Annotated in this window: 61 protein-coding genes (1 of these 61 running past the window's edge); 25 read left to right on the top strand and 36 right to left on the bottom strand. The window is 32.2% G+C overall.

Annotation, left to right across the window (positions count from 1 at the left end; translation table 11 throughout):
• Positions 1-174 precede the first annotated feature (174 nt).
• The 13 genes from atpB to B0A81_RS15435 all read left to right on the top strand — a co-directional run bounded on the left by atpB (position 175) and on the right by B0A81_RS15435 (position 12,805).
• A complete protein-coding gene (atpB, locus tag B0A81_RS15375) occupies positions 175-1,350 on the top strand; it encodes a F0F1 ATP synthase subunit A (RefSeq protein WP_089058844.1) in 1,176 nt (391 codons plus the stop codon).
• A gap of 40 nt (positions 1,351-1,390) precedes the next feature.
• A complete protein-coding gene (atpE, locus tag B0A81_RS15380; RefSeq protein ID WP_039113322.1) occupies positions 1,391-1,594 on the top strand; it encodes an ATP synthase F0 subunit C in 204 nt (67 codons plus the stop codon).
• A gap of 84 nt (positions 1,595-1,678) precedes the next feature.
• Complete coding sequence (locus B0A81_RS15385; RefSeq protein WP_089053556.1) at positions 1,679-2,170, top strand: F0F1 ATP synthase subunit B; 492 nt, start codon at positions 1,679-1,681, stop codon at positions 2,168-2,170.
• Positions 2,171-2,174: 4 nt separating this feature from the next.
• Positions 2,175-2,708, top strand: a complete 534-nt coding sequence (atpH, locus tag B0A81_RS15390; protein ID WP_089058845.1) for an ATP synthase F1 subunit delta — start codon at positions 2,175-2,177, stop codon at positions 2,706-2,708.
• Between the two features lie 38 nt (positions 2,709-2,746).
• Positions 2,747-4,324 carry a F0F1 ATP synthase subunit alpha gene (gene atpA / locus B0A81_RS15395; RefSeq protein WP_089053558.1) on the top strand — a complete coding sequence of 526 codons (1,578 nt, stop codon included), beginning with the start codon at positions 2,747-2,749 and terminating at the stop codon, positions 4,322-4,324.
• 92 nt (positions 4,325-4,416) lie between these two features.
• Complete coding sequence (atpG, locus tag B0A81_RS15400) at positions 4,417-5,277, top strand: ATP synthase F1 subunit gamma (RefSeq protein ID WP_089058846.1); 861 nt, start codon at positions 4,417-4,419, stop codon at positions 5,275-5,277.
• Between the two features lie 393 nt (positions 5,278-5,670).
• A complete protein-coding gene (locus B0A81_RS15405) occupies positions 5,671-6,117 on the top strand; it encodes a GNAT family N-acetyltransferase (RefSeq protein WP_089058964.1) in 447 nt (148 codons plus the stop codon).
• Between the two features lie 91 nt (positions 6,118-6,208).
• Positions 6,209-7,666 (top strand): lipopolysaccharide biosynthesis protein, encoded by a 1,458-nt coding sequence (locus B0A81_RS15410; RefSeq protein WP_089058847.1) that lies wholly within the window; start codon positions 6,209-6,211, stop codon positions 7,664-7,666.
• A 31-nt stretch (positions 7,667-7,697) separates the two neighbouring features.
• A complete protein-coding gene (gene dut / locus B0A81_RS15415; RefSeq protein ID WP_074660083.1) occupies positions 7,698-8,132 on the top strand; it encodes a dUTP diphosphatase in 435 nt (144 codons plus the stop codon).
• Positions 8,133-8,292: 160 nt separating this feature from the next.
• Complete coding sequence (locus B0A81_RS15420) at positions 8,293-9,309, top strand: sugar phosphate nucleotidyltransferase (protein ID WP_089058848.1); 1,017 nt, start codon at positions 8,293-8,295, stop codon at positions 9,307-9,309.
• A 51-nt stretch (positions 9,310-9,360) separates the two neighbouring features.
• Positions 9,361-10,707 carry a tetratricopeptide repeat protein gene (locus tag B0A81_RS15425; RefSeq protein ID WP_089058849.1) on the top strand — a complete coding sequence of 449 codons (1,347 nt, stop codon included), beginning with the start codon at positions 9,361-9,363 and terminating at the stop codon, positions 10,705-10,707.
• A 14-nt stretch (positions 10,708-10,721) separates the two neighbouring features.
• Positions 10,722-11,501 (top strand): DUF4292 domain-containing protein, encoded by a 780-nt coding sequence (locus tag B0A81_RS15430; RefSeq protein WP_089058850.1) that lies wholly within the window; start codon positions 10,722-10,724, stop codon positions 11,499-11,501.
• A gap of 23 nt (positions 11,502-11,524) precedes the next feature.
• Positions 11,525-12,805, top strand: coding sequence for a murein hydrolase activator EnvC family protein (locus tag B0A81_RS15435; protein WP_089058851.1), 1,281 nt, complete (start codon positions 11,525-11,527; stop codon positions 12,803-12,805).
• 94 nt (positions 12,806-12,899) lie between these two features.
• On the opposite strand, the gene B0A81_RS15440 is transcribed toward B0A81_RS15435, so the two are convergent.
• Positions 12,900-14,627 (bottom strand): O-antigen ligase family protein, encoded by a 1,728-nt coding sequence (locus B0A81_RS15440; protein WP_089058852.1) that lies wholly within the window; start codon positions 14,625-14,627, stop codon positions 12,900-12,902.
• A gap of 110 nt (positions 14,628-14,737) precedes the next feature.
• Between B0A81_RS15440 and B0A81_RS15445 the strand changes: the two genes are divergently transcribed.
• The 8 genes from B0A81_RS15445 (at position 14,738) to B0A81_RS15480 (ending at position 21,795) form a co-directional block, all read left to right on the top strand.
• The gene (locus B0A81_RS15445) at positions 14,738-16,261 is read left to right on the top strand and encodes a transglutaminase domain-containing protein (RefSeq protein WP_089058853.1); all 1,524 of its coding nucleotides are present in this window, start codon (positions 14,738-14,740) and stop codon (positions 16,259-16,261) included.
• Positions 16,262-16,287: 26 nt separating this feature from the next.
• Positions 16,288-16,941 (top strand): hypothetical protein, encoded by a 654-nt coding sequence (locus B0A81_RS15450; protein WP_123922190.1) that lies wholly within the window; start codon positions 16,288-16,290, stop codon positions 16,939-16,941.
• Positions 16,942-16,985: 44 nt separating this feature from the next.
• Positions 16,986-18,446 (top strand): T9SS type A sorting domain-containing protein, encoded by a 1,461-nt coding sequence (locus B0A81_RS15455; RefSeq protein ID WP_089058855.1) that lies wholly within the window; start codon positions 16,986-16,988, stop codon positions 18,444-18,446.
• 3 nt (positions 18,447-18,449) lie between these two features.
• Entirely contained in the window at positions 18,450-19,673 is a 1,224-nt protein-coding gene (locus B0A81_RS15460) for a hypothetical protein (protein WP_089058856.1), read from the top strand.
• Entirely contained in the window at positions 19,657-20,190 is a 534-nt protein-coding gene (locus B0A81_RS15465; RefSeq protein WP_089058857.1) for a hypothetical protein, read from the top strand. Before B0A81_RS15460 ends, B0A81_RS15465 begins: the two co-directional genes overlap by 17 nt.
• A 142-nt stretch (positions 20,191-20,332) precedes the next feature.
• Positions 20,333-20,791, top strand: a complete 459-nt coding sequence (locus tag B0A81_RS15470) for a hypothetical protein (RefSeq protein WP_089058858.1) — start codon at positions 20,333-20,335, stop codon at positions 20,789-20,791.
• A 55-nt stretch (positions 20,792-20,846) separates the two neighbouring features.
• Entirely contained in the window at positions 20,847-21,293 is a 447-nt protein-coding gene (locus B0A81_RS15475) for a hypothetical protein (protein WP_089058859.1), read from the top strand.
• 55 nt (positions 21,294-21,348) lie between these two features.
• Positions 21,349-21,795: a hypothetical protein gene (locus B0A81_RS15480; RefSeq protein WP_089058860.1), complete on the top strand. Its 447-nt coding sequence runs from the start codon at positions 21,349-21,351 to the stop codon at positions 21,793-21,795.
• Positions 21,796-21,889: 94 nt separating this feature from the next.
• On the opposite strand, the gene B0A81_RS15485 is transcribed toward B0A81_RS15480, so the two are convergent.
• Positions 21,890-22,309, bottom strand: a complete 420-nt coding sequence (locus B0A81_RS15485; RefSeq protein WP_089058861.1) for a CBS domain-containing protein — start codon at positions 22,307-22,309, stop codon at positions 21,890-21,892.
• 229 nt (positions 22,310-22,538) lie between these two features.
• Between B0A81_RS15485 and rbfA the strand changes: the two genes are divergently transcribed.
• The 4 genes from rbfA (at position 22,539) to B0A81_RS15505 (ending at position 26,404) form a co-directional block, all read left to right on the top strand.
• Complete coding sequence (rbfA, locus tag B0A81_RS15490; RefSeq protein WP_089053565.1) at positions 22,539-22,931, top strand: 30S ribosome-binding factor RbfA; 393 nt, start codon at positions 22,539-22,541, stop codon at positions 22,929-22,931.
• 1 nt (position 22,932) lies between these two features.
• Positions 22,933-24,132 carry an ABC transporter permease gene (locus B0A81_RS15495; RefSeq protein WP_089058862.1) on the top strand — a complete coding sequence of 400 codons (1,200 nt, stop codon included), beginning with the start codon at positions 22,933-22,935 and terminating at the stop codon, positions 24,130-24,132.
• A gap of 172 nt (positions 24,133-24,304) precedes the next feature.
• Positions 24,305-25,732 (top strand): MATE family efflux transporter, encoded by a 1,428-nt coding sequence (locus B0A81_RS15500; protein ID WP_089058863.1) that lies wholly within the window; start codon positions 24,305-24,307, stop codon positions 25,730-25,732.
• 63 nt (positions 25,733-25,795) lie between these two features.
• Positions 25,796-26,404 (top strand): N-acetylmuramoyl-L-alanine amidase family protein, encoded by a 609-nt coding sequence (locus tag B0A81_RS15505; protein ID WP_089058864.1) that lies wholly within the window; start codon positions 25,796-25,798, stop codon positions 26,402-26,404.
• Positions 26,405-26,587: 183 nt separating this feature from the next.
• Here B0A81_RS15505 and dusB read toward each other — a convergent pair whose 3' ends face one another.
• The 34 genes from dusB to fabG form a co-directional block, all read right to left on the bottom strand.
• Positions 26,588-27,580 carry a tRNA dihydrouridine synthase DusB gene (gene dusB / locus B0A81_RS15510; protein ID WP_089058965.1) on the bottom strand — a complete coding sequence of 331 codons (993 nt, stop codon included), beginning with the start codon at positions 27,578-27,580 and terminating at the stop codon, positions 26,588-26,590.
• A 294-nt stretch (positions 27,581-27,874) separates the two neighbouring features.
• On the bottom strand, positions 27,875-29,161 hold the full coding sequence (locus tag B0A81_RS15515; protein WP_089058865.1) for a phenylacetate--CoA ligase family protein: 1,287 nt from the start codon (positions 29,159-29,161) through the stop codon (positions 27,875-27,877).
• A complete protein-coding gene (locus tag B0A81_RS15520; RefSeq protein WP_089058866.1) occupies positions 29,158-30,825 on the bottom strand; it encodes a C45 family autoproteolytic acyltransferase/hydolase in 1,668 nt (555 codons plus the stop codon). Before B0A81_RS15520 ends, B0A81_RS15515 begins: the two co-directional genes overlap by 4 nt.
• A 6-nt stretch (positions 30,826-30,831) precedes the next feature.
• Positions 30,832-32,349, bottom strand: a complete 1,518-nt coding sequence (locus B0A81_RS15525) for a phytoene desaturase family protein (protein ID WP_089058867.1) — start codon at positions 32,347-32,349, stop codon at positions 30,832-30,834.
• A gap of 1 nt (position 32,350) precedes the next feature.
• Positions 32,351-36,028 carry a 1-acyl-sn-glycerol-3-phosphate acyltransferase gene (locus B0A81_RS15530; RefSeq protein ID WP_089058868.1) on the bottom strand — a complete coding sequence of 1,226 codons (3,678 nt, stop codon included), beginning with the start codon at positions 36,026-36,028 and terminating at the stop codon, positions 32,351-32,353.
• A gap of 151 nt (positions 36,029-36,179) precedes the next feature.
• Positions 36,180-37,361 (bottom strand): DUF2062 domain-containing protein, encoded by a 1,182-nt coding sequence (locus B0A81_RS15535; RefSeq protein ID WP_089058869.1) that lies wholly within the window; start codon positions 37,359-37,361, stop codon positions 36,180-36,182.
• Positions 37,362-37,379: 18 nt separating this feature from the next.
• Positions 37,380-37,865, bottom strand: a complete 486-nt coding sequence (locus B0A81_RS15540; RefSeq protein ID WP_089058870.1) for a hypothetical protein — start codon at positions 37,863-37,865, stop codon at positions 37,380-37,382.
• Between the two features lie 2 nt (positions 37,866-37,867).
• The gene (locus tag B0A81_RS15545) at positions 37,868-38,239 is read right to left on the bottom strand and encodes a hotdog family protein (RefSeq protein ID WP_089058871.1); all 372 of its coding nucleotides are present in this window, start codon (positions 38,237-38,239) and stop codon (positions 37,868-37,870) included.
• 12 nt (positions 38,240-38,251) lie between these two features.
• Positions 38,252-38,869 (bottom strand): outer membrane beta-barrel protein, encoded by a 618-nt coding sequence (locus B0A81_RS15550; protein WP_089058872.1) that lies wholly within the window; start codon positions 38,867-38,869, stop codon positions 38,252-38,254.
• Positions 38,870-39,475, bottom strand: a complete 606-nt coding sequence (locus tag B0A81_RS15555; protein WP_089058873.1) for a porin family protein — start codon at positions 39,473-39,475, stop codon at positions 38,870-38,872.
• Positions 39,476-39,512: 37 nt separating this feature from the next.
• Positions 39,513-40,148, bottom strand: coding sequence for a hypothetical protein (locus B0A81_RS15560; RefSeq protein ID WP_089058874.1), 636 nt, complete (start codon positions 40,146-40,148; stop codon positions 39,513-39,515).
• Complete coding sequence (locus B0A81_RS15565; RefSeq protein WP_089058875.1) at positions 40,114-40,740, bottom strand: outer membrane lipoprotein carrier protein LolA; 627 nt, start codon at positions 40,738-40,740, stop codon at positions 40,114-40,116. Before B0A81_RS15565 ends, B0A81_RS15560 begins: the two co-directional genes overlap by 35 nt.
• Before the next feature lie 110 nt (positions 40,741-40,850).
• Positions 40,851-41,540 (bottom strand): polysaccharide deacetylase family protein, encoded by a 690-nt coding sequence (locus B0A81_RS15570; protein WP_244281434.1) that lies wholly within the window; start codon positions 41,538-41,540, stop codon positions 40,851-40,853.
• A gap of 92 nt (positions 41,541-41,632) precedes the next feature.
• Entirely contained in the window at positions 41,633-42,694 is a 1,062-nt protein-coding gene (locus B0A81_RS15575) for a beta-ketoacyl synthase N-terminal-like domain-containing protein (RefSeq protein ID WP_089058877.1), read from the bottom strand.
• Position 42,695: 1 nt separating this feature from the next.
• Positions 42,696-43,895, bottom strand: a complete 1,200-nt coding sequence (locus B0A81_RS15580) for a beta-ketoacyl-[acyl-carrier-protein] synthase family protein (protein ID WP_089058878.1) — start codon at positions 43,893-43,895, stop codon at positions 42,696-42,698.
• 144 nt (positions 43,896-44,039) lie between these two features.
• Positions 44,040-44,297: a phosphopantetheine-binding protein gene (locus B0A81_RS15585; RefSeq protein ID WP_012023174.1), complete on the bottom strand. Its 258-nt coding sequence runs from the start codon at positions 44,295-44,297 to the stop codon at positions 44,040-44,042.
• 2 nt (positions 44,298-44,299) lie between these two features.
• Entirely contained in the window at positions 44,300-44,917 is a 618-nt protein-coding gene (locus B0A81_RS15590) for a 3-oxoacyl-ACP synthase (protein ID WP_089058879.1), read from the bottom strand.
• A 16-nt stretch (positions 44,918-44,933) separates the two neighbouring features.
• Positions 44,934-45,572, bottom strand: coding sequence for a hypothetical protein (locus B0A81_RS15595; protein ID WP_089058880.1), 639 nt, complete (start codon positions 45,570-45,572; stop codon positions 44,934-44,936).
• A gap of 5 nt (positions 45,573-45,577) precedes the next feature.
• Complete coding sequence (locus tag B0A81_RS15600) at positions 45,578-46,726, bottom strand: beta-ketoacyl synthase N-terminal-like domain-containing protein (RefSeq protein ID WP_089058881.1); 1,149 nt, start codon at positions 46,724-46,726, stop codon at positions 45,578-45,580.
• A 47-nt stretch (positions 46,727-46,773) separates the two neighbouring features.
• Positions 46,774-47,271 carry a hypothetical protein gene (locus B0A81_RS15605; RefSeq protein WP_089058882.1) on the bottom strand — a complete coding sequence of 166 codons (498 nt, stop codon included), beginning with the start codon at positions 47,269-47,271 and terminating at the stop codon, positions 46,774-46,776.
• A 76-nt stretch (positions 47,272-47,347) separates the two neighbouring features.
• The gene (locus B0A81_RS15610; protein WP_123922191.1) at positions 47,348-47,863 is read right to left on the bottom strand and encodes a hypothetical protein; all 516 of its coding nucleotides are present in this window, start codon (positions 47,861-47,863) and stop codon (positions 47,348-47,350) included.
• 4 nt (positions 47,864-47,867) lie between these two features.
• Positions 47,868-48,317 carry an acyl-CoA thioesterase gene (locus tag B0A81_RS15615; RefSeq protein ID WP_089058884.1) on the bottom strand — a complete coding sequence of 150 codons (450 nt, stop codon included), beginning with the start codon at positions 48,315-48,317 and terminating at the stop codon, positions 47,868-47,870.
• Complete coding sequence (locus B0A81_RS15620) at positions 48,292-49,572, bottom strand: ABC transporter permease (RefSeq protein WP_165768078.1); 1,281 nt, start codon at positions 49,570-49,572, stop codon at positions 48,292-48,294. Before B0A81_RS15620 ends, B0A81_RS15615 begins: the two co-directional genes overlap by 26 nt.
• Positions 49,562-50,314, bottom strand: coding sequence for an ABC transporter ATP-binding protein (locus B0A81_RS15625; protein WP_089058885.1), 753 nt, complete (start codon positions 50,312-50,314; stop codon positions 49,562-49,564). The genes B0A81_RS15620 and B0A81_RS15625 overlap by 11 nt, the downstream gene beginning before the upstream one ends.
• Positions 50,315-50,320: 6 nt before the next feature.
• Complete coding sequence (locus tag B0A81_RS15630; RefSeq protein ID WP_089058886.1) at positions 50,321-51,319, bottom strand: BtrH N-terminal domain-containing protein; 999 nt, start codon at positions 51,317-51,319, stop codon at positions 50,321-50,323.
• Positions 51,319-51,723 (bottom strand): hypothetical protein, encoded by a 405-nt coding sequence (locus B0A81_RS15635; protein ID WP_089058887.1) that lies wholly within the window; start codon positions 51,721-51,723, stop codon positions 51,319-51,321. The genes B0A81_RS15630 and B0A81_RS15635 overlap by 1 nt, the downstream gene beginning before the upstream one ends.
• 24 nt (positions 51,724-51,747) lie before the next feature.
• Positions 51,748-52,212: an ABC transporter permease gene (locus B0A81_RS15640; protein ID WP_244281435.1), complete on the bottom strand. Its 465-nt coding sequence runs from the start codon at positions 52,210-52,212 to the stop codon at positions 51,748-51,750.
• An 8-nt stretch (positions 52,213-52,220) separates the two neighbouring features.
• A complete protein-coding gene (locus tag B0A81_RS15645) occupies positions 52,221-52,652 on the bottom strand; it encodes a hypothetical protein (RefSeq protein ID WP_089058888.1) in 432 nt (143 codons plus the stop codon).
• Positions 52,652-53,785: a beta-ketoacyl-ACP synthase III gene (locus B0A81_RS15650; RefSeq protein WP_089058889.1), complete on the bottom strand. Its 1,134-nt coding sequence runs from the start codon at positions 53,783-53,785 to the stop codon at positions 52,652-52,654. The genes B0A81_RS15645 and B0A81_RS15650 overlap by 1 nt, the downstream gene beginning before the upstream one ends.
• A gap of 16 nt (positions 53,786-53,801) precedes the next feature.
• The gene (locus tag B0A81_RS15655) at positions 53,802-54,704 is read right to left on the bottom strand and encodes a hypothetical protein (protein ID WP_089058890.1); all 903 of its coding nucleotides are present in this window, start codon (positions 54,702-54,704) and stop codon (positions 53,802-53,804) included.
• A 175-nt stretch (positions 54,705-54,879) separates the two neighbouring features.
• On the bottom strand, positions 54,880-55,758 hold the full coding sequence (locus B0A81_RS15660; RefSeq protein ID WP_089058891.1) for an LpxL/LpxP family acyltransferase: 879 nt from the start codon (positions 55,756-55,758) through the stop codon (positions 54,880-54,882).
• Positions 55,758-56,012 (bottom strand): acyl carrier protein, encoded by a 255-nt coding sequence (locus B0A81_RS15665; RefSeq protein WP_089058892.1) that lies wholly within the window; start codon positions 56,010-56,012, stop codon positions 55,758-55,760. The genes B0A81_RS15660 and B0A81_RS15665 overlap by 1 nt, the downstream gene beginning before the upstream one ends.
• Positions 56,005-57,240: a beta-ketoacyl-[acyl-carrier-protein] synthase family protein gene (locus tag B0A81_RS15670; protein WP_089058893.1), complete on the bottom strand. Its 1,236-nt coding sequence runs from the start codon at positions 57,238-57,240 to the stop codon at positions 56,005-56,007. The genes B0A81_RS15665 and B0A81_RS15670 overlap by 8 nt, the downstream gene beginning before the upstream one ends.
• 183 nt (positions 57,241-57,423) lie before the next feature.
• On the bottom strand, positions 57,424-57,671 hold the 3' end of the coding sequence (gene fabG, locus B0A81_RS15675; RefSeq protein ID WP_089058894.1) for a 3-oxoacyl-ACP reductase FabG. The gene runs 484 nt beyond the window's last position; 248 of the gene's 732 nt are visible here — the last part of the coding sequence; the start codon falls outside the window, past its right edge; it ends in the stop codon at positions 57,424-57,426.

Below are 57,671 nucleotides of genomic sequence, written 5' to 3' on the forward strand. Positions count from 1 at the left end.
TTGAGACAGTCTTTACAATTAGGCTTATAAACAAGGGGTAATAGTCTCATTATTAAATATATCGCATTTTGAAATGGAAATTTTAAAAATTATATCGATATATTTTCAGTTTTAAATTAAAAATGTACCTTTGCAAAAAATTTTTGAAACCTAAAATTAGATACAGTTTTAATAATGATAATTTCCAATAAACCAGTTCAGTACTTATTAGTTACCTTATTAGCACTTACTTCGTCGATAAATTTCGCATCAACGCCTGTTGACAGTGTTTCTGCAGCACACGAAAATGTAGAATTAGCAGAAGGAAGTCACGCAGATGCAAATGGCCACGGAGAAACTGTTGCTCATAAAATCGAAGAAGAGTTTAACGCTAGTGAATTAATCAATTCTCATATTGGAGACGCTCACGATTTTCATATTGCGGACTGGGATGGTCATCCAATCTCTTTTAGTCTTCCAGTTATTTTATGGACTAAAAATGGTTTAGAGATTTTTTCATCTGCAAAATTTCACCACGACAATTCAGGAGAACATGTAGTTGATATTAACGGTCAAAAATTTGTTCGTTATAAAGAAATAATTTTTTACGCTGACCAATTTGAAGGATTGCCACAAGATGTAAAAGATAACGGAGCTTTTGCTTTTGATGCAAGACCTTTAGATTTCTCTATTACAAAGAATGTTTTCTCTATGTTAATGTCGGCAATTATTTTGTTTTTGTTATTTTTTGCTGTAGCAAGATCATATAAGAAAAATCCAAATGCGCCAAAAGGATTGGCTGGATTTTTAGAGCCGTTGGTTACTTATGTTAGAGACGAAATTGCAGTTCCAAATATTGGTGCAAAAAAGGCAGGAAAATATATGCCATATCTTTTGACTATCTTCTTCTTTATATGGATTAACAACTTAATCGGATTAATTCCTTTTTTCCCATTCAGTTCTAACTTAACAGGAAATATTTATTTCACATTTGTAATGGCGTTTATTACTTTCATCGTTACAACTTTAAGCGGAAACAAATCTTATTGGGGACATATTTTCAACACACCGGGAGTTCCTGTATGGTTGGCTCCAATTATGATTCCTGTAGAAATTATTGGAATGTTGACTAAGCCATTTGCATTAATGATTCGTTTATTCGCAAATATCACTGCTGGGCACATTATCATTTTGAGTTTAGTTTCTTTGATTTTCATTTTCAAAAGTATTGCAGTTGGTCCTGTTGCAGGAGCATTTGTATTGTTCATGAGTGTTTTAGAGATGTTAGTTGCTGCATTACAAGCATATGTATTTACATTGCTTTCAGCATTATTTATTGGTCAGGCTGTTGAAGAGCACGATCATCATTAATCAGAGTTTTATTAATTATTAACTATATAAATTTATTATTATGGTATTAGCTGGAATCGGAGCTGGATTAGCTGTAATTGGTGCAGGTCTTGGTATTGGAAAAATTGGTGGTTCTGCAATGGACGCTATTGCTCGTCAGCCAGAAGCTGCTGGAAAAATCCAGACTGCTATGATTATTGCTGCTGCACTTATTGAAGGTGTTGCTCTTTTCGCAGTAGTTGTTGCGTTAATTACAAACGCATAATTAAAACTTAAAACTTCCTGCAGCGGTTGGCTCCAGGAAGTTTTTTTAAAAAAAACGACAAACAATTTTTAAACATATAATGTTATGCAATTAACTTCACCGGAAAGTTTAATTTTTTGGACAACAATTATCTTTATTGTTTTCTTTATTCTTTTAGCAAAATTTGCTTGGAAACCAATTTTAGGAGCTGTAAAAAGCCGTGAGGAATCTATCAACAATGCTTTAGCTTCAGCAGAAGCTGCTCGCAGAGAAATGGAAAACTTAACTGCAGATAATGAGCGTATTTTAAAAGAAGCTCGTGCAGAACGTGATGCTATGTTGAAAGAAGCACGTGAAATGAGAGAGCAAATTATTGCTGATTCTAAAAACGATGCACAAGAGCAAGGTCAAAAATTAATTGAGCAAGCTAAAGCGGCTATCGAAAGTGAAAAAAATGCTGCAATGGCAGAATTGAAATCACAAGTTTCAAGTCTATCTTTAAGCATTGCTGAAAAATTATTGAAAGAAGAATTATCTAACAAAGAATCTCAAACTAAATTAGTTGAGAAAATGTTAGGTGACGTAAAGTTAAACTAAGATTATGGCAAGTACAAGAGCAGCAATTCGTTATGCAAAAGCAATTCTAGACTTAGCAAACTCTAAAGGTGTTGCCGAAGCTGTAAATAACGATATGAAATCAATTGCAACAGCGATTGAAAATAATTCAGAATTAAGTGCATTTATTCAAAACCAAACTACAAAAGTTGAAGTTAAAGAAAGTGCTCTCTTAGAAGTTTTTGCTAATGTAAATGGTGTAACAAAAGGTTTATTTCATTTATTATTCGAAAACAAAAGATTTGAAATTCTAGATGCAATTGCAGTAGAATACAATAAATTATTTGACGAAAGCAACGGAGTTGAAACTGCAAAAGTTACAACTGCAATTCCAATGGATGCTGCATTAGAAGCTAAAGTTTTAGCTAAGATTGCAACTTTGTCAGACAAAAAAATTACAATTGAAAATATAGTAGATCCTTCAATTATTGGTGGATTTATTTTAAGAATAGGTGATAATCAATACAATGCATCTGTTGCAAACAGATTACAAGTATTAAAAAGAGAGTTAAGTAATTAGTTTTATTACACATAAAAGTGTCTAAATTATAAATTAAGATGGCGGAAATCAAACCTGCTGAAATTTCAGCAATATTAAGAAAGCAAGTAGAAGGTTTTGAATCTGGTGCTACGCTGGAGGAAGTAGGAACAGTACTTCAAGTTGGAGATGGTATTGCTCGTGTTTACGGGCTGTCTAATGTTCAATATGGTGAGTTAGTAGAATTTGATAACGGTATGGAAGGTATCGTATTGAATCTTGAAGAAGACAATGTTGGTGTGGTACTTTTAGGACCATCAACAGGAATTAAAGAAGGATCTACTGCAAAAAGAACTCAACGTATTGCTTCTCTTAAAGTAGGTGAGCAAATGGTAGGACGTGTAGTGAATACTCTTGGTTTTCCAATTGATGGAAAAGGACCAATTGGCGGAACATTATATGAAATGCCTTTAGAAAGAAAAGCACCTGGTGTTGTATTTCGTCAGCCAGTAACTGAGCCATTACAAACTGGAGTAAAAGCAGTAGATGCTATGATCCCAGTAGGTCGTGGACAACGTGAGCTTGTAATTGGTGACCGTCAAACAGGTAAATCAACTGTTTGTATCGATACAATCTTAAATCAAAAAGAATTTTACGATGCAGGAAAACCTGTATTCTGTATATATGTTGCAATTGGACAAAAAGCTTCAACTGTAGCAGGAATCGCAAAAATGTTAGAAGAAAAAGGCGCAATGGCTTATACAGTTATCGTTGCTGCTAATGCTTCTGATCCAGCTCCAATGCAAGTTTATGCTCCTTTCGCAGGTGCTGCAATTGGAGAATATTTTAGAGATTCAGGTCGTCCAGCACTTATTGTGTATGATGATTTATCTAAACAAGCTGTTGCTTACCGTGAGGTTTCTCTTTTATTAAGAAGACCACCGGGACGTGAGGCTTATCCTGGAGACGTTTTCTACTTACACTCTCGTTTGTTAGAGCGTGCTTGTAAAGTAATTGCTGATGATGGTATTGCTAAAAGCATGAATGATTTACCAGATTCTATCAAGTCTATCGTAAAAGGTGGTGGTTCATTAACTGCATTACCAATTATCGAAACTCAAGCTGGTGACGTTTCTGCATATATCCCAACAAACGTAATTTCGATTACAGATGGTCAGATTTTCCTTGATGGAGATTTGTTCAACTCTGGAGTTCGTCCTGCAATTAACGTAGGTATCTCTGTATCTCGTGTTGGAGGTAATGCTCAGATTAAATCAATGAAAAAAGTTTCTGGAACTTTAAAATTAGATCAAGCTCAATTCCGTGAATTAGAAGCTTTCGCTAAATTTGGTTCTGACTTAGATTCAGTTACATTAAACGTAATTGAAAAAGGAAAAAGAAACGTTGAAATCTTGAAACAAGGTCTTAACGATCCTTACACAGTAGAAAATCAAGTAGCTATTATTTACGCTGGTTCTAAAAACTTATTAAGAAACGTTCCTGTAAATAAAGTAAAAGAATTTGAAGCAGATTTCTTAGCTTACTTAAACAGTAAACATAAAGATACGCTTAACGCGTTGAAAGCTGGAAAATTAGATGACAACATTACTGATGTTATCGAAAAAGCAGCAAAAGAAATTTCAGCAAAATATATCTAATTAGAGAATTCGTAAATTAGATAATTAGAAAACATCTTAGGAGACTTTCTAATTATCTAATTTTCAAATTGTCACATTTTTTTAATCGACAAATGGCAAATTTAAAGGAAATCCGTAATAGAATTACTTCCGTTTCATCGACGATGCAAATTACATCGGCAATGAAAATGGTTTCTGCAGCAAAGCTTAAGAAAGCACAAGATGCAATCACTGCGATGCGCCCTTATGCCGAGAAATTAACGGAGTTGTTGCAAAATCTTTCTGCTACACTTGATGGTGAAGTTGGAGGAGATTACACAACACAACGTGAAGTAAAAAAAGTATTACTTGTTGCTATAACTTCAAATAGAGGTTTATGTGGAGCATTCAATGCAAATATTATTAAAGAAGTTAAAAATCGTGCCGCTTTTTATGCTGGAAAACAAGTAGATGTTTTTCCTATTGGTAAAAAAGGAAATGATGTACTAAGTAAATCTTTTAAAGCACACGGTCACCATAATGCAATTTTTGATCATTTAACTTTTGATAATGTTGCTGGAATTGCTGATAATTTGACTGAGAAATTTTTATCAGGAGAATATGACAGAATCGAATTAATCTACAATCAGTTTAAAAATGCTGCGACACAAATCGTTCAAACAGAACAATTTTTACCGCTAGCTCCAATTAAATCTGATGCGCCAGTTTCTGGTGGAGATTATATTTTCGAACCTTCAAAAGAAGAAATTGTTTTGACTTTGATTCCTAAGTCTTTAAAAACACAATTATACAAAGGTATTCGCGATTCATTTGCTTCAGAACATGGAGCACGTATGACAGCTATGCACAAAGCAACTGACAACGCAACAGAATTAAGAAACCAATTGAAATTAACGTACAACAAAGCACGTCAAGCTGCAATTACAAACGAAATCTTAGAGATCGTTGGTGGAGCAGAAGCTTTGAACGGATAATTTAATATAAAGTACGAAAAGAGCCGACAAGTAATTGTCGGCTCTTTTTTTGTATTATCGTTTTGCGTTCTCTGGTTTAACTTATAAAATGGTGATTCTCAATTTACCCTACAAATTGAGAACCATTACCATTTTATAAAATTATTGAACAGATTTATCACCTCTGTCTGCTTTGTCTTTTATGGGAACAAACTAGCTTTATTAATCCCAATGCTTTGCTTTTTTAGGGTTGTGTTGTAGCTTTTCTCATTCCCTGTGATACAAAGTTATCAAGAAGACTCCTAAAAAAATTACAAAATTTTTTCTCTTTATTATAGATTTAACATGTTTGCTTTTTATCTTATTATACAGAGAGAAAAAAAAATAAGTATTTTTGATGTCTATTTTTATATTATGAATTTACAAATACGCGAACTTACTTCGATTGAAGAAATGTTGGATCAAATCGACACGATGAGATTTTTATACCCAATGATTACGGTGGAAAAGTATAAATTGTTTCTTCTTGAAATGGTACCTCATAATTATATTCAGATTGGTGTTTTTGTAGATGAGACTTGCGTGGGTCTTACAGGTTGTTGGTCGGCTACTAAATTATGGACAGGAAAATATCTTGAGATCGACAATTTTGTTGTAAACCCTGAATACCGTTCTAAAGGAATTGGTAAATTATTAACTGACTTTATTGAGCAAAAGGCAAAAGCATTAGACTGCAGCAGTATTGTTCTCGATGCTTTTACTGGAAATTTTGGTGCTCATCGTTTTTATTATAATCAAGGATATAATCCAAAAGGGTTTCATTTTGTAAAAATCTTAGACGAAAGTAAAATAACGAAATAAAATAATAGCTAAGCTCTTATTGCCCCTTCAAAAGCATTATTAAACCAAAGAATTGGTTATTTTTGTTTCACGAACTTTATTACAAACTATTTTGGGATTATATAAAAATCTATTCAAACAAACTGCAATTTATGGACTGGCAACGGTTTTACCCCGAATGCTTAGTTTTTTACTGGTCAGATTATATACAGGTATTTTGCCAACGGCTGAATATGGTGAGGTTTCGATTGTTTTGTCTTGGATGGTTTTCTTTAACGTAGTACTTTCCTACGGTATGGAAACGGCTTTTTTTAGATTTTACAGCGCAGAAGAAGACAAGAAAAATGTAATTGCAACATCTACAATATCAATATTTTGGTCGTCGATTATCTTTTTATTTGCGGCTTTAATATTTAGAAATACTTTGGCAGCTTGGGCAGAAGTTGATGTACAGTATATTACCTATTCTGTTTGGATTTTAGTTTTAGATGCTTTGGTTTTAGTGCCATTTTCTAAGTTAAGAGCCAATCAGCGTCCGATGATGTATGCAGCTATTAAAATAGGGAATGTTATTATTAACTTATTGCTTAATATTTTCTTTTTGATGTATTTACCAAAACTGGCGGCTTCAAATCCAAATTCAGTTTGGGATAATTTATACGTAGAAAATTTCCAGATTGCTTATATTTTCATTGCCAATTTACTGGCAAGTTTAGCCACATTTGTAGTGCTTTCGCCAAATTATTTGTCTCTTGGTCGAAAGTTCGATCCTGTACTTTGGAAAAAAATGATGAAATACGGTCTTCCAATTTTAGTTGCCGGTTTAGCATTTGCTGTTAACGAGCATTTTGATAAAATTCTGTTAGGTTATTTATTACCCGAGAACTTAGCAAAATCTGAAGTTGGAGCTTATTCTGCATGTTACAAATTAGGTTTGTTTATGGTCTTGTTTGCAACAGCTTTTAGATTAGGAATTGAGCCGTTCTTTTTTAGCCATGCAAAAAATGCAAATGCTCCTCAAACATATGCTGTTATTACAAAATACTTTGTGATTTTAGGATCCTTAATTTTATTAGGTGTAATTGTTTTTGCAGATGTTTTAAAGTATCTTTTGCTAGATAATAAATCCTATTGGGAAGCAATGAAAGTGGTGCCATTGATTATTTTGGCAAATTTCTTTTTAGGAATCTACAACAATCTATCTGTTTGGTATAAACTTACAGATAAAACAAAAATTGGAGCTTACATTTCAATAGTTGGAGCAATCGTAACATTGGTTTTAAACTATCTTTTAATTCCAAAATACAGTTATTACGGATCGGCAATTGCTACCATTTCAGCATACGGAAGCATGATGTTAATTTCATATGTTTTAGGAAATAAATATTACCCGATACCATATGATATGAATAAAATATCTGCTTATTTAGGAATTTCGATCTTATTTTCGGCAATTTCTTTTTATGGCTTTAGAGAAAATTATTTCGTTGGCATCCCGTTACTTTTAGGCTTTATGTACTTTGTTTATCATAATGAAAAAGAGACTATTAAAGGAATCATGAAAAAGTAGAAATTGCTTTTTTAATTATTTAAAATATAAAATGAAAATACAAATTATCAATAAATCACAGCACGATTTACCTAACTACGAAACTATTGCTTCTGCAGGAATGGATTTACGTGCTAATTTAACAGAGTCAATTACATTAAAACCTTTAGAAAGAACGATTGTAAAAACAGGACTTTTTATTGAATTACCAATTGGTTATGAAGCGCAGGTAAGGCCAAGAAGCGGACTGGCGGCTAAAAAAGGAGTTACAGTTCTAAATTCTCCAGGAACGGTTGATGCAGATTATAGAGGAGAAATAGGGGTAATTTTAGTAAATTTATCAAATGAAGAATTTGTAATCGAAAACGGAGAACGAATTGCACAATTAATTATTGCTAAACACGAAAGAGCAGAATGGATCGAAGTAGAAGAACTTTCTGAAACGTCAAGAGGTGAAGGTGGTTTTGGCAGTACAGGAGTAAAATAGTTTTCGGTTTTACATTAATATAATCTAGAAACATATTAGTTTTTAGTGCTTTTAAAGTGAAATAAAAAAAATAGCAAAGAGTCTTCGCGAACTTTGTCATAAGAAAAGAAACCAAATCAATGAAGATTTTTAAATCTTCTCGAATCAAATAAAAACAAAAATGAAAATAATAGTTCCAATGGCTGGCCGCGGATCTAGACTTAGGCCACATACTTTAACTGTTCCAAAACCATTAATTCCAGTTGCAGGAAAATCAATCGTGCATCGTTTGGTCGAGGATATTGCCAAAATTTTAAAGGAGCCAATAGAAGAAGTTGCTTTTATATTAGGAGATCCTGCTTTTTTTGGAGATGATCTTGTAGCAAGTTTAGAAGATTTGGCAAAAGGATTAGGAGCAAAAGCATCTATTTATCGTCAAGATTTACCTTTAGGAACAGGTCATGCTATTATGTGTGCAAAAGAATCTCTTTCAGGCCCTGCAGTTATTGCTTACGCGGATACTTTAATTAGAGCCGATTTTGAATTAGATCCTGAAGCAGATGCTGTAATTTGGGTAAAACAAGTAGAACAGCCAGAAGCGTTTGGTGTAGTAAAGTTAAATGCAAACAACGAAATTATAGAATTGGTTGAAAAACCTAAAGAGTTTGTAAGCGACTTAGCAGTTATTGGAATTTACTATTTCAAAGAAGTCGGTGATTTAAAAAAGGAATTACAAGGCGTTTTAGATAATAATATTCAAAACGGAGGAGAATATCAAATTAACGACGGTATCAAAGCAATGATGGCCAACGGAAAAGTTTTTAAAACTGGAAGCGTTGACGAATGGATGGATTGCGGAAATAAAGATGTAACCGTTGAAACAAATACCAGAATGCTTGGATTTTTACATAACGATGGTGAACATTTAGTTGACTATGATGTAAAACTAGAAAACTCAACGATTATTCCGCCATGTTATATTGGTGAAAATGTAGTGCTTAAAAACACAACAGTTGGTCCAAACGTTTCAATTGGTAAAGGATGTCACATAACGGATAGTTCGATTAAGAACAGTTTAGTGCAGACTTATTCTCAAATAAAAAACGCAAATTTAGACAATGCAATGATTGGAAATCATGTAAGTTATGATGGTAAATTTACCAGCATCAGCATTGGAGATTATTCTGTTTTAGAATAAAAATAAGTTTCAACAGATTCTTTTTGGTTTAAAAATAAAAATATAAAAAGAATGAAAAAAGGTATTTTAATAATTTTATTTTTCGTTTTGCTTGGCAATTCAAATACGATTTTGGCTCAAACTGAACCGGAAGATATTGCTATGGCGACAGATGATTATCAGGATGCTTTTTATGAATCTTTAAAACAAAAAGGAATCGAAAATTATGATAAAGCAATTGCATCATTAGATAAATGTATCAAACTAAAACCCAATGATGCTGTTGCCTATTTTGAATTAGGGAAAAATTATCTGGCTCTGAAAGATTATAAAAATGCACAGGATGCATTTGAAAAAGCCACGCAATTGAATCCTAAAAACAAATGGTATTGGTTAGGAATTTACGATGTAAGTTATGAGACCAAAAATTATCCGCTGGCAATTGAAACGATTCAGAAAATCATGGTTTTTGATGAAGAGTATAAAGACGATTTAATATCGTTGTATATGATCACAAATCAATTTGATAAAGCTTTGACTGCCATTAATGAAATGAACGATAAGTTTGGCAAATCGGAAGATCGAGAAAGATATAAAATTCAGATTTTATCACAAGGAAAATATGAGGATGCTGCCATTACCAATTTAATAGATCAGATTAAGAAAAATCCAAAAGAAGAATCCAATTACGTTAATTTGATTTTTTTGTATTCAAAAGCAGAGGAAACGGAGAAGGCATTAGAAATCGCAAAACAATTATCAAAAGAAATTCCAGATTCAGAATGGGCGCAGGTAAGCTTATTTAAAGTTTATCTAGATGCGAATCAAGCTGATAAAGCAATTAAGTCGATGAATATAGTTTTGTCAAGTTCAAAAATTGACTCAAAAATTAAGCATCGTACTTTAAATGAATTTTTGATTTACGTGAATAAAAATCCTCAGTATGCACCTGATTTAGAAAAGGCAATTGCTTATTTTGATAATGATAAAGAGATTGATGTAGCGAAAGAAATTGGTAAATTTTATCATGGCAAGGGACAATTTGAAAGCGCAATTAAATATTACGAGAAAGATCTAAAAACAAATTCAGAGACAGATCGTGAGACTAATCTGCTTTTGCTTGATGCTTATACACAAGCAAAACAATTTGCACCAATGACAAAAAGAGCGATGAATATGATAGAAGTTTATCCAAGTCAGCCTCAATTTTATTATTATGCAGGATTGGGAAATAATCAGTTGAAACAATTTAAAAACGCAAAAACCGTTTTAGAAATGGGACTCGATTATGTTGTTGATGATAAAAAGCTGGAAGCAAATTTTAATATTCAACTTGGTGAGGCTTATAATGGATTGGGAGATGCTAAGAAAAAAGAGGAATACTTTTTGAAAGCAAATGAGTTATTAAAACAAAAATAATAAGGAGAATTACAATGAAAAAATATATTGTATTAGTATTAATGTCCATTTTTGTGATTTCATGTAAATCAAAACAGGCAGCAGTACAAAACAACACCGTAGTCGAAACGATTACAAAAAAAGATAAAAAGGCAATAGAGAAGCACTACGAAAACAAACTTGATTTTTCGACACTTTATATAAAAGCCGGCGCAAGATATGTAGATGATAAACAAAGCCAAAATGTAACTGCTGAAATAAAAATTGAAAAGGACAAACAGATTTTAGTAAGTGTTCGATTTTTAGGAATTACAATGGCAAAAGCCTTGATTACACCAACAGCAGTAAGTTATTACGAAAAAATAAACAGTACTTATTATGAAGGCGATTTTAGCAGTTTGAGTAAATGGCTTGGAACTGAATTAGATTATAATAAGGTACAGAATTTATTAATAGGGGAAGCTTTTGATGATTTAAGAAAAGGAGAATATACACAGACAATTGTAGAAAATCTTTATCGCTTAGAAGATGAAAAGGATCAAAATATAAAAAAGGCATTCTATTTAGATCCTGAAAAATATTTGCTTCAGAAAGAAGAAATCACACAAGCATCTGAAAATAGAAAATTAGAAATTAATTATTCTGATAGTAAAACTTTTGCTCAAGGAACAATTCCAACAACACTTACAATTAATGCTGTTCAGCCTAAAGGAACGACTAACATTAATTTAAATTACAATAATATTTCGTTCAACGAGGAACTTTCTTTTCCGTATAGTGTACCAAGCGGTTATAAAAAAGTTTTAATTAAGTAAATTTGCAAAAAGAAAAAAGAAACATGCCAAAATTTCTCCTCAGCCTAATTTTTATTTGTGCCACAACTTTTATGTGGGCGCAAGATTCACAGCAAGAAAAACTTGAACAGCGTAAAGCGCAGATTCAGCAAGAAATTAGAGATAATGAAAAAATGCTGCAATCCGTAAAGAAAAAAGAAAAATCAGCTGTAAATGTATTTTTAATCCAGGCGAATAAAATCAAATTAAAAGAGAAATTAATCAATACTACTGCAAAGCAGGAAAAACTGATAAGCAATGATATGTATATTAACCAAGTTAAGGTTAATAAATTAAAAAAGGAGCTTGAGGTTTTAAAAGCAGATTATGCTAAGATGATTTTAAAATCATACAAAAGCCGTTCTGAGCAGAGTCGAGCAATGTTTATTTTGTCTTCTGAAAGTTTTTTACAAGCTTATAAAAGAGCACAATATTTAAAACAATATACTAATTTTAGAAAAAATCAAGGTTTAGAAATCCAGTCTAAAACCAATCAATTAGTTGATTATAATGCCAAATTGGATGGTCAGAGAACGATTAAGAAAAAAATTATTGCTGAGAATGAAAAGGAGAAACAAAGTTTAGAAGTAGAGAAAAAAGAACAGCAAAAATTAGTTAACTCTATTAAAAAGGATAAGAATAAAATTATTGCCGATACAAGAGCAAAACAACAAGAATCGAGAAGAATCGATGCTAAAATTAAAGAACTTATTCGTGAACAAATTAGATTAGCCAATCAAAGAGCCGAAGAAGAGAGACGCAGAAGAATAGCTGAAGGTAAAGCCAGTGAAGCTGAAAAAGCAGAGGCAGCAGCACCTAAAAGTTATTCATCAGATAGAATTGCATTAACGCCGGAAGGTAAAATTTTAGCTGCCGATTTTAAAGCAAACAGAGGAAAATTGCCTTGGCCGGTAGAGAAAGGATTTATATCTCTTGGTTACGGAGATCAACCGCATCCATTGTATCCAACATTAAATGTTCATAATTCAGGAGTAGAGATTACTACTGAACAAGGAGCAAGTGCACGTGCAGTTTTTGAAGGAGTGGTATCAAAAGTTATAGCATTGTCTCCTGTAAACAGGGCCGTTTTTATTCAGCATGGAGATTTCTTTACCGTATATCAAAATCTAAGTTCAGTATCTGTTGAACAAGGTGATAAAGTAAAAGTGAAACAAGTTATCGGAAAAGTTAGAACTAGTGGAGACACAGGAAAAACAATTATCAAGTTTTTGATTCTTCAAAATACAACAAATAATAATCCAGAAGGATGGCTTCAAAATAGATAATACAGCAATTAGAAAGTTTTAGAATATAAAGCAATCTAATTGATTGAAACTTAAAAAAAACCTTTTCAACGGTGTAACGTTGAAAAGGTTTTTTTTATTTTTTTAAATACCCTCTAGCTTCTTCTTTGAATTTATCAACTTTATTTGAAGGAATTTTAACTGGCAGTTTGGCAATTTCTATAGCCATCGTTTTTGCTTTTGCTTTTTGATTGGTTTTTAAATATAAATAAAACAAATCTATTCGAGCATCAAACCTAAAGGGCTCTACATTTTTATTGTAAATGTAAATTTTTTCTGCGTCATCATATCTTCTCATTCGTTCTAAAAGGCTTGCTAGACTTTTACCTAAACTGGGTTTACCAGACTGCTCAAATCCATTGGTCAAGTAACGAATTCCTTCTTCCTGTTTACTATTTTTTAAAAAAATTATGCCAGTCATAAAAAATTGTTCGCCGTTTGCATCAATTTTCGAGGTATAATTTATCGTTTTTTTCAAATTTGAAACTTCTAGGTCATTATAAATCTTCATTAATCTATATTCAGCATTTACTCTTAAAAAAATAATTACCAAAAAAATAAGTAAGAAAGTAATTGGGATAATTTGAAATAAAATATTTTTTTCAAAAAAACAAATAGGTTTCGCATTTAGTTCGTTGATGATAATAACAGTAAAAACACATCCTAAAACCATGAATAGGGGTACAGGTAAAATTGAATTTGTTAACATAAAAACAATTAGACAGAGCAGCATAGAACTACTTGTCTTTGTTACATTGTTATGCTTTGATTTAGCAAACAGCATTAAAAGAAGAAAACAAAAAGTAACAATCCAAATTATGCCTAAATCAAAACTTAATTCTAGAAAATCATTATTAGCATTGTATATAAAGCTTGCATTTTTGATTTCTGCCCAAGGCCTTTCACAGGAAAAATAATTTGCCTTTGCTATATTATATTGCAGCGAAAATGAATCAAAACCATATCCTGTCAAAAGTTGATTTTTAAGTTGAAGTAAAGATTGTTTTGCGATAAATATTCTTCCAGAAACCGATTCAGATTTAAAGGAATCGATATTGCAAATAACAAAAAATAGACCAACTAGAAACATTGAGGCAGAAAGAGATTTCTTTAAAATCGCAAAGCTTTTATTCTGGATAAACAGATTATTAATAGTAAAGAATAATGTAAGACTTAATGCAATATAGGCCCCCTTACATTTAGATAAATATAAGCCATAAATCAAAATTAAAAAACCAGTGAAAAATAAAATTTTGCGAAAGCCATATGCTTTTTTAATTAACTCAATTGAACTTAAAGAACCTAAAGCAAGCAATAGAGCCAATTGGTTTGGTGAAAAAAACAATCCTGTAGATTGAAAATATTCATTTGAAGAAGAAAGAACTTGATTTTTTTGCAAGATGGCAATTATTGCATTTAGTACTGCTGCAAAAAAAATCAAATATAGTGCTGTATTTAAAAGATTTAAATTTTTTTCTCTTGTATCTAGTGATCTTCTTAAAATCATATAGAGAAATAAATAACCAGTAAAGAACCATACTTTTAAGTTAAAAACAGTCGCTTTTGATAGATAAATGAAATTGAAAAGACCAATACAAAATAGTATCAGCAAGCAAATATCAAATCGATTTACACTCCATTTTCGATTGATATTTTTCAATAAAAAAAAGCTGCCTCCAATTATGATGACAGGTAACCAATAAAGGTATTTTCCACTTATAAAAGGTAAAAGTGTCGTATTAAAGCGAGTCATTAAAGATAGTAACAGAACTGTTAAAAAAATAGAGAGTTCTTGATTTTTCATTTGTTATGTGTTAATATCTGTTTTTTGAATAATTTTCAAATTTAACAATTATAAGTTTATTTTCTTACATATTTTACATATAATTGTATTATAATATTTACAAATTTATTATGAAATTAATATATTTACTCTTTATTCTTGCACTTTCACCTCTTTTTTCGCAATCGATTTCGAATGAAAAATTCGCAGAAGAACGCTTAAAATCGATTGTTTTTGCGAATTATCAATCTGATGATGAAAAAAGGGAGGCCGCTGATTTTTTAATATCAAATATGGGCATTCACTACAGTGAAAATTATAGATGGATAGATAGTAATAACAATAAAATTGAGTTTAATGAATTGGATTTTCCGAATTTAGAGTTAGCAGCTAATTTTTTTAAAAAACTGCAAGACAGTACTAAATTAAAACCTCAATATTTTGTAGTTAATGATTTAGAAACAATTACACCTGAATTAATAATTAAAAACATTGACCTTGCTTTTGCGGCATGGAAAAGTAATCCTTGGTCTAGATCGTATGACTTTAAAACATTCTGTGAATACATTCTTCCGTATCGAAGTTTAACAGAACCTTTGGAGGATTGGCGAGATGAATATTCACAATTAGTATTTCAGACAGTTAAAAAAGCCAACAAAGATCAGCCGGTTGATGCGGCAATATTAGCAATTCAGGAACTCAAAAATTTTCGATTTTTAGATGGGCGTCCAGATCCAATACCTTATTTGAGCCCTAAACAACTTCTTTTTAGACGAGAAGGTGCCTGTAATGACTTAGCAAATCTTACATTATTAGCGTGCAGATCAATAGGTTTAGCCGTAACATTCGATTTTACACCAGAATACGGTGCTTCGTCAAAAAGACATTTTTGGGATACAATTATTGATGAAAACGGAAAGCATATTCCTTTTAATGGAAACTGTTTTGGAAACCCACAAGGGCTTCCATATGCCTATAACGCTGTTGAAAAAAGATTAGCAAAAGTTTTTAGAAAAACATATTCTATCCAAACGAACTCGCTGGCAGCGATAAAAGATACTGTATTAATACCCAGCGGCTTTTTGAGGGAGAAAAATATTGCAGATGTAACAGAAGAATATACAGCTACAGGAAAAATTAATTATCCAGTTAAAACAAAAAAATCAGTCGTGGGATTTTTAAATGTATTTAATCTCGCAAAATGGAGGGTTACTGACTGGGGGCGAAATTCAGACGGTATTATTGAATATCAAAATTTAGGTTTAAACATTGTTTATCTGCCAAGTTTTTACGAATCGACCTCAAAAAAAATGAACTACGCTCCTTATCCAGTTCTTTTGGATGACAAAAAAGAACAACATGTTTTAGTTCCAAATTACACTAAAACTTTCTCATTTAATTTATCCAGAGACAAAAAAAAGAAGACTAACAGACTTGATTTTAATTCTTTTGAAGTTTTTGAAAATGAATTGTTTTCGCTTTATGTATGGGACAATGGTTGGAAAAAACTAGAAGAAGCTAAAGCAGAGAGAGATTTTGTGAAATTTTCTAAAGTTCCCGATAATGGATTGTTTCTCGCCATTTGCCCCAAAAGTAATAGTTACGAACGCATTTTTAGAATTAACAGTGACACAAAAGAAATAGAATGGTATTAAGTATTTAACAATTAAACAATTTTGAGATGAAGAAAAAAGTATTTGAAATCCTCATGATGTTCCTTTTTGTGTTTGGACTGCAAGCGCAAAACAGCAATGACTTTATGGATAGTGCAGTAGAAAAAAATGTAAAAGACAGGTTTTATGAAAGTGCAAAAAGAGCAGGTTTGACAGAGGCAAAAACAAAAGAACTTTTAAAAATAATCGAAGAGAGAAATATGATTTTAAAAGATTTGGAAACAAAAAAAAAACAAGCAGATGCGCCTTACAGTATTCAAGATTCAGGAACACTTTATAATTTTAAAATTAATACAGCCCGAAATTATTATGCTCAAAAAATCAACGATTTTCTTACTTACAAAGAGTACAGCGAATTTGCCATGGAAGACTATCGCAATGAAGCCAGAGAAAATACAAAAAGTGAATATCAATTGTTGATTGCTAATAATACAGGTTTGACCGAAAGTCAGCAAAAATCACTTTATGCTTTACTATATCATTATCATTTAAATCAATTTTTGACAACAGCGTATTATAGTTTCGATAAAACACAACAAAAACCAAAGCTTGGAATTTTAAGATACAGTTTTGAAAAAGAATTTAAAAAAACATGTGAAGAGTACAATATAAAAACTTCTTCATCTGGTAATGTATATAAAAATGGCTTCGAATGGAATTAAACTAGACCGGACAAATCAAGATAAACTAACTAAAACCATAAATTATGAAAAAAAAATTAACTCTCCTTTTCACACTTGTTGTCATTGGCGTTAGTGCGCAGACAGATTGTGAACAAAAAATCAGGCAGGTCAAAAAAATTTTAGATGGTAATAAGCTGTACAAAGATTATGGTGCGCTTTTTCAGGATATCCTGCCTTGTGCAGAATCAGGTGATCCATTAGCCGAAAACTATATTGGTCTAATGTATGTAAATGCTCTTGGCATAGAAAAAGATGAAGCCAAAGGATTTGCTTATATAGAAAAAGCAGCTAAAACCGGCAGTGCTGTTGCACAATGCAATTTAGGAAATTTATACAATGACGGACGAGGTTGTACGCTCGATATGAATAAAGCTGTTGAATGGTATAAAAAAGCGGCCGATAAACAAAATTCGCGTGCCCTCTATTTATTAGGCTATATGCATTTAAAAGGTTTGGGTGTACAGCAGAATTATGAAGAAGCAATTGCCTGGTTTAAAAAAAGTGATTATGCAATGGCAAAGCACTGGCTGGGCGTTTGTTATTATCTTGGTTATGGTGTGCCTCAAGACACCAATAAAGCCTTAGAATATTTGCAAGGAAACACAACACCAAACAGCGTTGCTTTTTTAAGAAACTTAAAGAATGAAAAACGAGATTTGGTTATTGCTCAAACTGAAAATGCAATAAATGAAGCTAATAAAGCAGCAAAAAAAATAGATCCAGAATTAATTAACGAAAGCAGGGAAATAGTAACCTCCGATGAGGCCCAAAACCAAAACATTAAAACAAATACAATTTTAGGCGAATGGACAGGTCGTTTTATCGAGTATGACTGGTCTGGAACGACACCAATTCGTGTTTTACCAATAGAGATTAGTTTTAGTAAAAATGATAAAGGCGCTCTAAAAGCTAAAATAAATTTTGAAGGTAAAAGTTTTGAAAATTCCGCCCAGCTTAACGAGAATACTCTTTTTTTAAATGATTTTAAGTTTAAACTCGACCAGTTGTATCCTCATGATTTTAAAAATGACCAGCTAGAATATGCTGTTTTAGGAATGAACCTGAGTCAAAAAAGCTATAATAACAAACGTTATCTATTAGCAGATGTTGATAGTTTTATTGCTTATTGGCGAGAACCCGGAACACCAATTTCAGTAATACTCAGGCCAAAAAACGATGCTGCTTTTACAGATGATGATGCTGTTTTACTCGCGTTAGCCTCGCAAAAAGCAGAATTTATCAAAGTATATCCCGTACCGTTTAATGAGCAGCTCTATGTTGCTTTTGATCTGAAAGAACCTGCAAAAATACACCTGACACTTACAAACGTAATGACAGCTCAAACCCAGAAAGTTGTCGCTGCAAATCTAGAAGCAGGAATACAGTCATTTACGGTAGACACCAGTAATTTGCCCAAAGGATTTTATATCGTACAGGTACAGGAAAATGAAAAACAACATACCAGAACCATTATAAAACAATAAGCCATGTTGAATAAAATAATAAAGTTTAGAATACAAATCGTTTTTTTGCTGTTATTTTTTAATACAACAATAAACGCGCAGCGAGGTGAAAATGACCCGCCAGAAGGTTTTGATCTAGGAGAACAATTAGATCAAGTACGTATGGACCCATATGAAGCACCTGATAACTCTTGGGATCAAGCTTCACTTTATTGGGATACGGAATGGGGTAATTATCCTTCAAGTTCTGACGATGGTTCTGACAATTATAATAATAATTCGAATAATAATGATTCATCTGAAAATAATTCATCTGGAAGTTCATCATCTGAAAATAATCAAGTTCAGAATATAATAGATAAGCCAATTATAACATCAGCGGAACTAGTGAAATTGATAGCAGATCTGGCAGGTCGTTATACTGTAACTTCAAAATATAATTATGTTCTTACTACATCTGATGGAGTAACTCATGTTGGTACAATAACTAGACTTTATGATTCATCAATTGGACATTCATTGTATTATTTTATGCCATATAGTACTGATACAATATTTAAGGAAGGACTTCAATATAAAATACCTGAACCTGGTAGTAATTCATTACCAGCTAATTCAAATGCAACAGGATCAGTAGACTGGCAAGGTATGCCTATCGGTTTTTATAATATAATGTCAAATAGCGGGAATATTGGGGGGTATTTTTCTGAAAATGATAATAGATTGGAAGATTATTGTGAAGGATGCACCAAAATTGAGAGAATTGACAATCCAAAATTTACTAAATTAGCAGGTATTTTACAGAGGATACAGTCAATCGTATTAAATACCCCAATTTTATTAAAGAATTTTATGCTTTTAACAGGGTATAATAAGGAGCAAGTACAGTTTGTATTGTGGGAGGAAAGTTTAAAAGCTAAAATGAGAGTTGCTGATATTTCTAATTGGGGTTTGTATGAAAGATTTGTAACTCCTAATGTTTTTTTTGTCAGAAAAGATTTAGTTGATTCTTTAGAGACAGGAGGGTTTAAAACATCAGGTAATAATTTGACTGTAAATGACACTTCTTTTTTTATAGCTATAATAATATTGCATGAATTGATTCATTATGGTAGACATGTGAATAATTTGCCTCAAAGAGTTGGTATATACGAAGCAGGACAAGTATTTGAAACTAATATTTTTGGAAAAGTATTAGGTAGTAGTAATGTAATAAATTTATGGAGACAGTATGGATGGTATTTTTAAAAAAATGATCTTTTTCTTTTTCTTTTTAACAGTTCTAAGTTGTAAGAATGAAGATAAACCAAAGGTTAAAAAGATTGATTTAATTTCTGAAGGAAGAAGTTTAATCAGGCAGTATAGTAACATACTAATTGATTCAGTGGAACAATTTGATGTAAGACCAGAGAAAGAAAAAAATGACGCACCAAAAATAACAATTGGTTTGATTGATTCTATACCTAAGCGAAGAGAAGAATCAAATCTAGGCAGAACAGATGGGCATACATTTGTTTCATTTAAGTTAGAAAAGGAAGATTTAATTAAATTCAAATCTCCGTATAAACTTAATTTGGTTAAGGAAAATAATAATGATATTAATGTCGTGTTTGTAACTATTTCAGAGTTAAGTATAAACGACGAAAAAGCTTATGTTGTAGTTGAAAAAGTAAGGGGAATAGGGATGGTTAATGAAGTTTATTATTTTAAAAAAGAAAATGGAATATGGGTTTTTACAAAAAAAAGATTTTCAAAGATGGGATAAAATAATTCAAACAAAACCTCCAAAGCATTTGGTTTTGGAGGTTTCTTTTGTTTTTCTTGGCCTAAAAGGATATTCAAATCGTTAACAGATACACTAACCTTAAGAGTACTATATAAAAATACAATATCTGAACCTATAGAATATGAAAAAATCGATGAATGAACTCAAAATTGTATTTGTGCTTTTAGTTTTACTTTGCGCTTCATGTAGCAAAAAAAGTAAAATTGAATCCATATTTGTAACCAATGCAAATGAATACTGGGAATATGAGGATTACTGTTGGAATTCTAAAGGGAACTACTATAAGTATAATAAAAATGGTATTAGGGATAAGTATCGTCTCCGTACAAATGAAGGATTTGTTTTGTTTAATATTGATGGAGATATTGAAGATATAAATATTCCCTGGTCAATAAAAAATGATTCAACATTTGTTTCTGATAATTCAGAATATAAAATAGAAAAAATAAGCAACAAAGAAATTTTACTTTCATATTATCACTATAAAATTAAAGACAAAAAGTGTTTTGTGAGTTTGACAAAATGGGTAGATGCTCCAGAAGGTCCTAAACCTTTAGATTCTGTAAAAGCAAAGCAATAACAATTTTAATAGAATGCTGTATTTGTTTTTTCAAATACAGCATATTTTTCAAATCATGAATAAATTAAAAATTATTATAGCACTTTTTGTTTTGTTATCTATTTCATGTAGTAAAAAAAGTGAAATAGAATTAATATTTATAGCCAGTATAAATGAATATTGGTCTTATAAAGATGATTGTTTAGGAACAAAAGGTATTTATTTTCAATTTAAAGAAAATGGGACTCATGATAAATATTTATTACATATTGATGATGGTTTTAGCTTGTTTAATACTGATATGGGAGGTGGGAATGATGTAAGAACATGGTCAATAAAAAATGATACAACATTTGTTTTTGATAATGAAGAATATAAAATTGAAAAAATTAGCGATGAAGAAATTTTGCTCTCCTACTATCACTATAAAATTAAAAACAAAAAATGTTTTGTCCGTCTGAGAAAATGGGTAGATGGCCCAGAAGGCCCTAAACCTTTAGATTCTGTAAAAGCAAAGCAATGACAATTTTAATTGAATGCTGTATTTGTTTTTTCAAATACAGCATATTTTTCAAATCATGAATAAACTCAAAATTATTATAACGTTTTTCGTTTTGCTATGTATTTCATGTAGTAAAAAGAGTGAAATAGAATCTATTTTTATAACTAGTGAAAACGAATATTGGGCATATCGTGACTATTGCTGGAATTCTAAAGGTAATTATTATAAATACAATAAAAATGGCACCTGCGATAAGTTTGCATTATATACTCATGAAGGATTTGTATTGTACAATAATGATGGAGATGATGAATTTATAGGATCTTCTTGGTCAATAAAAAATGATTCGACGTTTGTTTTTAATTATGAAGAATATAAAATAGAAAAAATAAGCAACCAAGAAATTTTACTTTCATATTATCACTATAAAATTAAAGACAAAAAGTGTTTTGTGCGTTTGACAAAATGGGTAAATGGTCCAGAAGGTCCTAAACCTTTAGATTCTGTAAAAGGAAAAGAATAACAATTTTAATAGAATGCTGTATTTGTTTTTTCAAATACAGCATTTTTTAAATCAAATAGCAATATTACTTTTGATGTTATTTGTTTAGATATTTCTAATCATATTGTTCTAAAAAATATTTAATAACATCAGTTGTAGTTACAATTCCTTTCAGTTCTCCATTGTCTACAACAGGCAGAGCATGAAAATCTTCTTTTGCAAAAACTTCAGCCAGATCTTTGATAATAGCATCAGAAGGAAGAGTTCTTGGTTTTGAAGTCATAACCTGCGAAATGCTCAGCATATCTAGGATCGCTTCATCAACACCTTCCTGTCCATCAAATAAAGCACCAAAAGTCAGTCGATTAACATCAGTTCGGCTTATAATACCAACTACCTCTTTGCCATTAACAACAGGAATATGTCTAATCGAATTCGATTTTAGTTTTTCTACTACTTTTCTTAAATCGTCTTTTTGATTTACAGTCACTACGCTTTTAGTCATAATGTGACTAATTGGTTCTCTTTTTTTCATAATAGATAAGTGTTAAATTTATATCAAATGTGTAAAATAATTCCGATAATATTTGTGACATTTATCAGCATTTAAATCAAAACAAATGATTACTTATAATAGTGGAAATATGAGAATAGTATGAAGTAAAAACTAAAAGAGGCAGTTTTTTGATCAATAGATTTGTAAATTCATTCTTAAGTTAATTTGAAATTGCATCGATTGAAATTAAAAATAGTATTTTTGCACTATGGAAACAAATAGACAGAAAAAAATAGGCAGTGTAATCCAGAAAGATCTGGTTGATATTTTGCAAGGTGAAGTGAGAAAAAATGGAATTAGCAACTTAGTAATTTCAGTATCCAAAGTTAGTGTTACTTCAGATTTATCTGTAGCGACAGTATATTTAAGTATTTTTCCACAAGAAAAAGCAAAAGAAACTTTAGAAGGAATAAAATCAAATACGACCTTAATCAAACATGATTTATCACAGCGCGTTCGCTTACAATTGCGCCGTGTGCCAAATCTAGTTTTCTTTATTGATGATTCTTTAGACTATATTGAAAAAATAGACAACGCTTTGGCAAACAGAGAAAATCCAATTGAAAACCGTGATCTACTAGAAAAAAGAAGAAAATCATAAATTGAATTTCCCCCTTTACATAGCCAAACGATATATTTTCAGCCGAAGTAAAAATAACGCTATCAATATTATCAATCGTATTGCCAGCATGGGAATTGTTGTTGGCACAATGGCTTTGTTTGTGGTGTTGTCCGTTTTTAGCGGATTAAAAGTTTTTAGTCTTTCGTTTACAAACGAAATAGATCCCGATTTAAAAATGACAAGTACTTTAGGAAAATCATTTTTTATTTCTAAAGAACAAGAAAATCAGCTCAAAAAAATTGAAGGAGTTGCTTCTTACACCAAAATTATCGAAGAACGTGTTTTGTTCTTATTCAAAGATAAACAGCATGTTACCTATTTAAAAGGTGTAGACAGTGTTTATCCTGTAGTAAACGATATCAAGAAAAAATTATTTAATGGGCAGTGGCTTAGAAGAGACTCTTATCAGGTAGTAATTGGATATAGAATGGCGCAGGATTTCTCGATGGGAATTCTTGATTTTGAAAATCCGCTGCAGATATTTGCACCAAAACCAGGGACAGGAGCAATAGAAAATCCAAACGAAGCCTTTACAAAAACAGATGTACTTCCTGTTGGAATATACTCGATCAGCGAAGATTTAGATTCGAAATATGTCTTTGCTGATTTAAGTCTTACTCAGGAATTATTGATGTATAAACCCAATCAGATTTCAGGAATTGAGTTTAAACTAAAACCAAATGCAGATGAAAGTGCCATCACAAATCAACTAAAAAAGATTTTCGATAATAAAGTCACTTTAAAAAACAGAGCACAGCTTAACGAGTCTTTGTATAGAATGCTCAATACGGAGAATATTGTAGTTTATTTAATTTTTACTCTCGTAATTGTTGTAGCACTTTTTAATTTGGTAGGCGCTTTAATTATGATGATTTTAGAGAAAAAGGGAAATCTAAAAACCCTTTTTAATCTTGGAACAGAAATTAACAGTCTTCGAAAAATATTTTTGCTTCAGGGAACGCTTCTAAGTATTTTTGGCGGAATATTAGGGCTGGTTTTAGGTATTATTCTAGTGGTGCTGCAACAAAAATATGAGCTTATTATGCTTACAGCAACCTTGGCATATCCAGTAGTATTTACCGTAGAAAATGTACTTATTGTTTTGGGTACAATTGTTTCTCTTGGTTTTGTAGCCTCATTAATTGCCAGCAGCCGAGTAAGCAAAAAGTTGTTGGATTAATATATTTCTCTAAAAAATATTACTTACATTTATTGCTTTAAAAATCTACAGCATATGATTGTTTCTGCCTAATCCTAATTTTATTTTTTTAGAATAATTAGGATACTTACGTTTTACTTTCTTAGTTCAGATTATTACATCTGGGCAAATTTTATCATTTATCCTAAATATCATGACAGAAACAGTTATAAAGAAAAGTTTATTTTCTAAAATTTTCACCACCCTAAAACAAGCCTTACAAGGCGATGAATCTTTCGATTATACATCAGGAAGCATTAAGAAAGCCGTAATTCTATTAGCCATACCAATGGTTTTAGAAATGATGATGGAATCGGTTTTTGCTTTAGTCGATTTGTATTTCGTTGGACATTTAGAACACAGCAGTTTTGCAATTCAAACAGTTGGATTAACAGAGTCTGTTTTAACAATTATATATTCTATAGACATCGGATTAAGTATGGCAGCAACAGCAGTTGTGGCAAGACGAATTGGAGAAAAAGATCCAGTCGCCGCTGCAAAAGCTGGAATGCAGGCTATAGTTATTGCATTTGTACTGAGTGTTTTTATGAGCATTTTTGGAATTATCTATGCTAAAGATATTCTTTTATTCATGGGAGCTTCTGCAGATGCAGCCGAACATGGTTTTAGATATACTCAGATTATGATTGGCTCAAGCTTATGTATTACACTTTTATTCTTGATAAACGGAATTTTTCGAGGTGCTGGAAATGCAGCAATCGCAATGAAAAGCCTTTGGATAGCCAATATTTGTAATATTATTTTATGTCCAATTTTAATTAATGGTTTCGGATCAATTCCTGCTTTCGGATTAGTTGGTGCGGCTATCGCCACAACTTTAGGAAGAAGTATTGGGGTTTTGTATCAAATTTATCATTTGTTCTACGGAAATGGAGTCTTAAAAATTAAAATCTCCTATTTGATTCCAGATTTCAAGCAGATAAAAGCTTTAGTTAAAATTGCTGCTCCAGGAGTTTTACAATTTGTAATAGCATCTTGCAGTTGGATTTTCTTGGCACAATTAGTCGCTACAACAGGAGGTGATCATGGTTCTGCAGGTTATCAAACTGCATTGCGAATAATGATGTTTTTTATTCTGCCTGCTTGGGGATTGAGTAATGCAGCGGCAACTTTGGTAGGACAAAATTTAGGAGCCAAACAAATTGAACGTGCCGAAAAATCAGTTTTTACGACTGCAAAATACAATTTGGTTTTTATGGCTTCTATTACCATTATAACATTAGTTTTTGGACAGTATATAATTTCATTTTTCACCAATGACGAAATAGTAAAAACGGTTGCAGTCGAAGCTTTGCAGATTATGTGCATTGGTTTTGTCTTTTATGGAATTGGAATGGTTTTAATAAATACCTTTAATGGAGCAGGAGATACTTGGACGCCGACAGGAATTAATTTCTTTGGATTCTGGCTGTTTCAAATACCATTAGCGTACATACTTGCTAAACATTTTAATATGGGACCAACAGGAGTTTTCATCGCAATTCCAGTTGCTGAGACCGCAATAACATTAGCTGGAATCTTTTTCTATAAAAGAGGAAAGTGGAAAAGTGTTCAGGTTTAAAATTTATTTGTATAATTTTTCTTAAAAAAAGACGTTTGGAATTTTGTAGCCAAAAACTTTATTATGAAAAATCGAATTAAATTTTCAACGCTTTTAGGAATTTTAGGATTAGCAGTGATTTTTTCGTTTAAAACACTAGAAGAGAAAAAAACAATTGTAATTGATGCCGGTCATGGAGGAAAAGATCTTGGTGTCGACATGTATGGATTTCAAGAGAAAGTGATTACAGAGACAATCGCAAAAAAAATTAAAGCATTAAATAAGGATAATAACGTCGAAATTGTTTTGCTTCGAGATAGTGATCGTGAGATGGAATTGAGCGAAAGAGTTTCTATTATCAATAATCTAAAACCAGATTTGGTTGTTTCTCTGCATATTACTGCAAATATGAATATGAGTGCAAATGGGGCGGAGGCCTATGTTCCCTCAAATGAGACGTTTCATGAAAAATCAAAAGAAAGCGCAGTTATTGTAATTGATAAAATAACAGAAACTGGAAATCTTAAAAAAAGAAAAGTTGCAGAAGCACCTTTCTATATTCTAAAAAATGCTAGTTGTCCTGTAATGACATTAATGATTGGATTTTTATCGAATGAAAAAGATCGCGATTATATTACCAGTGAAAAAGGACAGACAGAGATTGCACTTAACATTTTAGAAGCTGTAAAGTAAAGAATGACTATACATTCAAAAAAAGACCTTCAATATTGAAGGTCTTTTTTGTATCACGATCTTTGTTAATGTTAGTTTTCGCATTTTTGTCATTTCGTCGAAAGGACAATGATTGCGGTTATTTGGTTTAAAACTAAAGTTCTTTACAGACTTTGTCTTAAAATTTGAAAAGATTAAACATCTTTAAACAAATTCATATCCTGCGTAAACCTGCTCAATTTCTTTCATAATTGCGAATAAATCTTCAGGAGCATCTGTTGTAACCAGTTTTTGTTTGAATTCTTTAAAAGAATGAATTCCTTTAAAATAGTTGGTATAATGACGGCGCATTTCTACAATTCCTAAACGCTCGCCTTTCCAATCCATAGACCATTGCAAATGATTTCTTGCGGCTTCAACACGATCAATAACCGTTGGAGCAGGTAAATGCTCGCCCGTTTTAAAATAGTGTTTAATTTCATTAAAAATCCACGGATAACCAATTGCAGCACGGCCAATCATGATGCCGTCAATTCCGTATTCGTTTTTATATTTTAAAGCTTTCTCAGGATTATCGATATCACCGTTTCCAAAAATAGGCATCGTAATTCTTGGGTTGTTCTTTACACGTGCAATATGCGACCAGTCAGAGTGGCCTTTGTACATTTGAGCACGAGTTCTGGCGTGAATCGTTAAAGCTTGAACACCTATATCTTGAAGCCTTTCAGCAACTTCATCAATGTTAATAGAGTTTTCATCCCAGCCCAAACGAGTTTTTACCGTTACAGGCAGATCAGTACTTCTAATAACCGCTTTTGTCAAACGAACCATTAAATCAACATCTTTCAAAACGCCGGCTCCAGCACCTTTACAAACTACTTTTTTTACAGGACAGCCAAAATTAATATCGACTAAATCAGGTTTTACCGTAGAAACAATTTTAGACGAAAGTGCCATTGCCTCTTCATCACCACCAAAAATCTGAATTCCAACAGGACGTTCGTAATCAAAAATATCCAACTTCATTCTACTTTTGATCGCATCACGAATCAATCCTTCTGATGAAATAAATTCCGAATACATCATGTCAGCGCCGTGCGTTTTGCATAATCTGCGAAACGGCGGATCACTCACATCTTCCATCGGAGCAAGCAGTAAAGGAAATTCGGGTAATTCTATGTTGCCAATCTTGACCATCTTCATAATTTTTTGCAAAATTACAACATTTAGTTCAATTTGTACCAAATTGAGGTTCAAAGGTTCAGAGAGGCAAAGACTCAAAGGTTTTTAAATAAATTTTAAAGCGTTTGAAATCAGTTTTTTATCATTTCGACGTAAGGAGAAATCCAACTAGTATTTCCAGTTAGAGAATCGCTAATCTTTGCAGAGTTTCGCGTGTGATTTCTCCTTACGTCGAAATGACAAACAAAACGTGTTTAGGTTAAGAAACCTTTGTCTCTTTGAACCTTTGCCGCTTTGTAACTCTAAAAGTTATCTATAATCAAAAAACCGAATTGGTTTTCGACTCATTGGGTTAAAAACCAAAGGGTTTAAAGTTTCTTTTGAAGCGAATTCTATTTTTGGAGTTACTCTTAATTTGGCTCTAAAGTGATCTTTTATTTCTTGCAAAAATTCTGGAGTTTGATTTTTTACAGCAATCTTTATCACGATTTCATCCGTACCTAAATCGTTTGTCGAAATTTCGATAATATGATTTTCGATATTATCAAAACCACTTAAAACGTCGTTCATTGCCGGCGGATAAAGCGTTGTGCCTTTGTATTTGATCATCTGTTTTTTTCGTCCTAAAACTGGACCAACACGCAAAGTGTTTCTTCCACAAGCGCAAGGTTCATTATGAAGCTGTACAACATCGCCCGTTTTAAAACGCAGTAAAGGCATCGCTTCTATACCTAAAGTTGTAAAAGTGAGTTCGCCTGTTTCACCATCTTTAACAGGCAGATTATTTTCGTCTAACACTTCAATAATAATTAATTCCGGATGATGATGACCGCCTTTTCCATGTTCACATTCTGTAAAAGCCGTACTCATTTCAGTAGAAGCATAAGTCGAAAACAACTTAATATCCCATTTATCAGTGATTTTTTGAGACAAAGTATTCATAGAAAAATCCTGATCTCTCAGCGATTCTCCAATGCAAATGGCGCCTTTTACACTTGAATTATTATAATCGATTCCGTGAATTTCGGCATATTCAATTAACTTCAATAAAAATGAAGGAACAGTAATTAAATAACTCGGATTGTATTTTAAAATCGAATCCCACTGCATTTCAGGAATTCCGGCACCAACACGAATAACGCCTACTTTTAATTTTCTTAATCCCAGAAAATAAGCCAAACCTGCCATAAATTTTCTGTCGATTGTAGTCATTAACTGTAAAACATCGCCTTCAGCAATTCCTGCGCAGGCAAACGAAATTGCTTCATTATAAGCCAATCGATCTAAATCAGAATCAGTTAAACCAAAAGTTACAGGATCGCCTAAAGTACCAGAAGTAGAGGCGTAGTCGATAATTTTATTTTGCGGTACGCATACAAAATCATCATTATACTGTTGTAAATCTTCTTTTGTAGTAACAGGCAAAAATTGTAAATCTTCGAGCGTTTTAATTTTCGAAATATCAATATTCTGTCCCGCAAAAAGTCTTTTGTAAAAAGGGGAATTTTGACTGATATATTCTAAAAGTTCTGTAAGTTTTTTTTCTTGAAAAATTTTAATTTCTTCTAAAGAATCTTTTTCTATTGCTGGAATCATTGTAGTTTTCTTTTGATCTTTTTTAAATATTTTTCAATTTTTTCTTTTTCGGGTGCAGTGGTGATTTCTTTCGTCAAAGCTTTTTCAAAATTAAGCTTTGCTTGTTGAAAATCTTTTATTTGGTAAAAGTACAATCCTGGCTTATAATATACAACCCAATAATCAGGGTTTAAGGATTGGTAATTTTGAATAAATGCAGCCGAAATACTTTCTTTTTTTTCAAGCAGGGAATCTATTTTATGATCTTCAATTCTAAATTTTTTGTAATTCTCGTAAGCTGTAGTTTCTAGAAAAGGATCTTTGGCAATATTTAAATTTTCTAGTTGAAACGAAACCAAAGTATCCATTTTTCGATTATTAAAAACAGCATCTAAATTGTAGCAGACAAATTCGCCTAATTGATACGGATTTGCAGATACCCAGACTAATTTTTCTTTAGGTTTAAAAATAATTCCGTGATGTGCCATAAGCTGATTCAATGCTTTTTCGGAACCATAACCAAGCGGAATATTTTTTAAACCGTTTTTATTTCGAAGAATTTCAGAAGCAATTTCAGGATTTACTTTTGGATTTTCAGATAAAAGTTCCTGCATTCTTTCAAATCGATATTCAGAATGGCTGTTGGCGATTTGAGCTTGATTCCTTTTGTCAGTTGCAAAAGCGTCGCCTTGAAAATGATTCGAGCAAATTAATTCATTATTATTTGAAACGTCGTAAACATCCATTTTTTTGGGAGAAACTTCGATTAAAACTGCTTTGTTATCATTTGCACTTCCTACCATTATAGATTCAGAAACAAATACTTTTCTTTTTTTTGCAATCGCAATAGCTTCGTCTATAGTTGCTGCGTGTTGTAAAATTTCTCGAGTAAGAATTGAAATTGGCGTTTTGGCAATTAACGGAATTTTTGATTTTGATGCATTAATTGTAATCGTTAAACCTTCTTGGTTCATTCCAGAAACCGCACCAATCATTCCCGGCCAGGTAATCATCATAAATTTATGACCTTCTTTCGGATTTATGAATGCTATAATTTTATTTTCGGCGAAAGCGTCATTTACATAAAAATCAAAATTTCTCCCAAGAATTAAACTTCCGTCTTCCGATTTTTCATTCCATGCAGCAAAAGAAGAACAGCCAACTAAAGCTAAATCTTGAAGAGCGTGGCCAATATCGTGTGCAGCGTGTAAATATAAGCCGCGTTGATATTTGGATGCGATATTGTCAAACTCATGCGAAGTATATTCTGAAACGCCAAAAATTTCTGTTTGATATTCCTCAGGAACATTCAAATATAATTTTCGATTGTACCATTTTAAAAAATGGCGAAGCATTTTTTGTTCAAAATTTGACGGAATTAAATCGGTTATTTTAGAGAAAAAAATCTGTTGTTGTTTTTTTAAAAGCGAATCTGTCAAGGCGCCGGTATTTAAACCAATTTCAAGCGGATCGCCTTCAGCATACAATTCCCAAAGACCTTGTTTGTTTTTTAAAAGTGAATTTTTTCCTGAGGTAAAAACAGAATCAGAGATTTTTTTAACAACTGGTTTTTCCGAATTATATCCCGAAATTTCAGGTTGATGGTGCATTGATTTTGATGTTCCGCAAGAAACAAGCGTTAGCAGAAAACCGATAAATAAAAAAAACGAGATTCGGTTTTTCATGACTTTTTATTCAGATTCTTTGTTGATTTTGGTAACCAAATATTCTTTACCAATAATTTCAGAGCAGGTAGAAACGGCACCAATTGTTACACCCAATACTCCGTGCATATTTATACTTTGACCCGTAAGATACAAATTATCCAATTTGGTTTTTGCAGGGATTAATGTTTTCATCGGATTATTAGAATCTTTAACATATCCGTACATATTTCCGTTGTAACCACCAATATAATCACGATATGAAAGCGGCGTAGAAGAATGAATCGATTTTATACAATCTTTAATTCCAGGAAATTTCAGTTCAATTTCATCTAAAAATTTAGCTGTTTTTCTCGCTTTAAATTCCTCATAACTTTCCCCTCGATCACTTTTTTCAGCAGTTGTGTTAAAAGTATCGATCCAAGGAATCATATCTTCATATTTCATGTAGGTAATAAACGTCATTCCGTCAGCCCAGATTTCCTCTTTTTTTGAAGCATTCATCGAAGCCATAAAACCTTTTGGCCACGAATCATCATCATAATCATGCGCAGTCCAGACCTCGCTGCTTTTTTTGAAATGATAAAAATTATGATTGATATATTTAAAAGTTTGAGGTTTAAAAACCAAATACAAACTAAAAGCCGAAATTACACCTTCAAGACTTTGAACTCTATTAACAAACGCTTTTCTAAAGTTTTCTTCGCCAGCCATTTTCAAAGTTGTTTTAGGTTCAATATTTGAAATAAACATGGAGCCAAAAACTTTTGTTCCGTCTTTTAATTCGACAAATTCAACTTTGTTGTTTTCAACATTAAATCGAGTAACTTCTTTGTATTTATAAAATTCGCCGCCGTATTTTTTAAGCTGTTTTAAAAGTTGCTTTGTAATTTGGCTTCCGCCGTTAATACATCGCCACGAACTTTGAATGTATGAATTTACCGAAAGTGCATGAACGTAAAAAGGTGATTTATCCGGAATTCCGGCATACAAAAAATTAGAGCCGGCAAGAACTGCTTTTAACTTTTCATTCTGCGTGCATTCGTCAATTGTTTCTTTTGCGTTGAGCGCAAGAATTTCATTTTCATATTTTCCTTCCCAGTTTAAATTGTAAAGCGGAAAAGAATCGCAGATCGCTTTTAGTTTTTCGCAGTATTTATTAATATTGTCTTTTTCTTCAGGAAAAAACACTGTAAGCTGCTTCGCAAAATTTTCATATCCCTGCGCATGCGGATATTCATTTGGATCATCTTCAAAAGAAATCATATCGTAACAGTTATCATCTAATTTTTTCAAATTTAGATGCTCCATAATACCGATATAATTAAAATATTTATAGAGATTTTCACCTTTATCTAAACCTCCGATATAATGAATTCCTGTATCAAAAATAGTTTTATCACGAACAAAAGTCTGCAGATTTCCACCGTATTGATTGTTTTTTTCGAGCACACAAACGCTGTAGCCTTCTTTAGCCAAAATTATAGACGAAACCAATCCGCCTAAACCGCTGCCAACAATTACTACATCGTAATGCTCCTTCATTCTATTTTTTCTTTAATACGGTTATAGTATTTTCTTCGGCAATAATTTCAAAACCAGCAGCAATCAATTTAGTTTTTAAAGTTGAGCAGTTAATTAAGATTATTGCAGTGCTTAAAATGATTTTTTCAAAAGCAGCAGTATAACTTTCTTCAGAAATTAAAAGAATTTCATGTTGATTTTCAAATGCTGATTCTAATTGATCAGAATAAAATATCTTTCTCTTTTTAAGGAAATAATTCGTTTTTGCAGCAGCCAATTTTTCTTCATCATTTATAAATGAAAATACCTTTCGCTGTGGTTCCTGCAAAGTCAATAAAACATCGAGCTGCCCATAATCATTTGCAAGATGTAATACTTTAGCTTTAGAATCAATGTATTTATTTAAGTTGTAATAGGTTTCTAAATTCTGATTTAGATCTTTTTTTACACTTTTGCCAATCTCAAGTTCTTTATAATCATAGCTGTTAATGAGCATTGATTTGAAATAAGCAGGACCTTCAAGCTGCTGGCGAATTTTACGATATTCTGCTTTAAAGAAAGAACTGATTTGTTTTGTACGCTCGGCATAATTATTTCCAAAAGAATTATTCTCGGGAGTAATTCTCTCTAAAATTGAAAGGGTAAGCGTACTGCGATGAATTACAAAATCGCCTTTTGGAATCGCTTCTGAGGCTCCATGAATTACAACTGGAATAATATCTAAATTAAATTCTTGAGCAAGAAAGAAAGCGCCTTTATGAAATCTTTTTACGACATTGTTTTCAGAACGTGTTCCTTCTGGAAATACCATTAAGGAATAACCTTCTTCAACTTTTTTTCTCAGATGTTCTACACCGCCTTCAAGACCTTCAGAAACGGGATAAAAACCTGCTTTTCTAACTGTTCCGCCAAATATAGGAGAGTTGTAAACCCAGTCGCTTACTAGAAAAATAATTTTTGGACTCAGCATTCCCATTGCCAGAATATCAATAAACGAAGAATGATTTGCAATTATAACGGCTGGTTTATCAAAAGTTTCATTAAAATTATTGATGACTTTTTTATGGATAAACGGGTTTGAATACAATACAGATTTCATGAATTTTGAAATCACATATCTAAAAGCTTTCATTTTTGTTTTTTTGCTCAGCGGTAAAATCGGCATTATCGTAAAGCTGAAAATCGACATTAAAATGCCGCCCATACCATAATAGAAAAACGAAATTACACCATGAATAAAAGTGCGTAATTGAAAAGGAGGATTTCCGTTTTTTGGTCTATTTGACAAAAATAATTTGAACAGAATAGGATAAAAAATAAATGTAATAATCAAAGCTGCAAAAACTCCAATTAAAGAAACAGAAGAAATAGATCGCAATGCTGGATGTTTTGCAAAAATCATCGCGCCAATTCCTAAAATAGTTGTAATTACCGCCAGAATAATTGAAGTTCTGTAAATGGCAATTTCATTTTTTCCTGATGAATATTCTTTTTGTAAAGCGCTTGTCATGAAAATACTAAAATCAACACCATGACCAAAAATCAAGGTGCAGACAATCATGCTGAAAATATTCATTTGAATGCCGAATATTCCCATAATTCCAGCCGTAACAATTCCCGTTAAAGCAATTGGAATACAGCTGATAATCACTAATTCGATTCTTCGGAAGAAGAAAAATAAAATCAAAATTACGGCAACAAAAGAATAATTTACAAGCGAATTAAAATCAGTTTTTAAAGTACTGAAAAAGGTTTCATTCATTTGCTGACGATCAATCGCAATGATGTTGTCTTTGGCAGAAGTTGATTTTACAAAAATATCACGTTGTTTTGGGGTGACTTTTACTAAAGTTGAAATTGTATAAAAACCATTTTTTTCGGTTACAAATTCTTTCAGCTGCAGCGCTTGAACTTTTAAATAATCTGAAATAGAGATTGGTTTAAAATCAAAATCTAAATGATCAAAAAAGATCGAATAGGTTGTTGGTTTAAAGCCAAGTTTTGAACCTTCGGAAATCAATTGTGATTTTAAATTTTCTTTTTTCTCAGCGTTCCAAAATGAATTCCATTTTTCAATTTTCTCCTTTTGCGCTTCTTGCGAAAGTACAATGCCGCCAATTGAACTAAAATTTAATATTTTGTCTTGTTCTTTTGCTGCAGATAAATCTCCAAAAAGCTTGTTGTTGTTCTGCAGTACTTCTTCCATGCTTTTTCCGTACGAGGCAACATAAATGGTTTTTGAAGTTAAACTTGTACTTTCTTCCAATTGTTTTTCAGCCGCTTTTATGTCTTTCGGAACAAAATTTAACTGCGATAAATCGTTATTGAAGCCAACATTATTATAAGTAAAAAAACAAACAATTGTAATTATAATACAGAGGCCAATCAGGATTTTATTATTATGAAAGGAGAAATGCGCGAGTTTATCAATCGCATTTTTTTTATGTTCGAAATTGTCTTGTTTTGGATTATACAAATGCGGAATAATCAAAAGAGAGAAAACTCCAGTTGCCATAACGATTACAGCGGCAAAAATTCCAAGATCATTTAGGGCATCAGATTTTACAAAAAGCAGACATAAAAATGCAACGGCAGTTGTTGAACTACTCATAATCACTGGCATTGTAATGTCTTTGTACAATGTTTTAATATCGCTGTTATGCTTGTAATGCGTAAGAATATGAAGCGAATAATCGATCGTAATTCCCAATAAGATTGATCCAATTCCGAGTGAAATAGCTGAAATTTGTTCTTTGACAAAATATAAAAAGGCAACTGCGAATAAAGCTCCAAAAACGGTTGGAAGAAAAATAATAAGAGGAATTAATATTTTTCTATAAAACAATATCAGAATCAACATTAAGGTAAACATCGCAATTGATGTTGTTAAAATAATGTCGCTTTTAATTTGTTTTGCATTGGCAGCCGCAATTAAAGCAGAACCAAAATAACTCACGGAAGTTTTTCCTTTAAACTGCTGATTTAAGTTTTCCTGAATTGATTTAAGTTTTTCTGCAAAAATGGAGTTTTTTTCCGTTTCGCTTGATGAAATATCTGAGGTTATAAAAAGCAGTAATTTCTTTTTATCCTTTGTCATTACAAAACCATTATCGAGTGTAAAATCATCTCCAATATTTAATTGCTGTAATTTTTTTAAAGCAATAAAAGAAATTCCAAGTGGATCCTGCAGAATAAAATCTTTGGTAATAAATCCAGATGGAGAAATAATCGATTTGTAATTTCCTTGTACAGTTGCCGCAATGCTGTCTTTTTGCAGTTTGTTTTGAATGGCATTATAATCGTTGTCATCTAGAAAAAGAGGCAGATTATTGTAAACAAAATCAATAGTTTCTTGAATGTTTTCTTCGTCTATTTTTCCTTGAATTCCAGTAATGTATGGTTTGCAGGATTTAGAAACACTGTCTGAAAAAACAGCAGCCATTTCTTTTAAATCATCTTGAGAACCATTTTTTTCGAGTTTAAAAATAACGGTTGTTTTATCAGCAAAATTTAATTGTTTTAAAACTTTTGCAGTTGCATCGGCTTTGTCGTTTGCCGGAATAAGTTTGCTGATGTCTTCTTCAAACTTAATTTGTGAAGCAAAGAAACCAAATACTAAAAGCAGCAAAACGGCCAAAAGAACCGATAAAGATTTTCGTCGGTTTACAAATAAATGAATGGCGTAAAAGTATTGATGCATTATTTTTATTTTTAGCCACAGATTAAAAGGATTAAATGGATTCTAATCTGTGTTGGTTTACCACGAATTTCACGAACTAGCACAAATTAATTCGTGAAATTCGCGAAAAAAAATCTGTTTAATCCTTTTAATCTGTGGCAAAACATTTTAATTATTGTATTTTTTTCTTAGAACTAAAAGTGCTTAAAAGCAGATAACTTATAGAACCAGTAATAAGCGCCGAAACGGATGCTAAAATAAGACTTCCTACGATATATTGTGTAGCATTTTTTTGAATATCATTAAACGTAACAGAACTATCTAAAACCAAAGTATCATCTCCCGCTACAAAAAAACTTCCCATTTTTAAGGAACCATATATGACAAGTGGAATAAAAGGCGGAAAACTTACATTTGAAGCTAGATAGGCAATGACTTTGTTGAGCCTGAATAATGCCGCAAAGGTAAAAAGCAGTACGGTTTGAAAACCCCAAAATGGCGAGATACCAATAAAAACTCCTAAAGCAATTGAAGCCGATTTTATGAAATTAGAATCGTTGCTTTCTAAAATATCTTCAAGAAAGAATTTTTTAAAACCTTTTTTTTTTGCTCTCCTAAAAAAATCTCTCGGTTTAATATACAACAGAGCGTTGATTACCAAAACCGTATTTAAAATACTGATTCGAGTAAAATCTCTAAATGGACGAAAATGTGAAACGCGTTCTGCAGGATCATACAAAACTTGTATCGGAATATTTTTAACTACAATTCCTTTCCAAGCGGAACGAACAATTACCTCAATTTCAAATTCAAATTTATTGGTGTAAAACTGTTTCGGAATTAATTTTAAAGGATATAATCTAAATCCCGATTGTGTGTCTTCAAGCACAATTCCAGTTTCAAACTTAAACCAGAAATTCGAAAATTTATTTCCAAAACTGCTTTTCTTAGGAACATTTTCCTGAGTCATATTTCGGCTTCCAATTAAAAGTGAATTGGGCTCTTTTTGAATTGCTTCAATAAAAACAGGAATATCAGAAGCAAAATGCTGTCCGTCAGAATCAATCGTAATTGCGTACTCAAAATTTTGTTCGATTGCTTTTCTAAAACCATTACGCAGCGCTCTTCCTTTTCCTATATTTTTAGGATGATGAATTTGAGTTAGGTGATGATATTGTTTTAGAATTTCGTTTGTTTGGTCAGTCGAACCATCATTAACAATAATGACATTTGAAGTGAAATCTAAAATAGAATCCAGCACTTTTTTCAATGTTTTTTGATTATTGTAAGTAGGTACAATAACACAAAAAGAAGTTGAACTGAGCAGGTCTTGCTGAGATAATATAGGTTTCATTGGGAGTTTTTCTTGAGCTTATTTTACAAACTGCTTCTCCTTGTCAGAGAAACTTTTAGATTGTAAAACAAAGTCTTTTAGATATAGTTTCAAAGCAGTATTTTGCTCTGCATAGTGAGCGGTAATAAAAGCTTTATCTTCTTTAATATTTTTTTTGTAGCCGGTAATTCCAGGAACATCTTCCTGAATACTTAAGCGAATCATTCTAATTTCGATATTGTTTGGATCACTTTTTATGGTCGCTTCCAGCAATTTGGCACCTTCTTTAAAACGATCCATTTTGTTTCTTAATTTTTTCTCGAATTTTGAATCTAATAAAATAGATGCCGCTTTATAAGCCACCAAAATTTTATCATCGTCATTAGTAACACTAGAAAGTTTCTGTGTAAATTCTTTTGCATTAGTTTCTGATTTTGCAACGTCAGAATACATTTTTCGGATTGAAGCCAGATCAGGTGTTCCAACAAAATTTATCCAAAGAAGTAATGATATAAGTAATTTCATAATTATAATTTTTTATACGTATTGCTCAATTTCAAAGCAACAGTATCATTAAAATAAGTGGTGTTTTTCACCTTTACCAAATCATCCTCTGTGACTGTTATATCAAGTTCTAAGCGTAACTCCGGATTTGTCTCTGGATTAATCAACGCCATGAATTTTACATTTGTCAATGTTTGAATCATCAACGAACTTTTAGTAATAGATTCTGTAAGTTCTTTAATAATTTGAATCATACAAACGCCCGGCATTATTGGGTTTCCAGGAAAATGCCCCTTAAAAACCTCATGATTGGCATTAACTAATATACGAATATTATATTTAGCGTCACCTGTTTTCTCTTCCGAAAGTACTTTATAGAAGTCTTTTAAAACCATAATTTTATTTTTTTATTTCACCTCAAAAGAGTAAGAAACTCCAATTTGGAAATTTACATTAGTGTTATAGTCACCAAAAAGATAATGACTATTAGAATTGTTGTAATAGTAATCGCTGTCTAAAACATCTAAAAGTCCTTTTTTAAATCGAAATTCAAAAGTAAGCCCTGAAGGCATTTTATATGCAAGACCAGTTACAAACGAAATATCATTATATGTTTTTCTAAAAGCTAAATTATCATTCAAAAGAACATCTAATGCTGGTCCAAACTGTATTTGAAAACCCTGTCCAAATGTAAATTTATTAAGCATAGCGATAGACAAATAACTCATTTGCAAATCCTGATAAACGATTTTTTCTGTTTGTGTATTTGGGTCAATAAAATTTCGAGCAACATTATTAGATCCTTGTCTGATATAATTTATTTCGGGCTGCAGCGCATAACGTTTCGTTAGATTTATTTCTCCAAAACCGCCTGCATAAAAATCAGGTCTGTAATCTGCATGCATTTCTGAAATCGTCGAAAGACTCAAACCTGCTCGTAAACCCGGTTTAAAAGTTACTTGAGCTTGCATCGTTAAAACCGTAAAAAAAAGAAATAGGGCAGTTGCTATTTTACTTTTATACATTTATTTTACTTTAAAAGTGTAACTAATACCAATTTGAAAAACTTGATTTAAGATAACATCATTATAGTAATAATCGTTATTATCGTAATCAATTCCATCGTAACCATAAATATCAATTAATCCTTGTTTAATTCGGGCTTCAAACGTTAACCCGTTTGGCAATGTATAGCCAACTCCGCCAACAATGGCAAGGTCAAAACCTTCGGGATTGCTGTTGATATAATTATCAGAAACTTTTAAATCTAAAGACGGACCGCCCAAAATGTGAAAGCCTTTACCGCCAATGTTAAATTTTGCAACCGCACCAAGGGTTAAATAATTTAGTTCATAATTTACATAACGATAATTATTGCCGTTCCCAAAATATTCTCTTCCTTCATCACCTTGTCTAGAATAGGTTATTTCAGGCTGCAGCGAAAAATATTTATTAAATTTAATATTCACTAATCCACCAACATAGAAATCTGTTTTAGATTGATTATCATCAATATTGGTCAATGTTGACACATTTAAACCTCCTCGAAGTCCAGGACTAACTTTTACTTGTGCTTGAGATAATTGAATTCCAATACATAAAACGAAGGCAATTAAGGTTATTTTTTTCATCATTAGATTAGGTTAGTTTTAGGATTAGTTTAAATTTTTATTCTGATTTAAAATAATTCAGCTCAATTTTCAATTTAATATTCTGATGAATTATCTGAATATTTTCGGCAAAAATATTGTTTTCTGAATTGAAATACAGCGTAAATTTTTCTTTTGTTTTAGATGCGTGAACTATCTTTTGCAGTTTTTGATCTTTTTTGGAAACAAAAATGTAATTGTCTCGTTTTCCATCTGCCGATTTATAGATATTATTAGATTCATTTTCAAATTGCTCCTGAATCAAATATTGTTTTTTCAAAAGCAGTCTAAAATCTTCTTTTAAAGTATTGATCAATATTTTTCGATCTAATTCCGAAACAATAGAATTGACTTTAAAATCAGTTTCAGAAATTTCGAAATCCATTAATTTATTTCCGAATTCTGTTGTAAAAACAATTCGATGTGTCGTATCGTTTATTTTTTTGGCAATAAAAATCCCCGATAATTCATTTCCGTAAACGCTTATGTTGGTTTTATAAACATAGTCGGTTTTTGAATCTGAAAAATACGGAACTTCATAAGACGTTTTGTCTAGTTTTTTGGGCGTATAGTTTTTTGTGACCGAGCCGCACGAAACTAAAACAATTGCCAGAAAGCAATTAATTAGTAAAAACTGAATCGTCGATTTTTGCATTGATTACTTTATTTTTAAGTACAATTCTAGTATAATCTTCAGATGATTCTAATAATTTTACCTGAACAACAGTTGCCTCTTCCTTATCAAAAGTCAGTTCAATTTGTTTGATGTATTTTTTCAGCGCAGCATCTTTAGGAACAAATTTTGCCAGATTTTGCCCTTTCAGTTTAAAATACGAAATCGTAAATTCTTTGTCATCAAACATATTGCCGCTTACGCTTCCGACAATCAATTTATTAATTCGCGCAAAGATTTTGCTGTTGCCAATATCAACAGCGCTTTTCTTTCCTTCATCGTTAATCAGGATTTTTCCGTTTTTGAAAGTAATGCTGTAATTGTATGGTTTTTTATACTGCCATTGCAAAAGTGCAGGCTCTTTAAAAACCATTTTTCCCGAAGTTTCAATATCCTTTGACAAAAAATCCAAATGTTTGTATTGAACAAAATCGGTACTTAAAGTTTTGATTTTTTTGGCCACAACATTTACATCTTGTTTAAAAGAAGCAATCTCAGCATCGGTCATTTTTTGTTCCTGAGCAAACAAACTGCCTGAAATAAAAAGAATTAGTAGAGCTATTTTAGTTTTCATATTTTTTAAGATTGTGCTTAATAATTTTGCCACGAATTGCACCAGTTTTCAAGATTTTTTGATTTAATAAAATCCGTTTTTATCCGTGTCTTCGCGATAGCGAATTTGTTTCATCCGCGTTCCATTTTATAAGCTTTAAGATTCAAAAGTTCTTCAATTGAAATTACGGTATAATTATTTTGCTGTAAAAATTGCAAAAACTGTTCCAGTACTAAAACGGAATGTGAACCTGTATCGTGCAAAAGTACAATTCCGCCCGGAGAAACCCGTTTTATAATTCGATTCAAAATCAATTCCTGATTTTTTGTTCCTCCGTCAAGCGAGCGAATATTCCAGCCAATAGTTTTATGTCCGGTTACTTTTAAAGCTCTTCGAATCGATGGCGTCGTAACTCCGTAAGGCGGACGAAAGAAGTTTATTTTTTTGGAAGTGAATTTTTCGAGAAGTGCATCTGTTTTTTCGATTTCTTCCTTTATTTGTTTCGCATTATAAAAATCAAAAAAATTAGAATGCGAATAGGAGTGATTTCCAACCAAATGACCTTCGATAATAATTTGTTTTACGATTTCAGGATGTGTTTCTACATTTTTACCAATGCAGAAAAAAGTCGCTTTGGCATTGTGTTTTTTTAAAAGTGCTAAAACTTCCAAAGTAAATTCACTTGGTCCGTCATCAAAAGTCAATGCAATTTTTTTCTCTGTTTCCAAGGGATTATTGCAGAAAGCTTTTACATGATAATTAGATGAAATTCTCGAAGAACCAAAAGCATTTATTCCAATCCAAAGAAAAATTAGAGCCAAAAAACACCATATATTTATTGCGATATAGAGATTCAGAAGAAGCAGTAAAAGCAATAAAAAGATAAAAAATATCGAGATGTTTTTATGCGTTATCATTTTGAAAGTAACGTAAAACTATGATTTTTTCCGCTTAATTGATTGTATAATAAAATGGTTTTGTAAGCTGGTTTTGTAATCGAATTTACTTTTATAATTTCTGGAATCTCCTGTGTTTTCAAAATTTTAGAGGCCATCCAAAAAGCAAATGCAGAAGCCGTATCGTATTCGCCGCTCAAATGTTTGTAATACAAAACAGGTGTTTTTGCGAAAGCATTTTCAGCCAGATTGCTATAATAATTTTCAAAATCGACATTTCCGTCAAAACCTAAAACTAAAGCGTCAATGGCATCGATTTCTAAATTATTAGATTTTAAAAAAGATTTAATTTCAGTTTCGATTTCGTTTTCTTCCAATGTATTTACAATAGCAACATCCAGAAGTTCAGCGTAAGTAGTATCTTTTCTTTCGTTTTCTAAAACAAAAAAACTGGCTCCTTCACCATAAACCGCACCGCTGGTTGCAGCATTTAAAACATCGTAAGGTGCAGAATTATCTGCTTTAATACGTCCGTTTAATTTGAAAAGTGAAGTAGTATACTCTCCGTTTTCATCAACACCGCCCACCAAAATCGAATTGGCTTCGTCTTCTTCAATTTGCATTTTGGCATCAATAAGTGCCGATTCAAAAGAAACCGCACCATTTACATACGTAAAATTATAACCTTTACATTGCTGTAAAAGTGCAATCTGTGCCCCAACAGTATTATGAGTAGATTGAATAAAAGAAGTTGGCGTTAAAAACTCTTCTTTATTATCTAATATGCTTTTCAGGAATTTTTCAGAATCTTCGATGCAGCCCAAACCAGTTCCGGTTATGATTGCGTCAACATTTTCAACATTAGCATCTTTCATTGCTAAAGCCGAAGCTACGATTCCGTTTTTTACACCTTTTGCCATTCTGCGGCTTGCAGCTGGCGAAATATATTCTTTGTATGCCGGCGAAACAATCGCCAGTACATTTTCATCATGATTTACAACAGCTTCTTCTAAAAAAACAGTATCAAATGTTTTTTGAGTCGAAATACAGCCTACTCCATTTATATATGTTTTTTTCATTTTAGCTTTTTGAAAATATAAGGGTTGAACAATTTCCTCCAAACCCAAAAGAGTTAGATAAAACGTGTTCGATGTTTTTATTTTTTAAAGTAGTCTGCGGTGTCAAATCGAATTCCTCCATTTGAGTTTCGAAATTCAAATTTGGATAAACGACATTATTCTGAATCGCCAAAACGCTGTAAACAGCTTCAATTGCTGCTGCAGCTGCTAAAGTGTGACCTGTAAATGGTTTTGTTGAACTAAAATCGGGAACTTTTTCCTCTTCATAAATTCGGCGTAAAGCTCTTCCTTCAGATAAATCGTTATTTGGAGTTGCAGTTCCGTGCACGTTGATATAATCTATTTCAGAAGGTTTTAAACCTGAAACTTCAAACGCTTTTTTCATTGCTAGAAAAGCGCCGTCTCCATTTTCTGAAGAAGCCGTTTGGTGAAAAGCGTCATTTGCATTTCCATAACCCGAAACTCTTGCCAGTACTTTTTTATTTTGTTTGGCAACAATTTCATCCGATTCTAAAACTAAAAAAGCGGCCGCTTCTCCAAGATTCAATCCTTTTCTGTTATTGTCGAAAGGTTTGTTATTATCATCAGATAAAATCATCAAAGTTTTAAATCCGTTGATGGTGAATTTTGCCAAAGCATCAGCTCCGCCAACAATTACACGGTCTAATTTTCCAGTTTTGATTAATCTTGCACCTAACATAATCGAATTTGCTGCAGATGAACAAGCCGTGCTTATGGTTGTAACCATTCCTTTTAAACCCAGTTCTTCAGCAATTTTTTCAGCAACATCACCGCCGTCGTGACAGGTAATATATTTAACTAATTCTGGTTTTTCGAAATAATCGTAATAATGTTTCTCCGTCATGTCCATTCCGCCCACACTTGTAGCCGAAATGAGTCCAGTTCTAAATTCGTTGATAGATGTAATACCGGCATTTTCAACAGCTTGTTTTGCTGCCAAAGTACCAATCATAGCGGTTCTCGAAAAATTATTATCGCTGTTTAATCCCAGTTCGCTGATAAGTTCATCGTTGGTTTTTTTAATTTCACCCACTTTAATAACATCTGCATGAACTGTAGAAATATTAGAAATGCGAGAAATACCGATTTCATTTTCGATTAACGAATGATAATTTTCTTCAACCGAATTACCGATTGCAGAGATAATTCCCATTCCTGTTATTGCAACACCTTTTGCCATTTTAGATTTTAGAGTTTTGATTTTAGATTCTAGAACTTTGTCAAAGTTTCAAACTTTGACAAAGTTGACGGATTTTAAAACATTTTAGATTTCAGATTCCAATAGGAAATCTAAAATCTAAAATCTGAAGTCTAAAATGTAAAATTATTTAGTTCTGTTAGCGCTGATATAAGCTGCCATAGTTTCGATAGATTGGAAAATTGTTTTTCCTTCTTTCGGATCTACTAATTTAATTCCGTAATCTTTATCTAAAATCACGATCAATTCAAGCGCATCAATTGAGTCCAAACCTAAACCATCTCCAAACAAAGGATCGTTATCAGCAATATCTTCAATTGTGATGTCTTCAAGGTTTAGAGTCGTGATAATTTTGTTCTTCAATTCTTCTTTTAATGCTTCCATGATTATTTATTATATAATGTATTGATAGTTTCGTTTGTATATTTTGTATTTTCTGCTGTGCTGATGGTACAGAGAAAAGCTTTATAATTGTCATTAAAAAATTCTACCCAGCCGCACAAAACCATATCTGCCTTATTTGTATTCAAAAGAATATTCGAATAATTCGACATGAATTCTGTTTTAAAGGCATCAAATATAAAGAAAGAATTCTCACTTTTCAGCTGATGACGGATACTTATTTCGCCCAGACAAATATTTGGCAGCGTATAAACAAAAACCGCCGGACTCGGATAATAATTTTCTTTGTCTGAAATAGATTCCTGATATTTTACATCCGTATCCAAACTCGACGATTTATTGGCCAAAACTAAAGCGATATTATGTTCTTCTTCTGTTGAAGTTATCGGACTCAAAAGTAATTCTGATCCTAAAAAAGCCAGTTTGCTCAAAGCATCCATTTTGAAAAACTTTGGATATTGCATTTCAAAATTGCGATACGCTTGTTTAGAGAAATCAGCAAAATCTGTTGGTTCAATTTTGAATACAGAAGTTCCGTTCAAAACAATTTCGTTGTTTTGGATTGTGATGTAGGATTGTATGTAGGTTTTATTTTGAGTCATTTTGTTAAATCAGGTGCTAATTTATTCGTTTTATAATCCCAGTTATACGTGTTCGATCTAATAAATTACTTTTATAAACATAACTTCCATCTTCTAGAATTTCGATAATTTCGACATACATTTTTTCACCAATTAAGTATTCTAAATTCTTATCACTTGCTTCTAAATAAGTAAGTACATAATTGGTATCATTTATCCAATCGATTTTGTATTTTGAAAAACCACTCTGATTTTTTTCTACTTGAAATTTTTCGTCTCTCTCTATAATTATATCAGAATAGGCACCGTCATTATATTTAAATATGCCCTTTTTGAATTCTTTACACTTTGAAATTTTAGATTCTTCAAGTTTTTTATTTTCAAATCTTGCATTGATAAATCTAAATATAAAGTCATAACAATTGTTTCTTAATTTACTGTCAGGATAATACTCTATTCCTTTTCTGTAAGCTACAACTTGAGCAATATTTTCTTGATTTTTGTAACTTGTTTTTTCTGGAATTACTACAACAGAACTTGTTTTTCCAAGATTATCAACACAAAAATTCACTGTCAATAATTCTATAGAATTTACATCATTAACGAAAAATTCATCTTGAATTTGTGCACTAATACTTAAACAAAAAAACAAAAAGAAAAAAGTAATTATTTTCATTTTTATTATGAATTAAATTTCACTTTCTCAAAAACCACAGCCGTATTACAACCTCCAAATCCAGAAGCCGTTTTCAAGAAATACTCAATATTTCTCTCTTCATTTTTCTCAATAACATTTACTGCTTCGCTTACCCCAATTTCGTCAAAACCTTTTGATTCAAAAAGCATATTTTTATTTACCGATTCTATAGCAATTACGGTTTCCAATAATCCCGAAGCGCCTAATGTATGACCGTAAAAACCTTTTAAACTATTTACAGGAACATTTTGCAAATCTAAACGATTTAAAGCAATCGCTTCCATTTCGTCGTTAAACGGAGTTGCGGTTCCATGTGCTGAAATATAATCTAATTTATTAGTTTCAATTTGAGCTTCTTTTAAAGCATTCTGAATACTTCTGAACAAACCTTCACCCGTTCTTGACGGACCCGAAATATGATTGGCATCGTTTATCGAACTGTCACCGATTATTTTTATTTTGGCTTTTTTGGCTTCCGCCGAAACTAAAACGGCTGCCGTTGCTTCGCCTAAACTTACTCCAGTTCTGTTTTTTGAATACGGTTTGCAAGGCAGATCGCTCATTGCTTGAAAAGCATTAAAACCAGATAAAACAAATTCTGAAACTTCATCACCAGCCACTACAAAAACATTGTCGTAAAGCTCAGATTGAATCATTCTTTTGGCAACTGAAACTGCCAGAATTCCAGAAACACAGGCGTTTGAAACCACAATTGGCTGTGTCGTAAATCCGAAGAAATCTGCAACGTTTTTCGCTAAAACATCTAAATGTGCATTATTGAAACTGTGGCTAGTATTGTCTTTTAAAGCCGTCACATTTCCTTTTGTTGTTGAAAGTATAAAGGCAGTTTTTGAATTGAATTCAACTTCTGCGTTTTTGATAATCGGCTCTAAAGCCAAAATCATCATTTTCTCTAAACGAGAATATTTAGTTTCAGTGCTGAATTTTGCAAAAGCACTGTTTATTTTTTCATCAGAAATAATTGAAGCATAAAACGGATTTGTCATTAAAGAAATATCATTGTGAAGTTGAATTCCAGAATCGCCGCGAAGAATCGCTTCGATGTTCGCTTCAACATCAAAACCTAAAGGCGTGATACAATTCGTTTGTGTGATGTATATTTCTTTTAGCATTTTATGGTCATTTTCTCCTGCAAGGATTTAAAACCTTTTAGGTTTAATTAATATAATTTTGCGATCCACGTAACTTTAATGCATTTGTTTTCGCACATTGTTTCGAGTACTCCTATTAAAGTTAATAAAGGAGTAGCAAAGTCTTCAATCTGATCTTCATCTTCAAAAATTTGATCATTTAACAGCTCTTTTTTCTTCGTTCTGATGACGTAATATAAATTGGATAAATATTTTCGCAATATCTCAGGATCTTTAAAATCGGCTTTTGAATTAAGTGTTTTGTTTTCAAAATAAAAATCATCGTTAGCAGATTGATCTAATGTTCTGAAAGTTATGTAATCCATTTTTTCTTTAGGAAAGTATTTTACGAGATCCTTTTTTCTCTCCAAAATATAAAGAAATGTATTCAGCGGATAAGTTCGACAAGTACCTTTCATTATTCTTTTTCCTGCCTTGTCATATCCCACTAGTAAACCATAATATTCTGACGCATGAATTTTGCTAAATGAGAGAATTATTAATAAAAATAAAATTAGTTTTTTCATCTGTTATTTTTGAAGATAAGTTTAATTTAAAAAAAGGGATATATTTTTTTAATGCTTTTTCTAGTATTAATAATTACTATTCATATTGATAATGTCTAGAGTCAAAGAATTTCCATTTGTATTTTTCGTGACCCAATTTTATGACTGAATTTTCAATAAGCTTATTTTCTATTTCGTTAAAATTAAAATATAAGAATTGCGGCAGTTCTAATTTCTTACCGTTCTTTAAATACAATATGATTGATTTAAAATTCCAAACTTTTATAGGATATATTGAAGTACTGAAGCCTTTTATTTGATCTGTTTTAAGTAGTTCTTTTTTATCCGAAAAAATAGAAATTTTAAATATATTACTTTCTTCTAACTCGAAATTGTATGATTGTTTACAAATAATAACAACAAAATGATAAGTTAAGTACATCAATATGAAGTTGAATAGTACAAGCTGTAAAACTTCATTTGAGTAACTTTGTAATTTCAGTTTTTCAATGATTAAATACATTAAAAAGACAGAAAGCGTTCCGAAAAAAAGCATCAAAATAAATCTTCCAACAAGAATTAAATAATTGAATCGAGTTTTAAACAACTTCATTTTTTTACTTTAATAACCCAACTTTCCTTTTCCATTCCTCATAAAAAGGAGGATTTGTCAGCATTAAATTACCTTCTTTATCCAAAAAAACCTGAACGGTTTCGCCAGTGCAGGCTATTTCACCTTTAGCATCAATAATTTTAAAACGATAAATCATTTTAGCGGCAGGTGTATCAACAACTGTTGTTTCAATTGTTACGACATCGCCGTAGCGCAAAGACAATTTATGTTCACATTTTGATTTTACAATTGGCGTTGTGTAACCCGTTTTTGCAATATCTAAATAAGTTAGTCCGTGTTCGCGACCAAACGCTTCACGTCCATCTTCAAAATACGTGATATAATTACCGTGCCAAACGATTCCAAGCGGATCAGTTTCGTTAAAACGAATTCTGATTTCGTGAGAAACGGTTAAATCTGTGGCTTCGTTAAACTGTTCTTTTCTTTTTGTCATAAAATAAGGCAATGGATGTTGTGATAATAAAGAACAAAAATAACAAACTTATTTTTGGGATGATTTCCAGGAATGAAACGCTGCGCAATAAAACATCATAAAAAGCTTCTAATCCCCAATTCATAGGTGATGATTTGGCAATGATCTGCATGATTTTCGGCATAGCAAAAACCGGAACCCAAACACCGCCAATTGCAGCGAGAATAATAACGCTTGTTGCTCCAAAAGGAGCTGATTGTTCTTGTGTACTGGCAACTGTTCCTAATAAAATTCCGAATCCAATGGCGGCGAAACCTGAAAATAAAGCAACGACACTCATTAATGCTAAATGACCTTCGATGTTTAAAGAAGGTAATCCGATGGATGGAAATAAAAATACGGCAACGGCAACCATCATATAAAACTGAATCATACAGATGATCGAGTAGGTAATGGTTTTTCCGATTATCACAACCAAATTAGAAACAGGATTGGTTCTTAATCGAACGAAAGTTCCCTGCGATTTTTCTTTTACAATATTTATAGATAACGGAATTACAATAAAAAATATCGCAAAAAGTGTCCACGCTGGAACGTTATGCTGTACAGAATTTGGACGAACTTCTTTGTTGTTTATTCTTGGAATTATTTCTTTGAAAGAAATGAAACTTTTTTGCTCAAAGTCGGCATTTCCTCCTAATTGATTTTGGAAAGTGGTGTAAATAGATTTGGTTTCGATTTGCGAAATCATTTTGTCGATCGAACTCATGACCGCATTTTTAAAACTCATTTGAACCGCTGGATCAAAATACAGTTTTATTTCTTTTTCTTTTATTATTCGTTTAGGTTCACTGGCTGCAGTGCTATCAGTCATGCCTAAACTGCTCACAATTTTCTCTACATTTTGATCTACTTTGGCTTGTAAATCAGAACTCAAATCTTTCGGAATTACAATAGCCAATTGAAATTTCCCCTTGTAAACATTTTCTCTGGCAATATCTTCGGTAATTGTTTTATTGTCGATTTGTGTAACAACGCTGAATAAATCGCTTTTTTCTAAATTGTCAAAAACGGTTTTTGATACTGAACCTTTATCATTATCGACTAATAAAATTGGGATTTTAGAATCGCTGACTTTTTTAAAAGTACTGTCCTGAATTAATGTAACGGTAATGACCAAAACTAATGGCATTATAAATAGAATAATCAACCCGCCTAAATCTCGTTTAAGGAGTAAAAATTCTTTTACGACTGACATCCAAATTTTATATATCATCTCTCAAGTCTTTACCGGTTAATGAAATAAAAACGTCTTCGAGATTTCGGGCATCTTTTGTCGATTCAATTAAAATTGAAGGTGTATTTTGTGCGTAAATTTGACCTTGGTCTAAAATAGCAATGTTGCTGCAAAAATCTTCGGCTTCAGCCAAATGATGTGAAGTATAAATGATAGTTGTTCCGTTTTGGTTCAACACTTTCAAATATTCTATAATAGCATTTTTAGAATGAACATCAACTCCAACGGTTGGTTCGTCTAGAAATAAAACTTTTGGTTTATGCAGAATTCCGGCAATTAAATTGACACGGCGTTTCATTCCGCCAGAGAAAGTTTCAACTCGTTTATCGGCAAATTTTAACAAACCCAAAAGGTCTAAAGTTTCGATTACTTTATCTTTTAAATCAGAACCTTTTAAACCATACATACTTCCAAAGTAATGAAGATTTTCTCTTGCCGTAAGAGTAGGATATAAGGCATATTCCTGAGGAACAACGCCTATAATCTTTTTAATTTTTGAAGAATGATTGGCATAGTTTAAACCATCAATTGTAAAATGTCCCGAAGTTGGTTTTACTAATCCGCAAAGCATTGAAATTAAGGTTGTTTTTCCGGCGCCGTTTGGACCTAGTAAACCAAAAATTTCACCTTCATTTATAGCCAGCGAAACATTGTTCAAAGAATACTGGTCGGCATCTTTGTACTTTTTCGAAAGGGATTCTATTTTAATTATAGATTGCAAAATATCTTAGGTGATGGCTTTTTTTAGTTTTTTGAAAAAGATTTCTTCTCTATTGGCAATGTCTAGAAGTTCGTCGGCAATAGTATTGTAAGCGTCTTCTTTGGCACTTCTATTTTTATAAATTCGTGAGGCTTCAACAGCGAAATCGCGCCATGAATCGCCAATTTTTGTCATTTCTTTAGAAAGCGTTTTAAGTTCTTCATTGTTTAAAATAACTGAAGCTTCTTGTAAAAATGCCGCATAAATAAAACGGAAACCTCCGCCGCCGGTTCCAATTTCTTCTTGCATACGAACCATTTGCGCCAAGTAATGATTGGCTTTTTTGGTACCGTGTTTTACAGGCCATTTTCTAATTTGCTTAGATACGAATTTGATTCCGCGAACACCCACAATGGGCATTGGCGCAAGCATATCTCTGCAAGTGTTTTTTATTCCTTTAATGATGGCGCTTTTTAAATCGACTTCATTTGGAATTTGAATTGGATAATACATTTGTCCGCGGGGCGCAAAAGCTCCTTTTGCAAAACGTACTTTATCTAATTCATCATGCGTTAAAGTGGTTACGGTTTCCATAACAGGATCGCTGATCAAATAGTCTTTATCGGTTTTTCCGTAAACAACTAAATTATGTGCATTGAAATGAAAACGGTATTCGTCAGGGAAATAACTTAAATTATAAACGCCGACTTGTAAGCCGGTTGGAATATTATTTTTTAAATTTTCGTCAAGTGCTTTATTTGCATTTAGGGTTGATGAAAATTTTTGTCTCTTAATTTTAAGATTTAAACGGGTTGCGACTTTATTAAAAATTTGTCCCGGTAAAGTTCTATAGCTGATTGCGGGTGCGTAATTGACTTTTATAAAAGGTAAATACACAAAGAAAAGCCCCGAACCGATACCAAAAACCATTGGTTCGCTTATGTTGAGTCCGTTGTTTTTTAACAGATTCGATGCTACTCCATTTTCACAGTGAGCAGATTGGTGATGTGTAAAAGTGACTTGCATTAATCTGTTTTAAAGTTTTTTAATTCGGATACTGAAATACTAAAAGCATCAGCATATTTTTTCAAAATAGAATCGCTTAATTTGGCAAAAACAGCAGGTTTAAAATGTCTTTTTACGCGCCATTTCCACATTCCTACGTAGCTTGACAAAATGGTAAGATCCATTTTATTAAGTTCCATATAGTAAGAAATCGGACTTACTTCGCCAGATTTAACTTGTTGTTTTGCTTCAGCAATACGTTCGTTTATTTCGTCGATAGAATTTGATAATGCAATTGTTTTGGGTTCCCAGCCTGTACTTAAGGTTGTGGTATAATCGCCGTTTTCATCAGTCGCGTATAAAAGCTCTTTAACGTTGTTTTTTGTTAAGTTGCTTTTATCTTGTGGTACATTTTCTTTTTCCATGACATTTATCGTTTCTATTGGGATTTATTCTGGAACCGAAATTGTTTTTTGAATGAATAAATTAATTTCGCATTCTAAGAGTATCTGGTCTTCGACAGAACTTTGACAGCTCATTGTGCATAAAGTATAATCGTCGCCGGCAAATTTCGAAATTAAGTTTGCTCTGGTAATTATAGTGTCGCCGGCTTTTGGCAGTGAATGAATTTTTGCGTTTTTTAAAGCGCTGATAAATCCAATTACATTTACGTTTTCATTTTCTGTTCCGTCCTCTTCAAAAAAATATTTTTTTCCAACAATTGCGGAGCAGGTTTGTGCTGTATTTTCAATTAAACCAGCTTCAATAAAAATGTTATTGGCAACAAAAATATTGTCTTCTTTTATCAAAAAAGTGGTTTCTACAAAGTTGGCATCTATATCCAAAATCAAATCTACCATAAGCATTGGTGCTCGGTGCGGTAAATAATTTTGTATGTCAACTCCAGTATTCAATTTTTATATTATTTAGCTAAAACGGTTTTCATTTGCCCGTTTGCAATTTCTTCATTATTTAATTTAGTAACAATATTCACTAAAGTGATACCTGCAAATTCTTGTAAAATGGTAACTTCAGATTGAATTGAATCGTTAATTTCAGGCAGTTTTTTAATTTCAATTTCTTTAATTGAACCAATATATCCAGTTGGTGCAGTTTCGTTTCTTAAAAAAAACTGATAACCGGTATGCAAGGCAACAGATTGCGCCATGTGTTCAATTAAACCAGCTTCTAGAAAAATATTGTTTTCGGTAAAAATGTTATCGTTCTGTATTTTTAAACCCGAAATCAAAGAAGTTTCGGTATAAGAATACATAGCATCAACCATTACAAAAGGAAACTTTTGAGGCAATAAATTTTCTACCGTTTCTTTTTCTAAAAGTATGATTGTTTCCATTAGCAAACGGTTAAATAAGCGTAGGCAAAAGAAAATCTTCCGCTTTCTGGAACTGATAAAAGAATTTTGTCTCCTTTTTTCAAGTTACCGGAATTCATTAATTCTTCTAAAGCTAAATATATTGAGGCAGAACCTACGTTACCAACTCGAGAAAGATTCATGAACCATTTATCATCACTCATTCCGATACCTCTTTCATTTAATCCTTTTTTTAATCCTTCAACAAAAAAGTTAGAAGAAACGTGAGGAATAAAATAAGTAATATCGTCAGATTTAATATTGTTTTTATCCATGGCATCTTTCATACTTTCTGCACCTTTAGAAAGGATAAATTCGTCCAATAATTTGACATCTTGTTTGATGGCAAAAACAGATTCGTTTAACCATTGTTCTGGTGCGTAATCACTCCATGATTTGATTTCGCCGTTTTCTAGTTTATCACCTCCTGCATACATGCATGTTTCTAGTTCGTATGCATACGAAAAAGCTTCCATCCATTCTATTTTTAAACAAATTGGACCTCTTGGTTTATTTTCTAATAAAAAAGCGCCGGCACCGTCAGAAAGCATCCATCTTAAAAAGTCTTTTTTGAAAGCAATAATGGGCTGTTCTTCTAGATTTTTTAAGTTTTCGGCTTCGTGATTGTATTTTTGAGCATTCAGCCAGGTAGAAACTTTTTCTGATCCTGTACAGATTGCATTTTTTGAATTTCCAGATTTTATAGAAAGAAAACCAAATTTTAATGAATTCATTCCAGCACAGCAAACTCCTGTTGAAGAGTTTAGTTCTACCGATTTGTTTTTTAAGAGACCATGAACCATCGCAGCGTGCGAAGGCAGGAAAATATCAGGAGTTGAGGTTCCGCACGAAAGTACTTCTAAATCCTGAGATGTAAAGTTTTCGTCGAACAGCGGTAAAATAGCATTTCGTGTTAATTCGGCATTACTGTGTGTGCTTTTTCCTGTTTTATCAACAGCGTAATAACGGCTTATAATTTTGTTGTTGCGCAAAATAATACGTCTTGCTTTTGATGCAGTATCGTTGATAAGGCCTAAATAGGCTTCCATTTCATCATTCGAAACAGCTTCATTTGGCAAATATTTTGCAGCTTTGGTGATATATACTTCAAACATAATCTAATTTAGTATGCTAAACTCCTTGATAATATTGAGTTTCTCTTTTTATGGTTTTTAACTTAAATGGGTAGGAAATAAGGTGCAATATATACACTATTGGCGAGATTAACCAAATCGCAAGGAATAAATAAACATTAAATACTTTTAGAAGCTGTTTTCGGTTTTTTTGATTTTTATAAATAAGGTTTGACCATTTATTAAAAATTTTATTAGCTGTTTTGTCTACAGTCACTAAATAGGGACTGATTTTTACTGCGCCGTTTGCGACTAATTTTGGTTGTAGATCACTCAAACTGTTCGTTTTTAGATCTGTAAGTATTATTTCTCCAAACTTTGGAGATTCCTGAATGTCTTTTTCTGAAACTCCTGGAAGTGGAAAAATACCTAAATATTTCTTCTTAACACCAGAGAACATCCATTCTACGATTGTGATAACGCTTATTAAGTTTCCTACACGATCTACAAGAGCAACGTTTCCTACTAATTGTGCATTGGCTTCTTTAAGCAGGGTTTTGATTTTTTCCTGCGCCATTATCCACATATTTCGTGAACCGCTGATTGTAATTACGGGTGTGTTGTTTAGAATTTTTTTTGCTTCCTCGCTTTTCAAGAAAGAATTAATTGGAATGGAAGGCGATAAATACCAAACTTGATAATTGAAAAGCACCAAGTCAAATTTTGTATTTAAAATATCTTCCGGAACTGGCTTTAGAGCGGTTGGAATTTGTAAAAATGATTCGGGAAAAGCATCAAAAAAAGCATCCTTACTCCAAGGAAAAGGAAAAGGCTTTTCTAACTGTATTTGGTAAAAAGTTACATCTATTTCCTCTGAATCTAAAAATGGTTTTGCGATATTTTGCGCAATGTTTTCTAATTGTCCGGATTGAGTATAATAAATAACGAGAACTTTTTTCATTTGGGTTTATTGACTATGGTTGCGAACAAAAATAAGTAAATTTATTTAAACGAATTTTCTTGTTTAATGTTTCGTTTTATACGTTTTTTTGGATGTGGATTTATGGCGGGTTTTTAATCCCGCAGAACACTTTAAAGGACAAAAATGAGAAAAAACCTGTGTGATTTTTTACAAATTATGGTAAATCATTCCAAAAATCAAAATAATTAAACCATTGAAGCGGATATTTTTTTAAGATATTTTCTACGCTGGTTACATATTCTTTCAAGAGTGCTTTTTCGTCACGATGTTTAACTGCAGCTTCTCTTGCATATAAATGATAATGCAGATTTGGCTCTTTCATAACATAAACAAAAACAACGGGAACTTTTAATCTTGAAGCGATTAAAAATGGTCCGGCAGGAAAGCTGGTTTCTTTGCCTAAAATGTTTTCTGAAAGTGATTTTGTTCCTTCAAAGTAACGATCTCCCGTAAAGCAGACTAATTCATTATTGGCCAAAGCGGCATTAATCTCAAAAATATGAGACAAATCTTCTTTGATGATGATGAATTTTACGGTTGGTTTTTGAGTAACGCTTGCTAAATAATTTTTAATAGCAGAATGTTCTAAGTCTGTTGTAACTAAATTAATTTGAAAATTAAGATCGATGTCGCCTAGAAAATGCTCTGCAATTTCAAAATTTCCAACATGCGCGCTGATTAAAACACCTCCTTTTTTTTCGGCTAAGAGTTTTTTCAGCGTTTCGATTCCGTCAAATTCATAGGTGAATTTGTTTCGCATTCCTGCGGAAATGGAAATTTTATCAATGATGGTTTGTCCAAAAGTATAGTAACTTTTGAAAACCATTTTTTTTGATTTGAAATAAGAATAGTTGAGTCTTTCTTTAAAGTAATAAAAAATAGCTCGATTACTTTTTCTTAAAAACAGAAAGTAATAAGAGGCAACAAAATAAAGCAGGACATAAGCAGACTTTATACCCGCTTTTTGTATTAAAAAAACGAATATTCTATAGCCTAAAACAGTTCCTTTTGATTTGCCATCCCATTGACTCATTAAGCTGTTTTGGCTTTTAATTTGGTTTCAATAAGGTCGTAGAAACTTTGAAAATCAGAAATTCCAACAAAATCTGCCTCCACTAGTTTTACACCAAAGTTAGATTCTATTGAAACTACTAAATCAACATAATCCAGACTGTCTAACCCAAGTGTGTCTTTTAAATTAGCATTTGGTTCAATGTCGTCATTGTCAACTTCAAATTCATCAACTAAAAAACCATTAATTCGTGCTATAATCTCTTCTTTATTCATTGTTTAATTTAAACTTTTTAACCACCAACGCAGAGTTGGTTCCTCCGAAACCGAAAGAATTGGACAAAAATATGTCAAATTTTTTGTTTAACGTAGTTTTAACTAAATTTAATTTAGAAGCATCTTCATCAGGGTTGTCTAAATTGATGTTTGGCGCAATAAAATCGTGCTGCATCATTATGATAGAATAAATGACTTCACTAGCTCCAGCCATCCAGCATTCATGACCTGTCATTGATTTTGTAGAACTTACGTATGGGTTTTTCTCACCAAAAACTTCAAAGATAGCTTTTGCTTCATTGGCATCTCCAACGGGAGTAGAGGTTGCATGTGCATTTATATATTCAATGTCTGATGCTTTTAGTTTTGCATCGTCAAGAGCTCTTTGCATTGCTGTGGCAGGTCCTTCGACATTTGGAGTAGAAATATGTCCGCCGTTTGATGAAAAACCGTAACCCGAAACTTCGGCAATAATGTTTGCGCCGCGTGCAATCGCAGATTCATAACTTTCAAGAATTAAAGTTGCGCCGCCGCCGCTTGGAATTAATCCGTCGCGATCCTTGTCAAAAGGTCTAGAAGCTTTTTCGGGATCATTTTCTCTATTAGAAAAAACGCCTAATCCGTCAAAACTGCTCATCGCATATTTATTAATTTCTTGTGCGCCGCCGGTAATAATAATATCTTGAAAACCGCTTTTTATTAAAAAATACGCAAGTCCGATAGAATGTGAACCACTCGCACAAGCTGCACTAACAGTTAAATTAATTCCTCGCAGTTTAAAAATCGTTGAAAGATTCATTGTAACGGTAGAATTCATGGATTTAAAAATTGCTCCAGAACCAATTAATGCAGTGTCTTTTTTTTCACGTACAATATCTGTAGCATCAATAACAGCTTTAGAAACGCTGTCATTTCCGTACATAATTCCAACCTCGCGATTTTCAAAAAAAGCATCGTCAATATTAGCATTTTTCAATGCTTCGATAGTCGCCATATAAGCATATTCGGTTTCTTCACCAATGCTCATACGTTGTCTTCGTGTCAATAAATTTTTTAAATCAGCTTTCGGAACTATTCCTGTTAAGGCTGATTGAAAACCAAATTCTTTTCGATCAGAATCAAATTGAATACCTGATTTTCCGTTATATAATGATTCCTTTACTTCATTTAAAGAAGTTCCGATACAAGAATAAATCCCCATTCCAGTAATTACAACTCTCTTATTCATCGTCTTTCAAAATAATTTTTATCCTTAAAGTGTCTTTTTAAACACATAGAAACATAGTATTTGTATCTCAAAAAAGGCGTTTCACTTCTTTGTAAAAATATAGCTGTCTATGTGAAAGAAATGTGTTCTCTCTGTATTCTTTTATTTGCACATAAAATTTATGTTTCTATGTGTTTAAAAAAATTAAGAATATATTCCTCCGTTTATATTGATAATTTCGCCGGTAATATAACTCGATTTTTTTGAAATCAAAAAGCTTACCAAATCTGCTACTTCTTCGGCTTCGCCAAAACGGTTTACAGGAATTAGTTTTAATAATTCTTTTTCGTCCAGCTCACTTGTCATGTCAGTTCTAATGAATCCCGGTGCAACAGCATTTACAGTAATGTTACGTTTTGCCACTTCTTGTGCCAATGCTTTTGTAGCGGCAA

The sequence above is a fragment of the Flavobacterium plurextorum genome (genome assembly GCF_002217395.1).
In the GTDB taxonomy this organism is placed as follows: domain Bacteria; phylum Bacteroidota; class Bacteroidia; order Flavobacteriales; family Flavobacteriaceae; genus Flavobacterium; species Flavobacterium plurextorum.

Coding starts and splice junctions, on each gene's coding strand:
- B0A81_RS15420 (WP_089058848.1), top strand. CDS start 8,293: ATGAAAATAATAGTTCCAATGGCTGGCCGCGGATCTAGACTTAGGCCA.
- B0A81_RS15590 (WP_089058879.1), bottom strand. CDS start 44,917: ATGACTCAAAATAAAACCTACATACAATCCTACATCACAATCCAAAAC.
- B0A81_RS15455 (WP_089058855.1), top strand. CDS start 16,986: ATGAAAAAAAAATTAACTCTCCTTTTCACACTTGTTGTCATTGGCGTT.
- B0A81_RS15600 (WP_089058881.1), bottom strand. CDS start 46,726: ATGCTAAAAGAAATATACATCACACAAACGAATTGTATCACGCCTTTA.
- atpB (WP_089058844.1), top strand. CDS start 175: ATGATAATTTCCAATAAACCAGTTCAGTACTTATTAGTTACCTTATTA.
- B0A81_RS15480 (WP_089058860.1), top strand. CDS start 21,349: ATGAATAAACTCAAAATTATTATAACGTTTTTCGTTTTGCTATGTATT.
- B0A81_RS15635 (WP_089058887.1), bottom strand. CDS start 51,723: ATGGAAAAAGAAAATGTACCACAAGATAAAAGCAACTTAACAAAAAAC.
- B0A81_RS15580 (WP_089058878.1), bottom strand. CDS start 43,895: ATGGCAAAAGGTGTTGCAATAACAGGAATGGGAATTATCTCTGCAATC.
- B0A81_RS15620 (WP_165768078.1), bottom strand. CDS start 49,572: ATGATATATAAAATTTGGATGTCAGTCGTAAAAGAATTTTTACTCCTT.
- B0A81_RS15430 (WP_089058850.1), top strand. CDS start 10,722: ATGAAAAAATATATTGTATTAGTATTAATGTCCATTTTTGTGATTTCA.
- B0A81_RS15470 (WP_089058858.1), top strand. CDS start 20,333: ATGAAAAAATCGATGAATGAACTCAAAATTGTATTTGTGCTTTTAGTT.
- B0A81_RS15425 (WP_089058849.1), top strand. CDS start 9,361: ATGAAAAAAGGTATTTTAATAATTTTATTTTTCGTTTTGCTTGGCAAT.
- B0A81_RS15475 (WP_089058859.1), top strand. CDS start 20,847: ATGAATAAATTAAAAATTATTATAGCACTTTTTGTTTTGTTATCTATT.
- B0A81_RS15655 (WP_089058890.1), bottom strand. CDS start 54,704: ATGAAAAAAGTTCTCGTTATTTATTATACTCAATCCGGACAATTAGAA.
- B0A81_RS15630 (WP_089058886.1), bottom strand. CDS start 51,319: ATGCAAGTCACTTTTACACATCACCAATCTGCTCACTGTGAAAATGGA.
- atpA (WP_089053558.1), top strand. CDS start 2,747: ATGGCGGAAATCAAACCTGCTGAAATTTCAGCAATATTAAGAAAGCAA.
- B0A81_RS15615 (WP_089058884.1), bottom strand. CDS start 48,317: ATGACAAAAAGAAAAGAACAGTTTAACGAAGCCACAGATTTAACCGTT.
- B0A81_RS15535 (WP_089058869.1), bottom strand. CDS start 37,361: ATGAAACCTATATTATCTCAGCAAGACCTGCTCAGTTCAACTTCTTTT.
- dusB (WP_089058965.1), bottom strand. CDS start 27,580: ATGGTCAAGATTGGCAACATAGAATTACCCGAATTTCCTTTACTGCTT.
- B0A81_RS15445 (WP_089058853.1), top strand. CDS start 14,738: ATGAAATTAATATATTTACTCTTTATTCTTGCACTTTCACCTCTTTTT.
- B0A81_RS15585 (WP_012023174.1), bottom strand. CDS start 44,297: ATGGAAGCATTAAAAGAAGAATTGAAGAACAAAATTATCACGACTCTA.
- B0A81_RS15560 (WP_089058874.1), bottom strand. CDS start 40,148: ATGCAAAAATCGACGATTCAGTTTTTACTAATTAATTGCTTTCTGGCA.
- B0A81_RS15545 (WP_089058871.1), bottom strand. CDS start 38,239: ATGGTTTTAAAAGACTTCTATAAAGTACTTTCGGAAGAGAAAACAGGT.
- B0A81_RS15565 (WP_089058875.1), bottom strand. CDS start 40,740: ATGAAAACTAAAATAGCTCTACTAATTCTTTTTATTTCAGGCAGTTTG.
- B0A81_RS15465 (WP_089058857.1), top strand. CDS start 19,657: ATGGATGGTATTTTTAAAAAAATGATCTTTTTCTTTTTCTTTTTAACA.
- atpG (WP_089058846.1), top strand. CDS start 4,417: ATGGCAAATTTAAAGGAAATCCGTAATAGAATTACTTCCGTTTCATCG.
- B0A81_RS15605 (WP_089058882.1), bottom strand. CDS start 47,271: ATGAAAAAACTAATTTTATTTTTATTAATAATTCTCTCATTTAGCAAA.
- B0A81_RS15550 (WP_089058872.1), bottom strand. CDS start 38,869: ATGTATAAAAGTAAAATAGCAACTGCCCTATTTCTTTTTTTTACGGTT.
- B0A81_RS15660 (WP_089058891.1), bottom strand. CDS start 55,758: ATGAGTCAATGGGATGGCAAATCAAAAGGAACTGTTTTAGGCTATAGA.
- B0A81_RS15530 (WP_089058868.1), bottom strand. CDS start 36,028: ATGCATCAATACTTTTACGCCATTCATTTATTTGTAAACCGACGAAAA.
- B0A81_RS15670 (WP_089058893.1), bottom strand. CDS start 57,240: ATGAATAAGAGAGTTGTAATTACTGGAATGGGGATTTATTCTTGTATC.
- B0A81_RS15440 (WP_089058852.1), bottom strand. CDS start 14,627: ATGAAAAATCAAGAACTCTCTATTTTTTTAACAGTTCTGTTACTATCT.
- dut (WP_074660083.1), top strand. CDS start 7,698: ATGAAAATACAAATTATCAATAAATCACAGCACGATTTACCTAACTAC.
- B0A81_RS15575 (WP_089058877.1), bottom strand. CDS start 42,694: ATGAAAAAAACATATATAAATGGAGTAGGCTGTATTTCGACTCAAAAA.
- atpH (WP_089058845.1), top strand. CDS start 2,175: ATGGCAAGTACAAGAGCAGCAATTCGTTATGCAAAAGCAATTCTAGAC.
- B0A81_RS15385 (WP_089053556.1), top strand. CDS start 1,679: ATGCAATTAACTTCACCGGAAAGTTTAATTTTTTGGACAACAATTATC.
- B0A81_RS15610 (WP_123922191.1), bottom strand. CDS start 47,863: ATGAAGTTGTTTAAAACTCGATTCAATTATTTAATTCTTGTTGGAAGA.
- B0A81_RS15515 (WP_089058865.1), bottom strand. CDS start 29,161: ATGATTCCAGCAATAGAAAAAGATTCTTTAGAAGAAATTAAAATTTTT.
- B0A81_RS15650 (WP_089058889.1), bottom strand. CDS start 53,785: ATGTTTGAAGTATATATCACCAAAGCTGCAAAATATTTGCCAAATGAA.
- B0A81_RS15505 (WP_089058864.1), top strand. CDS start 25,796: ATGAAAAATCGAATTAAATTTTCAACGCTTTTAGGAATTTTAGGATTA.
- B0A81_RS15525 (WP_089058867.1), bottom strand. CDS start 32,349: ATGAAGGAGCATTACGATGTAGTAATTGTTGGCAGCGGTTTAGGCGGA.
- atpE (WP_039113322.1), top strand. CDS start 1,391: ATGGTATTAGCTGGAATCGGAGCTGGATTAGCTGTAATTGGTGCAGGT.
- B0A81_RS15485 (WP_089058861.1), bottom strand. CDS start 22,309: ATGAAAAAAAGAGAACCAATTAGTCACATTATGACTAAAAGCGTAGTG.
- B0A81_RS15460 (WP_089058856.1), top strand. CDS start 18,450: ATGTTGAATAAAATAATAAAGTTTAGAATACAAATCGTTTTTTTGCTG.
- B0A81_RS15540 (WP_089058870.1), bottom strand. CDS start 37,865: ATGAAATTACTTATATCATTACTTCTTTGGATAAATTTTGTTGGAACA.
- B0A81_RS15555 (WP_089058873.1), bottom strand. CDS start 39,475: ATGAAAAAAATAACCTTAATTGCCTTCGTTTTATGTATTGGAATTCAA.
- B0A81_RS15500 (WP_089058863.1), top strand. CDS start 24,305: ATGACAGAAACAGTTATAAAGAAAAGTTTATTTTCTAAAATTTTCACC.
- B0A81_RS15645 (WP_089058888.1), bottom strand. CDS start 52,652: ATGGAAACAATCATACTTTTAGAAAAAGAAACGGTAGAAAATTTATTG.
- B0A81_RS15450 (WP_123922190.1), top strand. CDS start 16,288: ATGAAGAAAAAAGTATTTGAAATCCTCATGATGTTCCTTTTTGTGTTT.
- B0A81_RS15405 (WP_089058964.1), top strand. CDS start 5,671: ATGAATTTACAAATACGCGAACTTACTTCGATTGAAGAAATGTTGGAT.
- B0A81_RS15435 (WP_089058851.1), top strand. CDS start 11,525: ATGCCAAAATTTCTCCTCAGCCTAATTTTTATTTGTGCCACAACTTTT.
- rbfA (WP_089053565.1), top strand. CDS start 22,539: ATGGAAACAAATAGACAGAAAAAAATAGGCAGTGTAATCCAGAAAGAT.
- B0A81_RS15595 (WP_089058880.1), bottom strand. CDS start 45,572: ATGAAAATAATTACTTTTTTCTTTTTGTTTTTTTGTTTAAGTATTAGT.
- B0A81_RS15665 (WP_089058892.1), bottom strand. CDS start 56,012: ATGAATAAAGAAGAGATTATAGCACGAATTAATGGTTTTTTAGTTGAT.
- B0A81_RS15520 (WP_089058866.1), bottom strand. CDS start 30,825: ATGAAAAACCGAATCTCGTTTTTTTTATTTATCGGTTTTCTGCTAACG.